57 protein-coding genes and 4 tRNA genes (1 of these 61 running past the window's edge) are annotated in these 57083 nt (G+C 65.5%); 21 read left to right on the top strand and 40 right to left on the bottom strand.

All coding sequences use genetic code 11. The features are described from left to right. Window positions 1-48: 48 nt before the first annotated feature. The 5 genes from OIE68_RS20140 to OIE68_RS20160 all read right to left on the bottom strand — a co-directional run bounded on the left by OIE68_RS20140 (window position 49) and on the right by OIE68_RS20160 (window position 6077). Entirely contained in the window at window positions 49-1323 is a 1275-nt protein-coding gene (locus OIE68_RS20140; RefSeq protein ID WP_419150719.1) for a cytochrome P450, read from the bottom strand. Window positions 1324-1666: 343 nt separating this feature from the next. Next, window positions 1667-2536: a hypothetical protein gene (locus OIE68_RS20145; RefSeq protein WP_327100913.1), complete on the bottom strand. Its 870-nt coding sequence runs from the start codon at window positions 2534-2536 to the stop codon at window positions 1667-1669. Between the two features lie 93 nt (window positions 2537-2629). Further along, on the bottom strand, window positions 2630-3391 hold the full coding sequence (locus tag OIE68_RS20150) for a DUF4239 domain-containing protein (RefSeq protein WP_327100914.1): 762 nt from the start codon (window positions 3389-3391) through the stop codon (window positions 2630-2632). Window positions 3392-3564: 173 nt separating this feature from the next. After that, window positions 3565-4671 carry a lactonase family protein gene (locus OIE68_RS20155; protein WP_327100915.1) on the bottom strand — a complete coding sequence of 369 codons (1107 nt, stop codon included), beginning with the start codon at window positions 4669-4671 and terminating at the stop codon, window positions 3565-3567. A 20-nt stretch (window positions 4672-4691) separates the two neighbouring features. Further along, a complete protein-coding gene (locus OIE68_RS20160) occupies window positions 4692-6077 on the bottom strand; it encodes an MFS transporter (protein ID WP_327100916.1) in 1386 nt (461 codons plus the stop codon). Between the two features lie 262 nt (window positions 6078-6339). Between OIE68_RS20160 and kdgD the strand changes: the two genes are divergently transcribed. Together kdgD and OIE68_RS20170 are read left to right on the top strand one after the other, a co-directional pair. Further along, entirely contained in the window at window positions 6340-7254 is a 915-nt protein-coding gene (kdgD, locus tag OIE68_RS20165) for a 5-dehydro-4-deoxyglucarate dehydratase (RefSeq protein ID WP_327100917.1), read from the top strand. An 18-nt stretch (window positions 7255-7272) separates the two neighbouring features. Next, complete coding sequence (locus tag OIE68_RS20170) at window positions 7273-8406, top strand: L-talarate/galactarate dehydratase (RefSeq protein WP_327100918.1); 1134 nt, start codon at window positions 7273-7275, stop codon at window positions 8404-8406. A 110-nt stretch (window positions 8407-8516) separates the two neighbouring features. Here the strand turns inward: OIE68_RS20170 and OIE68_RS20175 are convergent, their stop codons facing one another. The 4 genes from OIE68_RS20175 to OIE68_RS20190 all read right to left on the bottom strand — a co-directional run bounded on the left by OIE68_RS20175 (window position 8517) and on the right by OIE68_RS20190 (window position 10617). Beyond that, entirely contained in the window at window positions 8517-8960 is a 444-nt protein-coding gene (locus tag OIE68_RS20175) for an SRPBCC domain-containing protein (protein WP_327100919.1), read from the bottom strand. Window positions 8961-8989: 29 nt separating this feature from the next. Next, window positions 8990-9334 carry a metalloregulator ArsR/SmtB family transcription factor gene (locus OIE68_RS20180; RefSeq protein ID WP_327100920.1) on the bottom strand — a complete coding sequence of 115 codons (345 nt, stop codon included), beginning with the start codon at window positions 9332-9334 and terminating at the stop codon, window positions 8990-8992. Next, a complete protein-coding gene (locus OIE68_RS20185; RefSeq protein WP_327100921.1) occupies window positions 9331-9780 on the bottom strand; it encodes an SRPBCC family protein in 450 nt (149 codons plus the stop codon). Before OIE68_RS20185 ends, OIE68_RS20180 begins: the two co-directional genes overlap by 4 nt. Window positions 9781-10209: 429 nt before the next feature. Next, window positions 10210-10617 carry a DUF6928 family protein gene (locus tag OIE68_RS20190; RefSeq protein ID WP_419150778.1) on the bottom strand — a complete coding sequence of 136 codons (408 nt, stop codon included), beginning with the start codon at window positions 10615-10617 and terminating at the stop codon, window positions 10210-10212. A gap of 1112 nt (window positions 10618-11729) precedes the next feature. Here OIE68_RS20190 and OIE68_RS20195 point away from each other — a divergent pair. Together OIE68_RS20195 and OIE68_RS20200 are read left to right on the top strand one after the other, a co-directional pair. Next, window positions 11730-14219: an AAA family ATPase gene (locus OIE68_RS20195; RefSeq protein ID WP_327100923.1), complete on the top strand. Its 2490-nt coding sequence runs from the start codon at window positions 11730-11732 to the stop codon at window positions 14217-14219. 160 nt (window positions 14220-14379) lie between these two features. Continuing rightward, a complete protein-coding gene (locus OIE68_RS20200) occupies window positions 14380-15165 on the top strand; it encodes a DUF1963 domain-containing protein (protein ID WP_327100924.1) in 786 nt (261 codons plus the stop codon). Between the two features lie 199 nt (window positions 15166-15364). Here the strand turns inward: OIE68_RS20200 and pspM are convergent, their stop codons facing one another. The 5 genes from pspM to pgsA form a co-directional block, all read right to left on the bottom strand. Beyond that, window positions 15365-16255, bottom strand: a complete 891-nt coding sequence (gene pspM, locus OIE68_RS20205; protein WP_327100925.1) for a phage shock envelope stress response protein PspM — start codon at window positions 16253-16255, stop codon at window positions 15365-15367. Between the two features lie 170 nt (window positions 16256-16425). Beyond that, window positions 16426-17259 carry a phage shock protein PspA gene (gene pspA, locus OIE68_RS20210; RefSeq protein ID WP_327100926.1) on the bottom strand — a complete coding sequence of 278 codons (834 nt, stop codon included), beginning with the start codon at window positions 17257-17259 and terminating at the stop codon, window positions 16426-16428. Between the two features lie 205 nt (window positions 17260-17464). Then, window positions 17465-17902: a helix-turn-helix transcriptional regulator gene (locus tag OIE68_RS20215; RefSeq protein ID WP_327100927.1), complete on the bottom strand. Its 438-nt coding sequence runs from the start codon at window positions 17900-17902 to the stop codon at window positions 17465-17467. A gap of 129 nt (window positions 17903-18031) precedes the next feature. After that, window positions 18032-18526 (bottom strand): CinA family protein, encoded by a 495-nt coding sequence (locus tag OIE68_RS20220; protein ID WP_040692922.1) that lies wholly within the window; start codon window positions 18524-18526, stop codon window positions 18032-18034. Beyond that, window positions 18523-19179: a CDP-diacylglycerol--glycerol-3-phosphate 3-phosphatidyltransferase gene (gene pgsA, locus OIE68_RS20225; RefSeq protein WP_327100928.1), complete on the bottom strand. Its 657-nt coding sequence runs from the start codon at window positions 19177-19179 to the stop codon at window positions 18523-18525. The genes OIE68_RS20220 and pgsA overlap by 4 nt, the downstream gene beginning before the upstream one ends. Window positions 19180-19412: 233 nt before the next feature. On the opposite strand from pgsA, the gene OIE68_RS20230 reads away from it, so the two are divergent. The 3 genes from OIE68_RS20230 (at window position 19413) to OIE68_RS20240 (ending at window position 20934) form a co-directional block, all read left to right on the top strand. Beyond that, window positions 19413-19979, top strand: a complete 567-nt coding sequence (locus OIE68_RS20230; protein WP_327100929.1) for an amino-acid N-acetyltransferase — start codon at window positions 19413-19415, stop codon at window positions 19977-19979. 16 nt (window positions 19980-19995) lie between these two features. Beyond that, window positions 19996-20280, top strand: a complete 285-nt coding sequence (locus tag OIE68_RS20235; protein ID WP_327100930.1) for a YciI family protein — start codon at window positions 19996-19998, stop codon at window positions 20278-20280. Between the two features lie 114 nt (window positions 20281-20394). Beyond that, window positions 20395-20934, top strand: coding sequence for a hypothetical protein (locus OIE68_RS20240; protein ID WP_327100931.1), 540 nt, complete (start codon window positions 20395-20397; stop codon window positions 20932-20934). Here OIE68_RS20240 and OIE68_RS20245 read toward each other — a convergent pair. Further along, window positions 20931-21932: a TerC family protein gene (locus OIE68_RS20245; RefSeq protein ID WP_327100932.1), complete on the bottom strand. Its 1002-nt coding sequence runs from the start codon at window positions 21930-21932 to the stop codon at window positions 20931-20933. The genes OIE68_RS20240 and OIE68_RS20245 overlap by 4 nt on opposite strands. 273 nt (window positions 21933-22205) lie before the next feature. On the opposite strand from OIE68_RS20245, the gene OIE68_RS20250 reads away from it, so the two are divergent. From OIE68_RS20250 to OIE68_RS20275, 6 genes are all read left to right on the top strand, one after another. Continuing rightward, window positions 22206-22409, top strand: a complete 204-nt coding sequence (locus tag OIE68_RS20250) for a hypothetical protein (protein ID WP_327100933.1) — start codon at window positions 22206-22208, stop codon at window positions 22407-22409. A gap of 216 nt (window positions 22410-22625) precedes the next feature. Continuing rightward, window positions 22626-22772, top strand: a complete 147-nt coding sequence (locus OIE68_RS20255) for a hypothetical protein (RefSeq protein ID WP_157187247.1) — start codon at window positions 22626-22628, stop codon at window positions 22770-22772. Window positions 22773-22850: 78 nt separating this feature from the next. Next, window positions 22851-22923: transfer RNA gene (locus OIE68_RS20260), tRNA-Trp, on the top strand. A gap of 199 nt (window positions 22924-23122) precedes the next feature. Next, a tRNA-Leu gene (locus OIE68_RS20265) sits at window positions 23123-23199 on the top strand. A 23-nt stretch (window positions 23200-23222) separates the two neighbouring features. Beyond that, window positions 23223-23295, top strand: a tRNA-Arg gene (locus OIE68_RS20270). A gap of 4 nt (window positions 23296-23299) precedes the next feature. Continuing rightward, a tRNA-Gln gene (locus tag OIE68_RS20275) sits at window positions 23300-23372 on the top strand. A 79-nt stretch (window positions 23373-23451) separates the two neighbouring features. Here OIE68_RS20275 and OIE68_RS20280 read toward each other — a convergent pair. The 5 genes from OIE68_RS20280 to dapA form a co-directional block, all read right to left on the bottom strand. Further along, window positions 23452-24876: a carbamoyltransferase N-terminal domain-containing protein gene (locus OIE68_RS20280; protein ID WP_327100934.1), complete on the bottom strand. Its 1425-nt coding sequence runs from the start codon at window positions 24874-24876 to the stop codon at window positions 23452-23454. 66 nt (window positions 24877-24942) lie between these two features. Then, window positions 24943-27531, bottom strand: a complete 2589-nt coding sequence (locus tag OIE68_RS20285) for a DNA translocase FtsK (protein ID WP_327100935.1) — start codon at window positions 27529-27531, stop codon at window positions 24943-24945. A 239-nt stretch (window positions 27532-27770) separates the two neighbouring features. Then, window positions 27771-28397 (bottom strand): TIGR03085 family metal-binding protein, encoded by a 627-nt coding sequence (locus OIE68_RS20290; protein WP_327100936.1) that lies wholly within the window; start codon window positions 28395-28397, stop codon window positions 27771-27773. A gap of 60 nt (window positions 28398-28457) precedes the next feature. Beyond that, window positions 28458-30437 carry a ribonuclease J gene (locus tag OIE68_RS20295; RefSeq protein ID WP_327100937.1) on the bottom strand — a complete coding sequence of 660 codons (1980 nt, stop codon included), beginning with the start codon at window positions 30435-30437 and terminating at the stop codon, window positions 28458-28460. A gap of 67 nt (window positions 30438-30504) precedes the next feature. Then, window positions 30505-31413 carry a 4-hydroxy-tetrahydrodipicolinate synthase gene (gene dapA / locus OIE68_RS20300; RefSeq protein ID WP_327100938.1) on the bottom strand — a complete coding sequence of 303 codons (909 nt, stop codon included), beginning with the start codon at window positions 31411-31413 and terminating at the stop codon, window positions 30505-30507. Between the two features lie 147 nt (window positions 31414-31560). Here dapA and OIE68_RS20305 point away from each other — a divergent pair, with 147 nt between their 5' ends. After that, window positions 31561-32007 carry a toxin-antitoxin system HicB family antitoxin gene (locus tag OIE68_RS20305; protein ID WP_327100939.1) on the top strand — a complete coding sequence of 149 codons (447 nt, stop codon included), beginning with the start codon at window positions 31561-31563 and terminating at the stop codon, window positions 32005-32007. Window positions 32008-32419: 412 nt separating this feature from the next. Then, window positions 32420-32512 (top strand): alpha/beta hydrolase fold domain-containing protein, encoded by a 93-nt coding sequence (locus OIE68_RS47115; RefSeq protein WP_419150720.1) that lies wholly within the window; start codon window positions 32420-32422, stop codon window positions 32510-32512. A gap of 38 nt (window positions 32513-32550) precedes the next feature. Here OIE68_RS47115 and OIE68_RS20315 read toward each other — a convergent pair whose 3' ends face one another. From OIE68_RS20315 to OIE68_RS20340, 6 genes are all read right to left on the bottom strand, one after another. Continuing rightward, window positions 32551-33750, bottom strand: coding sequence for a winged helix-turn-helix domain-containing protein (locus tag OIE68_RS20315; protein ID WP_327100940.1), 1200 nt, complete (start codon window positions 33748-33750; stop codon window positions 32551-32553). 113 nt (window positions 33751-33863) lie between these two features. Beyond that, window positions 33864-34877 carry a hypothetical protein gene (locus tag OIE68_RS20320; RefSeq protein ID WP_327100941.1) on the bottom strand — a complete coding sequence of 338 codons (1014 nt, stop codon included), beginning with the start codon at window positions 34875-34877 and terminating at the stop codon, window positions 33864-33866. After that, window positions 34870-36063, bottom strand: a complete 1194-nt coding sequence (locus OIE68_RS20325; protein WP_327100942.1) for an ATP-binding protein — start codon at window positions 36061-36063, stop codon at window positions 34870-34872. The genes OIE68_RS20320 and OIE68_RS20325 overlap by 8 nt, the downstream gene beginning before the upstream one ends. Before the next feature lie 89 nt (window positions 36064-36152). Beyond that, complete coding sequence (locus OIE68_RS20330; protein WP_327101729.1) at window positions 36153-36836, bottom strand: response regulator transcription factor; 684 nt, start codon at window positions 36834-36836, stop codon at window positions 36153-36155. Window positions 36837-36953: 117 nt separating this feature from the next. Beyond that, window positions 36954-37406: a flavodoxin family protein gene (locus OIE68_RS20335; protein WP_157124579.1), complete on the bottom strand. Its 453-nt coding sequence runs from the start codon at window positions 37404-37406 to the stop codon at window positions 36954-36956. A gap of 219 nt (window positions 37407-37625) precedes the next feature. Beyond that, a complete protein-coding gene (locus OIE68_RS20340; RefSeq protein WP_327100943.1) occupies window positions 37626-38426 on the bottom strand; it encodes a hypothetical protein in 801 nt (266 codons plus the stop codon). 324 nt (window positions 38427-38750) lie between these two features. On the opposite strand from OIE68_RS20340, the gene OIE68_RS20345 reads away from it, so the two are divergent. Beyond that, window positions 38751-39434: a hypothetical protein gene (locus OIE68_RS20345; protein WP_327100944.1), complete on the top strand. Its 684-nt coding sequence runs from the start codon at window positions 38751-38753 to the stop codon at window positions 39432-39434. Between the two features lie 276 nt (window positions 39435-39710). Here the strand turns inward: OIE68_RS20345 and OIE68_RS20350 are convergent, their stop codons facing one another. The 3 genes from OIE68_RS20350 to OIE68_RS20360 form a co-directional block, all read right to left on the bottom strand. Further along, window positions 39711-40238, bottom strand: a complete 528-nt coding sequence (locus tag OIE68_RS20350) for a hypothetical protein (protein ID WP_419150721.1) — start codon at window positions 40236-40238, stop codon at window positions 39711-39713. Continuing rightward, complete coding sequence (dapB, locus tag OIE68_RS20355) at window positions 40235-40981, bottom strand: 4-hydroxy-tetrahydrodipicolinate reductase (protein WP_327100945.1); 747 nt, start codon at window positions 40979-40981, stop codon at window positions 40235-40237. Before dapB ends, OIE68_RS20350 begins: the two co-directional genes overlap by 4 nt. 91 nt (window positions 40982-41072) lie before the next feature. Continuing rightward, the gene (locus OIE68_RS20360) at window positions 41073-41483 is read right to left on the bottom strand and encodes a MarR family transcriptional regulator (protein ID WP_327100946.1); all 411 of its coding nucleotides are present in this window, start codon (window positions 41481-41483) and stop codon (window positions 41073-41075) included. Window positions 41484-41542: 59 nt separating this feature from the next. Between OIE68_RS20360 and OIE68_RS20365 the strand changes: the two genes are divergently transcribed. Next, complete coding sequence (locus OIE68_RS20365) at window positions 41543-41980, top strand: MarR family winged helix-turn-helix transcriptional regulator (protein ID WP_327100947.1); 438 nt, start codon at window positions 41543-41545, stop codon at window positions 41978-41980. A 59-nt stretch (window positions 41981-42039) separates the two neighbouring features. Here the strand turns inward: OIE68_RS20365 and OIE68_RS20370 are convergent, their stop codons facing one another. Beyond that, entirely contained in the window at window positions 42040-43146 is a 1107-nt protein-coding gene (locus OIE68_RS20370; protein ID WP_327100948.1) for an alcohol dehydrogenase catalytic domain-containing protein, read from the bottom strand. A 198-nt stretch (window positions 43147-43344) separates the two neighbouring features. On the opposite strand from OIE68_RS20370, the gene OIE68_RS20375 reads away from it, so the two are divergent. After that, window positions 43345-43740: a VOC family protein gene (locus OIE68_RS20375; protein WP_327101731.1), complete on the top strand. Its 396-nt coding sequence runs from the start codon at window positions 43345-43347 to the stop codon at window positions 43738-43740. Window positions 43741-43830: 90 nt separating this feature from the next. Here OIE68_RS20375 and OIE68_RS20380 read toward each other — a convergent pair whose 3' ends face one another. Then, on the bottom strand, window positions 43831-45231 hold the full coding sequence (locus OIE68_RS20380; protein WP_327100949.1) for a pentapeptide repeat-containing protein: 1401 nt from the start codon (window positions 45229-45231) through the stop codon (window positions 43831-43833). 49 nt (window positions 45232-45280) lie between these two features. Further along, entirely contained in the window at window positions 45281-46516 is a 1236-nt protein-coding gene (locus OIE68_RS20385) for an MFS transporter (protein ID WP_327101732.1), read from the bottom strand. A gap of 79 nt (window positions 46517-46595) precedes the next feature. On the opposite strand from OIE68_RS20385, the gene OIE68_RS20390 reads away from it, so the two are divergent. Beyond that, complete coding sequence (locus OIE68_RS20390) at window positions 46596-46925, top strand: ArsR/SmtB family transcription factor (protein WP_327100950.1); 330 nt, start codon at window positions 46596-46598, stop codon at window positions 46923-46925. A gap of 1 nt (window position 46926) precedes the next feature. Here the strand turns inward: OIE68_RS20390 and OIE68_RS20395 are convergent, their stop codons facing one another. From OIE68_RS20395 to OIE68_RS20415, 5 genes are all read right to left on the bottom strand, one after another. After that, on the bottom strand, window positions 46927-48426 hold the full coding sequence (locus OIE68_RS20395; protein WP_327100951.1) for a hypothetical protein: 1500 nt from the start codon (window positions 48424-48426) through the stop codon (window positions 46927-46929). Window positions 48427-48487: 61 nt separating this feature from the next. After that, a complete protein-coding gene (locus OIE68_RS20400; RefSeq protein ID WP_327100952.1) occupies window positions 48488-49798 on the bottom strand; it encodes a pitrilysin family protein in 1311 nt (436 codons plus the stop codon). 80 nt (window positions 49799-49878) lie between these two features. Next, complete coding sequence (locus OIE68_RS20405; RefSeq protein WP_327100953.1) at window positions 49879-52152, bottom strand: polyribonucleotide nucleotidyltransferase; 2274 nt, start codon at window positions 52150-52152, stop codon at window positions 49879-49881. 434 nt (window positions 52153-52586) lie between these two features. Further along, window positions 52587-52856 carry a 30S ribosomal protein S15 gene (gene rpsO, locus OIE68_RS20410; RefSeq protein WP_327100954.1) on the bottom strand — a complete coding sequence of 90 codons (270 nt, stop codon included), beginning with the start codon at window positions 52854-52856 and terminating at the stop codon, window positions 52587-52589. 127 nt (window positions 52857-52983) lie between these two features. Next, window positions 52984-53952 (bottom strand): bifunctional riboflavin kinase/FAD synthetase, encoded by a 969-nt coding sequence (locus OIE68_RS20415; protein ID WP_327100955.1) that lies wholly within the window; start codon window positions 53950-53952, stop codon window positions 52984-52986. 319 nt (window positions 53953-54271) lie between these two features. On the opposite strand from OIE68_RS20415, the gene OIE68_RS20420 reads away from it, so the two are divergent. Then, complete coding sequence (locus OIE68_RS20420; RefSeq protein WP_327100956.1) at window positions 54272-55048, top strand: metal-dependent transcriptional regulator; 777 nt, start codon at window positions 54272-54274, stop codon at window positions 55046-55048. 158 nt (window positions 55049-55206) lie between these two features. On the opposite strand, the gene OIE68_RS20425 is transcribed toward OIE68_RS20420, so the two are convergent. Then, window positions 55207-55629 carry an EF-hand domain-containing protein gene (locus tag OIE68_RS20425; protein ID WP_327100957.1) on the bottom strand — a complete coding sequence of 141 codons (423 nt, stop codon included), beginning with the start codon at window positions 55627-55629 and terminating at the stop codon, window positions 55207-55209. Window positions 55630-55758: 129 nt separating this feature from the next. Beyond that, window positions 55759-56172, bottom strand: coding sequence for a DUF4345 domain-containing protein (locus OIE68_RS20430; RefSeq protein WP_327100958.1), 414 nt, complete (start codon window positions 56170-56172; stop codon window positions 55759-55761). An 86-nt stretch (window positions 56173-56258) separates the two neighbouring features. Here OIE68_RS20430 and OIE68_RS20435 point away from each other — a divergent pair, with 86 nt between their 5' ends. Beyond that, on the top strand, window positions 56259-56861 hold the full coding sequence (locus OIE68_RS20435) for a helix-turn-helix domain-containing protein (RefSeq protein WP_327100959.1): 603 nt from the start codon (window positions 56259-56261) through the stop codon (window positions 56859-56861). On the opposite strand, the gene truB is transcribed toward OIE68_RS20435, so the two are convergent. Then, a protein-coding gene (gene truB, locus OIE68_RS20440; RefSeq protein WP_327100960.1) for a tRNA pseudouridine(55) synthase TruB crosses the window boundary here: on the bottom strand, window positions 56833-57083 show its 3' portion. Its footprint extends 655 nt past the window's final position; 251 of the gene's 906 nt are visible here — the last part of the coding sequence; the start codon falls outside the window, past its right edge; the stop codon is at window positions 56833-56835. The genes OIE68_RS20435 and truB overlap by 29 nt on opposite strands.

A 57083-nucleotide genomic window follows, 5' to 3' on the forward strand; every position in this document is an offset into this window, starting at 1 on the left:
GAGATCGTCGATGGTGCGGCGATCTCGGCCCTCGGCTCGGCAGGGTTCTCAGGGAGGCGGGAACTCCGGGAACGGAGCGGACTTCGGGAAGACGACCGGCAGCGCGGTCAACGCGCGGTGGAACGGCCCGGTACGCCAACCGAGTTCGGCGGCCGGACCGGCCAACTCGATCTCGGGCAGGGCATCGAGCAGTTGGTCGATCGCGTCCTGAGCGATCAGGTAGGCGGCGTCCTGTGCCGGGCACATGTGTGGTCCGGCGCTGAAGGCCAGGTGTGAACGATTGCCATCGCGCTCGACGCCGTCGACGGCATTGACGGTGGGATCGCTGTTGCACGCGGCCATGCTGACGACGACCGGCTGGTGCGCGGGCAGCCACACACCATTGAGCAGGATCGGTTGCCGGGGATAGGAAATGCAGTAGTTCGCCAACGGCGGGTCGGTGAACAGCACTTCGTCCAATGCATCCCGGGTCGACAGGCTACCGCTGTGCATGCCCGCGGCGAATCGATCGTCGGTCAACATCAGCCGCAACGCGTTGCCGATGAGGTGGACCAGCGGCTCGACCCCGATCGCGTAGTGCGTCACCAACTGCTGGATCACCTCCTCATCGGTCAGACCGCTCGGGTGACGCATCAATCGAGTCGTGATGTCGTCACCGGGCTCCTCCCGCTTGCGTTCGGTGTGCAGCCGCAGCGCCTCGTGCAGCATGCGGTCGCCCGCACCGACCTCGGCCCCGGCATCGAACATGGCGTCCAACGCCGCCGCGACCCGCGCGCCGATATCGGCGTCGACTCCCAGCATGGCGTTCACCGCGGTGAATACCAGCGGAAAAACGTAGCGTTGCAACACATCAGCGTGTCCTTCGGCACAAAACGTATTGATCAGCGGGATCGCGATCTGCTCGATTACCGCGTGCATGCCGAGCAGATCGACGTCATTGATCGCCGCGCTGGTGGACTCGCGATAGCGTTTGTGTTCCTGCCCATCGGTGCGCAGGGCATTCTCCCGCCGCTTCATCATGCCGAGTACCGGGCACTCGGCCGGAATGTTTCGCTCCCACGTCCGGGGATCTGCCGGGAAGTGGTCCGGATCGGTCAGGATGCGGACCGCGGTGTAGTAGCCGATCACCAAAGTGGCCGGTACGCCCGGGGCGAGATCCACCGGCACCAGTGAACCGAACTTCTTGCGCATCTGCCCGTAGGCCCGGTGTGGATCGGCGGCGAATTCCGGGGTGTACATCACGATGCGCGGCCCGGCCCCGAAGCCCGGTGAGCCGCCGACCGACGACCGTGATTCCGGTGGGTGATGCGTATGCGTTGTCACAGATGAACTCCGAACTTTTGAAAACTAAAGAACCTTGACAATCGAGCGGACCCAGCACTGACCTCAGTTACGTCACAGCGGCGAGCTTCGGCAGGTTGATGACAACGAACTGCAAACAAACTGCTCACACGACTTCAGTCGCGCCGATCTGCCCCACGTAGGCAGCACGTGTGGTGCGGGTCACGAGCTTCCTGCCGGTGCTCATGATCCAAATCCGTTGCCCCAGACCAGTTCTTGAGTGTCCGCCGCTATGATAGCCACCGCCCATGAGACGCGCAGCCCCAACTCCCGTTCGAGCAAGCATTCGCCCGGGTTCAGCAGATCAGGGATGCCCCTGCGGGCGTCATTCGGCTCGTCTGTTGCGACCTACAGCAATCTTGCGGACCACCGTCAGGACGGTGATCACCATGACCGTCACCAGCTCCAGCAGGTTCCAGGCGATCGGATCCTCCGGGGTAGATTCGGCCGCCACGGCTGGTGGTCGGTGCGGGGTGGTGCGGATCGGTGTTTCCGGGGCGATCGCGAGTGCCGGTGCGGCTGGGGGGAATTCCGGTGGGGCGATCAGCGCTGCCGGTGCGGGTATCGCCGGCACGGGAGGCGGGCCGAGTTGGAGGGGGATGCCGGGCGCGGCCGGTTCGGGGACCGGGAGTAGGAGCAGACAGGTCAGCAGTGCGCTGCCGGTCATCGCGCTGCCGACGACGACGCTGCCGAGGCCGGATCCGCTCGATCCGACCGAACCGGTGCCGATCAAACCGGAGCCGGTTATGCCGCTGCCGGTTATGCCGCTGCCGCTCGCAAGTCCGAGCAGTATTGTCGCGCTGCCGATTACGGCGCTGCCGGTGCAGGCGGTTTGGACGCTGCCCGGGTCGAGGCCAAGGGATTCGCCCGCTCCGGCCGTCGCATCCGCGTGCCCGCCGACGGCTGGGTCATCGGCGCCGTTGTCGATGCCGCCTGTGCCGGTCGCCGCGCCGTCCCGGTTCGCATTGCCCGACATCGCCGTCCCCAGGGACGCACTTCCGGTCGTGACACCCCTGGGTTCGAGATCCAAGACGCCGCCGTAGGAGCTGCTCCCGGAATTCGCAGCCGCACTTCCGGTCCCAGTTGCGTCGACAGCAGCACTCCCGGTGGCGATATCACCGATGACCGGCCACTCGGGGCCCGTCGAATCCGCGGCCGCAGGCCCACCCGCGAACAACGGCACCACCGTCGCCACCGCCAATCCAAGTGCGGCCCTTCGTCTTTGTACAACAAACGCCATGTTGCCGATATCCCATCCGTCGCAGCTCCGCAGGTCTCGGGCAGCCCGTCAGGTGATGTGCGCGTAGCGGGACATCGCGTATTCGAAGGCATCCTTCGGGACACTGTTTCCGCCGGAGAACGGCCGGTCGAGGTTGTAGATCGCCAGCACCGTCGAGCCGACGACGATACCGAGCAGCGCGGTCATCATCACACTGCGTTTGGTGACCTCCACACCCGAGAGCACCGCGGTGCACAGCAGCAGGATGGTGCCGAACCACAGCGCCGCATAAAGGAATACGGGCATCTGGTAACTCGCGTCCATGGCCCGGTCCTGGCGCGCCTCGGCGGCCGTGTCAAGGCTGGCCATGGCACTGGTGCGCAGGTCCGCGACGTCCGGATCCGTCGTGTTCACCGACGCGACGGCATCGCGCAAGCTGTCGAACGTGTCCTGGGTGGGCTGACTCAACCGCCGGTCCGCCTGCATGACCGGCCACTCTCGCGTGAGCACCTGATCGGTGTAATCCCGCACCAAATCCTGGATCTGGCGATGCTCGGGATCCGGCATGGAATGCGCGGTCGAATAGGTCTCCACCAGCGCCTTCGCCTCGGCAATGGTGTGATTGTGCGCGTTGTCGTACTCCTGCCAGCAGATCACCACCACGAAGGCGACCACCGCCAGGAAGAGCGTGTTGATCAGTTCGAGTACGAGGGAACCGGCCGCTTCCTCGTCGGTCGACACCCAAGACTCGGGTCGCAGCCGATCTCCGATCACGAAGATGGCCACAGCGATAATCGCCGCTAGGACGGGCACGATGAATATCAACAGCATGTAGCGACGCACCTCCTGGAACCCACCAACCAGATCGCCACCGCATGACGCGGCTCGCCGAGGTCGAACTCAGCAGCGTCGATCAACTGTTATTCGGAGCCGAGGCCCGGATGGATGGCGTCCCAACACATTCCGCGTGTCGCAGCCGGAATATCCGTGGAAAGTGGTGCCACTCAGGGCATATCTATGATCTCGACCCAGTTGGGATCACGACCGAGATCGAGATGCTCGCCCGGGGTCAGCGCGCCGGTGTCTGGATTGATCGTGTAGCGGGTGATCGCATTGGACTTCTCGCCAGCGGCGATCAAGTAACGTCCGCGCGGATCGATGCCGAACCCGCGCGGTTGTGCCTCGGTCGGCGTGGATCCGATCGGCGTCAATGCACCGGTGGCATCGGCCACCCGGAAGCCCGCGATCGTGCTCGACGTTCGCTCGGCGACATAGAGATAGCGTCCGTCCGGCGTGATGTGCAGATCCGAAGTGGCCGGTGCGCCGCCCGCGAAATCGGGTGGCAGCACCGAGTCGGAGTGCTGCAGGGTGAGTGTGCCGCGGTCGGGATCGAAGCGGTAGGTGGTGACCGTTCCGTCCAGTTCGTTGCTGGCGTAGACGTAGCGCCCGTTCCGATGGAAGAGCAGGTGCCGTGGGCCCGCGCCCGATTCGGTTGCGACGGATGCCGGTTCGTTCGGCGTCAGTCGTCCGGTGGCCTCGTCGAAGCGGAACTGCAGGACGACATCACCACCGAGGACGGCCGCGAACACGTACCGATTGGACGGATCGGTGACGATCGAATGGGCGTGCGGCGGTGTCGCGATCACCTGGACCGGCTCCGGCGAAACCCGACCCGATGGATCTATCGCATTGACGGAGATCTTGTCCCCGGTATAGGAGGCGCCGAACAGGTAGCGCCCGGTGCGGTCCGTCGACAGGTAGGCCATATTGTCCGGGAGTGCGACGGCGGGGTTCGGCTGCAATTTTCCTGTCGCCGAGTCGATTCCGAACGCAGCCACCGAATACGGCGCCGATCGCAGTGCGGCGTACAGAATGCGGTGGTCGCGGCTGGTCGTCAGCGGCATTACCTTGCCCGATACGGCAACCGTGTCCACCGGGGTAATCGCCCCGGTGGCATTGTCGAGCCGGAGCACCGAAATCTCGGCGCTGTCGGCATTCGATACATAGACGATCGTCGTGGGCGCGGCCGGATGGTCCGGGGTGCAACCCGCGAGGGCTGCCGCCAACAGGATTCCGGTACTGCAGAATGCTCGGCGATATCTGATGGTCATGGGGCACTTTCGATTTCGGATCAGGCGTCGAATTCGATACGTCGGATGGTGCCCATACCGATTAGGGCGACCACGGCGAGCAGCCCGTGTGCAGATACGAACCACAGCGCGGTATCGAACGAGCCGGTCGAGGAAACCAGATAGCCGATGACGATCGGGGTGACAATGCCCGCGATATTGCCGAAAGCATTCATGGTGGAGCTCACGAAGCTGACGGCTTGCGTCGGTGCGATATCCGTGGTGATCGCCCAGCCGAGGGAACCGACGCCCTTGCCGAAGAAGGCCACGATCAAGATCGCCACGATCACGGTGGTGCTATCGCTGAAGTTGGACAGTGCGATGAGGGTGGCAAGCAACATGCCCACGGCCGCCGGGATTTTGCGCGCCGCCGTCAGTGACCGCCCGCGACGTAACAGGGCATCGGACAGGATGCCGCCCACCAGGCCACCGATGAAGGCCGCCAGCGCGGGCAGTGCGGCGACGAATCCCACATGCACCAGTGACAGGCCGCGGCCCTTGTTCAGATAGATCGGGAACCAGGTGATGAAGAAGTAGGTCAGTGCGTTGACCGCGTACTGGAAGACATAGACGCCCCACAGCGGCCGGGTGGAGAAGACGCGCACGAGCATGCGCCGATCGAGTCGCGTGCGTCGAGTTGCGTTCTCGCCCTTGGTCGTATCGAGATCGACCAGCGCACCACCGGAAACGATCGTATCGAGTTCGGCTGGGGTGACGCGGCGGTGTGCACGCGGCGGATACAGCCAGCGCCACCAGAACACGGCCAAGCCGAAGCCGAGCACACCGAGCAGCACGAATACCCAGCGCCAGCCGAATTGATCCGTGATCCAGGCCATTACCGGGGCGAACATTACGGTCGCGAAATACTGTGCCGAATTGAAAACCGCTGTCGCCCGGCCACGTTCGGCGGTCGGGAACCACATGGTCGACACCCGCGCATTACCGGGGAAGGCCGGTGATTCGAATACGCCGAGCAACAATCGCAGCCCGAATACGATCGACAAGGCGACCAGCACCGGCGTGGTGATCAGGCCGACCAGGCTGGTCGCCGCGGTGACCAGCGTCCACAATGCCAGGCTCGCCGCATAGACCCGCCGTGCGCCGAATCTGTCGAGCAGCATCCCGCCGGGCAATTGCGCGACGACATAGGCCCAGCTGAATGCCGAGAAGATGTAGCCGAGTTGGACGGTGGAAAACCCGAGATCTGCCCGGACCGCACTGCCCGTGATAGACAGGCTGCTGCGGTCGGCGTAATTCACGGCGGTGATGATGAACAAGAGCCCGAGCACCAGATAGCGCGTGGGAATGCGACGACCGCGCCGCTGTTCGGTGGGTGCCACCACGGCGCGGGCGCCGACGGCGGCGGGCATAGTCTCACGTTTCAACATCACTGTCCTCCTGTGACCGGCCGGTGTGCGCCGGATCACCCTGCAATGGGTGTGAAAGGAGGCTAAAGGTCGAAAGCGATACCCGTCGAACACCAATTCGGTATTGAGCGATACCCAAACGAGCGGGTGCCGGTTGGAGAGAGCATAGTCGGGTCCGATGCCATTCGAGTATCAGTTGATTTCAAAACAGTGTTGGACCGGCATCAGGTGCCGGACCTAATCTCCAGAGAAATCAGCAATTTCCGTCGCCAGGAGGATATTCGTGTCGCAGCTATCCGCCGAGGAATTGGGACCCGCGCTAGGGCGCGGATTGCTCTCGTTCCCGGTCACCCATTTCGACGCCGAACTGAACTTCGACGAGCGGGCCTATCGGGATCACATCGGTTGGCTGTCCCGATACGAGGTCGCGGGCCTGTTCGCGGCCGGTGGCACGGGCGAAGGCTTCGCCCTGACCAGCGCGGAGATCGATCGCGTGGTGCGCGCCGCGGTGGCCGAAACCGCCGGACGGGTCCCGGTGATCGCTCCCGCGACCGCGAGCACCAGGGTGGCGGTGGAGCAGGCGCGCGCGGCCGAGGCGGCGGGTGCGGACGGAATCCTGCTGCTGCCGCCGTATCTCGTGGAGGCGTCGCCGGACGGGCTGGTCGAACATGTGGCCCAGGTGTGTGCGGCGACCTCGCTCGGGGTGATCTTCTACAGCCGAGCCAATGCCGCCTGCGATGACGTGACGGTGGCCGAGATGGCCGAGCGCAGCCCGAACCTCATCGGGTTCAAGGACGGCGTCGGCAATATCGAGTCGATGACGCGGATCTACGCCCGGATGGGCGACCGACTGACCTACATCGGCGGCCTGCCCACCGCGGAAACATTCGCACTCCCCTACACCGAAATGGGTGTGACCACCTACTCCTCGGCGATCTTCAATTTCGCACCCGAATTCGCGCTCGATTTCTATCGTGCGGTCCGCGCCCGCGATCGCGCGACCGTCTACACGCACCTGCGCGATTTCGTCATCCCCTACCTCGACATCCGCGACCGCCGCCCCGGCTACGCGGTATCGATCATCAAGGCCGGGCTCACCGCGGTCGGCAGACCATCCAGCCGGGTGCGCCCGCCGCTCACCGACCTCACCGAGGCCGAACTCGCCGAGCTGACGACCCTTGTGAAGACGATCGCCTGACCCCGAAGGACCCCAGCCATGGATTCACCCATCCTCGACCGGATCACCAACGTCAAGATCTCCTCGGTCACCGTGCCCCTGCCCACCGGAATCAGCGACGCCAAGGTGCTGACCGGTCGACAGAAACCCATGACCGAAGTCGCGGTGCTCTTCGCCGAGATCACCACCGACGCCGGGCTCGAAGGCATCGGCATCAGCTACTCGAAGCGCGCGGGCGGGCCGGGCCAGTTCGCACATGCCCGCGAGATAGCGCCCGTGCTGCTCGGTGAGGATCCCAGCGATATCGCCAAGATCTGGGACAAGCTCATGTGGGCGGGCGCCTCGGTCGGTCGCAGCGGGCTGTCGGTGCAGGCGATCGCCGCTTTCGATGTCGCTCTGTGGGATCTCAAGGCCAAACGTGCCGGGTTGCCGCTGGCGAAACTGCTGGGTGCACACCGTGATTCGGTGCGCTGCTACAACACCTCCGGTGGATTCCTGCACGCACCCATCGAAGAAGTCCTCGACCGCGCCACGGCGTCGTTGGAACACGGCATCGGCGGCATCAAAATCAAGGTCGGACACCCCGACCACACGGTAGATCTCGCGAGGCTCACCGCAGTGCGCGAGAAGCTCGGGGACCGAGTGCCGTTGATGGTCGATGCCAACCAGCAGTGGGACCGTCCCACCGCTCGCCGCATGTGCCGGGCTTTCGAGCCGTTCGGGTTGGTGTGGATCGAAGAACCCCTCGACGCCTACGACTTCGACGGCCATGCCCAACTCAGTGCCACCTTCGACACCGCCATCGCCACCGGCGAAATGCTCACCAGCGTCGCCGAACACACCCAACTCATCGCTGCCCACGGTGCGGACATCGTGCAGCCCGACGCACCACGTGTCGGCGGCATCACCCAATTCCTGAAGGTGATGGCCCTCGCCGACAGCCAAAACCTACAACTGGCACCGCATTTCGCGATGGAAATCCACATCCACCTCGCCGCCGCCTACCCCCGGGAGCCCTGGGTCGAACACTTCGAATGGTTCGACCCCCTCTTCAACGAACGCCTCGACATCGCCGACGGCCGCATGCACCTGTCATCCCGCCCCGGCCTCGGCGTAACCATCAGCGACCAAGCCCGCGCCTGGACCACCGCCGAACACACCATCCAATCCTGACCCCACTGGGCTGGTCAGATGATCACCATGCGTTGTGGGTGGCAGCGGTCGAGACCTGACCCGTCAGCGCATGGTGATCGCCTGTCCGATTCGCAGGAAGGCCTACTGCGTCAGTTCCAGTTGTCGATCTTGACGTCGTGCGGATCCGGCGCGCCTTTTCCGGTCTCCACCAACGACTTCAGGCTCAGCAGGAATACCGCCCACTTGGTGCTGCAGTGGTGCATGAATTCCACCGGCTCCTTCCAGCCTTCATGCTTGAAGAGCACGACGGTGTATTCGTCGGCCCGGTCGAGGTTCCAGTCCACGTGAGTGCCGACCCATTCTTCGGGTCCTTCGACGACCTCCCAGCGCACGCGCTTGCCCGGGTCGAGCTCGAGGACCTTCATATCGAATCCACCGGCAACAAAACGGAATTGGAGCACGCCGCCGACGTCATTGCCTTTGCCCTGGGTGTCGGTCGCCCACCAGCCGGCCAGCCCCTCGGTGGTGGTCAAGGCGGTGTAGACCTCGGCCGCCGACGACTTGATTGCGACTCGGTGCAGGATATCTACCATTTTCGAATCCTCTTTCCAGTGTTGGTTTTTCACTGCTGCTGATCTTTCGTACGCTGAATCGCCTCGGCGATCCGCTTGATGCGCCGGAGTCTGGCGTCCCACGCCGCCCCGACCGAAGACAACTGCGCGACCGCCCGGGCAAGTTGTGCCTCGTCCACCCGATACCTCCGCTCCCGCCCCGCGGGCGTGGCGTGCACCAGGCCGACGCGGTCGAGCACGCCCAGATGTTTCGCGATGGCCTGCCGTGTCACTGGCAACTGCTCACTGAGACTGGTGGCCGTGCCATCGCCGGTCGCCAGGAGCAGGTCGAGCATCCGCCGACGGGTCGGATCCCCGACCGCGGACCACAGGTCATCGTCGACGGCGGTGGTCACGGAGTCGACACCAGCCGCGCGATGTACTCGCCGAGTTGCGGAACGAACCTGTCCCAACCGGCGACGTGGTCTTGGTATGTCTCCTCCAACTTCGCAGCTTCCCAACCCATCTCGCGAAACCCGGTCTCGGTGAGGCGAATCCTGGTGCCAGCGCCTGCCGGGGTGAGCTCGAAGGTGACCAGCAGCGAATCGGCGAGGTCGGCCGAGCCCTCCGGATAGCACCAGCGGAACGAGAACAGCCGTGGCCGCTCGACGGTCACCACGGTGATCGGGGCGACATGTTCCCGGTCGCCGAAGACCAGTTCGCCGACCGCGCCGGGAGTCGTCTCGAAATCAGCCGCGTCGGACCACCATTCCGAGATGTGTTCCGGGCTGCTGACCACCTCGAAGACAACTTCGGGTGCGGCGTCGACGTGGATCTCGCGTTCGATGCTGCCGTACTCCATACTCTTCCTCCATCTGCAACGTTTGGTTGCATGTCACGCTAGCCGACCATCCATAATCACGCAACCATTGGTTGCATTATGGGAGTTGTCGAGCACCACAACTCACGATTCGACCGCCGAGCTTCCCCCTCGACACCGGCGTGCGGCGAACTGCCAAGGCAGCCGGAGCAGCGACTATGGGCATCCTCGTCGCGATCGCGGCTTCCCTCATCGTCATCGACGCGACCTGAGACCGGGTGGATGCAGTGCGCGGCTTCAGGCGCGAATATCGCTGCCGCCCACGGTGATCCCGATTGCATCGGAGGTCGTCATCGGTGCGGACCGCCGATCGGGCCGACCAGGGCCTGCGCCTGGGTCGAGCGGGGGCCGAACACATCGGCTCCGCAGCGGCCAGTTGCTCGTAGAGCGAGACCGGAACGCGCGGCAAACTTATGCGCTTCGGTGTGTCCGCTGTGGCTTGCTGGCCCTGCCGCACAGCGGGATCTCCCACGCCTTCCTTTCGACAGGATCGACGGCGCCTTCCAGGGCGTATCCAAAGAACACCCGCAACGCCTCCTCCCCGAGCTCCAGCGGGTGGAATGGCAGACCGTAGTCATCCATGTCGACTGGACAATTGCCGTCCCAGTACGGCTGTTCGAACGGCAACGGCGCACCGATGTCCTCGCGCACGCCGGTGTCGGGGGACAAACTCAGCGATCGGATCAGAGCGTCGTTCTCCCACACCGCGAACGCGAGGGAATCCGTGACGCTGTGCATCGAGTGGGCATAGATTCGCCGTCCGGCTTTCGCATCGACCCGATGAGGCGGCAGCGTCGACTGCAGACGTGCGACCCCCATCTTCACCAGATGGACGCTAGTTGGCGCGCGTACTCCGTCGCACATCCGATTGCCAGGATTTACAACGCGTTTAGCCTTCCTTTAGCCTTGCCTTCCCTGGGTCTTCGGCCGGCATGATCGCGCTTGGCGGGCTTCGCACCGGACACCACCACTGTCAGCACTGTGCCGCAACACCTCTCGCGTTCAGGTGCCTCCGCAGTCCTGGGCCGTGGCAAGCATGGCGCGAGTCGACCGAGGGCGGCCAATTCTTTCCCGAGGAGTTCTTGGTTCGATGGTCGAGCAATTGCCGAGGTGGTGGGTATTCGCGTCGTCGCGATGACGACATTCCGGCGCTCGACCAACGCACGACGACGTTTGCCGTGGCGAACAACCAGATGCCAATAGTGGCGGGCCGGCCGTTGGCGGGGCGGCCAACACAGGGCCGCAACGATGAACAGCGCCTCTATGCCGACGACCGCGATGCTCACCCTCTGCAAGTCGGTCAATCCGGGCCACTACCTCTCCATTGCCCCAAGGTCGCAGCCCCGTCGTGCAGCTACATCGCGGGCCCCACCAGCCCCGGCCCGCAACACGTTGCGGATCCTCGCATTCCTGCTTCACCGGTGTTGGCCGCTGCTCAGTCGCTGTGGCCGGTCCGACCAGGTGGACGGCGCATGCGGTCACGATCAGTCTGGTCGAGTACGTAGATGGCCCGCATCGGTAGCCGTCGGTGCCGACGTCCCGGGCTACGTACGTACCCGGCGATCACCGGAACCGCTCCCGGCCGACGATCTGCGGCGCACCTCGGTGCGGTTCCGCGCGAGTTGTGAATGCCGTTGCGGCACAGGACCACCCGCACGCGGTCGATCGGCATGCAAAGCCATGGCGACGACGCGGTATGAACCAACGGCCGAAGCGCCTACGTACGGGTTGGGAATAGATCCGTACGGGGCATGGGCACTTAGCGGGTATGGTCGGGAAACGCGACAGCCGGAACACCGTTCTCGAGTTCACTCCGGAGAATGGAACGCCTTGTCAACGCGGTTCTTTGACGACGACATCCGGTGCGAAGAAGGAGCTTGACCGCTATGTCGACCAGGGACCGACGGATTGCCGCTGAGTATCCAGCGACCGTGAACGCTTTTGTCGGCCGGGGTCCAGAGCTGCAGCGGATCAGAACCCTGCTCATGGGTTCGGCGCGGTTGATCACCCTGACCGGAATGGGCGGTATCGGGAAGACTCGGCTGGCGGCCGAAGCGGTCGGCCAGTTTCGCAAGGCCACTAGTACGCCGGTGTACTGGGTCCGGTTGGCGAGGCTGGCCAAAGGATCCGACTTCACCGCGGTGGAAGAAGAAGTCGCGCACGCGGTGCTCGACGCCGACTTCTCGGGGCGATCGGCGTGGAACGCACTGGTCGACAAGCTCACCGTCAAGAGCGGGGCCGGGCGGACACCGCGGACTCTGGTGGTCCTGGACAACTGTGAACATGTACTCGCCGAGACCGGTGCGCTCATCGCGGCGCTGCTGGAGGCGGCACCGGGTCTGGTCATCCTCGCCACCAGCCGCGGGCCGGTGGGCTGGGTCGACGAGCACCTGGTGGAGGTTCCACCACTGTCGCAGCGGCAGGCACTGACATTGTTCCAGCGGCGCGCGGAGCTCACCGGTCACGCTGTCACCGATACCGAGCAGGTCGAGACAGCGCGGCTGATCTGCCACCACATGCACAACAACCCGCTATACCTCCGGCTCGCCGCCGCCCGGCTGCGCCGCCAGCCCCTCGCGACCATCCTCCAGGAGTTGAGCGGCGGCGCGAACGACCGGCGAATGCGGTGGTCGCCAGCGTGGCAGGCGGGGGTGGACGCGCGCCATCAACGGGTTCCCGACGTGATCGCGTGGTCGTACGACCTGTGCACTGACCAGGAACGCCTGCTCCTGGCGCGAATGTCGGTATTCGCCGCAGGGCACGACACGAACCCGGAAGAGGACGACCACCCCTTCAGGCTCGATGTGGGTGCCGACCTGGAAGCCATCGAGGCTGTGTGCGCCGACGACGGAGAGCTCGCCCCGGCTGGCACGGTGCGGGTAGCGAGGGAGGTTGTCGAGGGATTGCTCGAGCGCCTGGTCGACCAGGCGCTCGCAGTACTGCACCGCACCGGGACCACCGTTCGGTACTCGTTGCTGGAGACGATTCGGGTGTTCGCTCATCAGCGATTACAGGAGTATTCGACCGGCGACACAGACGACTCCGCACAGATTGCCGCGAAACATCGGCAGTACTACCGCAACAAGGTCCTGCGGGCGTATGCCGATTGGTTCGGCCCGGCGGAGTTGGACTATCTGAACTGGGCGCGCGCCTCATGGGACAACATTCTGGTCGCCATCGAGGGAAGCCTCACCGCACCGGGCGAAGCGGCGCCCGGTTTGGAGATCTCTGTGGGACTGATCGCCTTGCGCGCGCCGTTCTTCAACGGCTCGTTGCGGGAAACCCGTCGATGGACCGAACGTACGTTGCAGGCAAGCCGCACGCTCACGCCGCAGCCAACCGATCTCCAAGTAGTAGCGATGGCCTTGATCGGATGGGTGGCCATGTGGCAGGGGCAACATGAGGAAACCGAACGGATGCTGGAAGAGTGCGTTGCCGCCTGCACAACCGATCCGGCAGTCCGCCAGAACTGGCGACAGGCTCCCGAAGTCGACCTCGGGCTGCCCGCCGTGGTCGAATTCGTGTGGGGCCAAGAACTTATGCTGGTGCACGGTGCCCGGGCATCCATCACCGTGCTGTCGCGCGCCCGCGAGAAGTCCCGCAACGCCGGCGATCGAGGCGGAGAGGCCATGGCCGGACTCATCGAAGCCATGGCGGCAAGCTTCTTCGGGACGGCAGAACAAGCGGCGGAGATCGCACAACGCAACGTCACCAATTCCACTGCGGCCGAGGCGCACTGGCTGAAATCCTGGACTGAGCTGATGTGGGCGCTCGCACTGACCAAACACGGTGATCCGGCCGCGGCATTGTCGGTGGGACGTCGATCGCTGGCACACCTGGTATCCATTCGCGACCCGTGGGGCGCGGCCTGGGCAGTGCACGTTCGGTACTGGGCGCTGGCGCGGATCATCACCGACTCGATCGCCGCGGGGGACACCGATACCGACGAGCTCGTCACACTGGCGACCGAAATCGCGCGGCTCGCCGGAGGTGCCAGAACATTGCGCACGGAGCTGGGAACCGATATCGAAGCACTGCGCCCCTTTGCCGACGAAGCCACCCGAGCCATCGACGTTGCCCGCAGCGTGCTGGGACCCGACGTCTTCGCCACCGCTGAGCGGGAGGGCTCACTCTTGCGTTCCGAACTGAACGAGGTCCAGCGACTAGCGTTGGGGCAACTCCCCATGGATCAGGTGCCCCCGGTCGATACCGACCACACGGCGACCTCGTCGCGCTGGGACGAGCTGACTCAGGCAGAGCAGGAGGTTGCGACGTTCGCCGCGGCAGGCTGGACGAACAGCGCCATAGCCACACATCGGGGAAGTTCGTTCCGTACTGTCGACACGCAAATGACCGCGATCTTCCAGAAACTGATGATCACCTCGCGCAAGGACATCATCCGGTTCGTTTCCAAGACCTGATCGACCACGGTTGGGCCATAGTCGATCCTCGAGTTCGTTCAGCCGGTCACCTTGGACAGGGCCATGCTCCTCGTCTTCTGGTTCGAATAGGCACACTGCGGGACTTCTGCACCGGACAGCGGGCACCGAAACGACTCGCACGTACTGTAAGGAAGTATGCATGACCGAACCTGATCTCTACGCCCTGATGCGCGAGTACATCCCCGAAGAGCTGCATGCCGACTTCGAGCGCATGATCCGGAAAGGTCTGCGGTTGCGGCACGCCCAAGATGGTGACGAGATCATCGGCTACTTCGGCGGATTACCAGAGCTCCCAGCGGGATTCACCTGGCCGGAAAGCGATCGGTACCCCTGCGAACATGTCGCCACCATCGACTTGGCCACGCTGCCGACCACCGATCTGAACCTGCCGACCAGCGGCCGGATTTCGATCTTCGGAGACACCCGAGGCCAAGGGGGCGCATTCCATTATTTCCCCACCGAAATGCCCACCCGCGAGGCAACACCGCCGCCTGCCCTGGTGGCGGAAGACCGTATCTTCAAGCGGGTACCGATGGCTTACGCGGTAGTTCCAACCATCCCCTCGATCACCTGGATGCACGAACACCTCCTCGAGCAGGGCGACTACGAAGACCAGGTGCACAAGCAATTCGATGCCTTGGGCAGCGTCCATTTCCGACACTCCTGGTCCTGGCACCAACTCGGCGGCTGCGCCAATGAGATCCAGGGCGCCAACGACCGGGTCGTCCTCCCCGGTAGCCCCGCCGAACAACACTTCTGCCCGGACGGCTCGCCATCCGGGCAGATCCTGATCGCGCAGTTCGACACCGACAATGAAATCGGCATGGGCTGGGGCGATTTCGGAACCCTCTACTGCTTCATCGATCCAAAGGACTTGGCCACAAACAACTTCGCCGACGTCAACGTCTACTGGGACTGTTACTGACCCTGGATCCACCGGGTGAAAGGCTTGGGCGTCGCGGGCAGGGCTGTTATCGGGCGGAGGTTCCGAAACCCGCGGCGGACTCTGAGCACAGTGCCGTTTCGGCAGCTACTGGGCACATTCGAAGAAGACGCGCTCGACCTCGACCAGCTGCGCTGCGGCCGAGGGACTACAGCCTGCTATCCACCACGCGCGACGCGAGTTAAATCCCCTGTGGTGGAAGCGAAGTGGGTGCGTGCTGGTCGGCCACCTCCGTGAGTGCCTGCGCCCACCCGTCGAGCCGATCGGCCGCGTCACGCAGATCGGCGACGATGGTGTCGAAGTTGTGGCGCAGCAGCGCGCTTTCGGGGACCGCGAGAATCCGCCCCGCCGCGGCGACCACCTGTTCGTACTCGGCGACCCCGCTATCCAGGCGGCCGAGTGCGAATTGCATATTCTCGGTGAGACCAACCGCGGCAACGGATTTCGAACGTCCCATGGCGCCGAGTGCCTGTTCCATCGCGGTGATATCGGCGGCCAGTGCGTGCAGCGCGGCCGCGCCCGAACCCGCAGTTTCGATCATGTCGGCAAGCTCGTCCTCGGGTAGCCGGTTCGAGCGGGCGATCTGCGTACCGAGACCGTGTAGCGCCTTTTCCGCCCGAACCAGGCGAGAAATCAGCCCGCGTGCGGAAGACCATGGCGGTGGCTGTTTGCGCGGTACGAAGGCGGCCTGCGGCAGCGGCGCGCTGCGCAATTGGAGGTAGCGACGGGCGCTCAGCGCGGTACCGGTGACCAGCGCCACCGCTCCCCCGCCGACCACGACCACCGCCCATACCGGTGCCGAAAGCACCATCAGCCCAACGGTTCCCGCGGTGGTGAGACCGCCGACCGTGCCCAGTTGGAAGCTGCGGCGGCGGGCCCGGCGGCGCTTGCGCAACTCCCGCTCGCGCGGATCCGCCCAGCGCCGCACCGCGACCAGCGCATGTTCGCCCACCTCGCGCAGACTGTCGGGCAGGCTCCCCGGCTGCGGTGCGAGTGCCGCCTGTGCGCGCACGAGCGCAGCACCGCGACGACGACCACCCTTAACTTGTTCGCGAGGTCCCTGCGGGCTCATCGGTCTCCTCCAGGGCACGCGTTCGGCGCGACCCGCGGTGGCCGGACAGGCAGGGCCCGAGCATGACCGACGGCCGATCCGCCAGGTACCCGTGCCTTGTCTTCCACCGAACCAGTCCTCGCCGAACTGTATTTATTTCGAACGCTGTTTCTACTTCGAACGACGGGCTATTACTGCGCGGTCTGGCCCTTGTTCATCTGCGGCTGTGGCTGTGCCGGATTCGCCTGCGCGGCACCCGGATTGATCGCCGGAGCGGTCGCACCGCCGGCGGGCAGCGCATCGCCACGCATCGAGGCGCGAATCTGCTCCAGCTTGCTGTGTCCGGCCATCTGAATGCTGGCCTGCTGCACCTCGAGCATCCGGCCCTGCACCGAATTGCCCGCGAGTTCGGCGGCACCCAGCGCATTCGCGTAGCGGCGCTCGATCTTCTCGCGCACGGCATCCAGGCTCGGCGTGGTACCGGGCGCGGACAGCGTCGAATCCATCCGCTGCAGTGATGCCGAGACCTGCTCCTGCATCTTGGCCTGCTCCAGCTGGCTGAGCAGCTTGGTGCGCTCGGCGACCTTCTGCTGCAACAGCATCGCGTTCTGCTCGACCGCCTTCTTGGCCTGCGCGGCCGCCTGCAGCGACTGGTCGTGCAGCACCTTGAGGTCCTCGACGGCCTGCTCGGCGGTGACCAACTGCGCGGCGAATGCCTCGGCGGCGTTGGTGTACTGGATCGCCTTCTCGGTATCGCCGGCCGCGGCGGCCTGATCGGCCAGCATGACGGCCTGGCGCGTATTGGCATTGAGCTTCTCGACATCGTCGAGCTGACGGTTCAGCTTCATCTCCAGCTGACGCTGGTTGCCGATGACCGATGCGGCCTGCTGCGAAAGGGCCTGATGCTGGCGCTGAGCTTCCTCGATAGCCTGCTGAATCTGGACCTTCGGATCCGCATGCTCCTCGATCTTCGAATCGAAGAGGGCCATCATGTACTTCCAGGCCTTGACGAACGGATTAGCCATCGATTGATCCCGCCTCCATAAGATGCGCCGCGCTTTTTTACCGCGACTCTAGTGCGCGACCGTCACGCACCCGATATGTGCCTATCCTCCACCATGTGGCACCCGGGCCGCGCGAACCCGGCCCAACTGACACCTAGTACAGAATCTATCCGCTTTCGGCACCGGTTCGCAGCGTCGGCCGCGGACGCCACCTCTCGTCTAATGATCAGTTGCTTTTCACCAGGACCAGCATGTCGGCCCTCGGGGCCGGAATGACGATCCGGGTGTCCTCGGCGATCTGTGGCCGGGCACCCGCCACCGACATTGTGGCGGTCGCGGGCTCCGCCTCGGCCTCGGCGGGTTCGGCCGCAGCGGTCCGCTCCGCCTCGGGTGCATCGGCGGTCTGAGCGGGCGCGTCGGCAGGCAGGCCGTCAACGCCGGCCATGATCGTGCTCACATCCCAGAGCACCCGCGACAGCGGCACATCCAGGGCCGCGCAGATGGCGGCGAGCAGTTCGCTGGAGGCCTCTTTTCGGCCCCGCTCGACCTCCGACAGATATCCCAGGCTCACGCGCGCCGAGGTGGAGACCTCACGCAGGGTCCGGCTCTGGGCGAGACGAGCACGCCGCAGACTGTCCCCGATCGCCTCTCGCAGCAGCGTCATGTCGTTCTCCTTAGCTCCCAGTAACCGGGTCCGCAGGCGCCTACCAGCGCTGCGCACGCCGTCCTTTCTGGCACAACGTCGAACAGGGCCCGGTTGGTTCCCACGATGGCAAACCAGGCGCGGCAGCGCCTAGTGGCCGCCTCCCACGATACGACGCAACTCCCGTACCGCGCTGTGCGTAGCGCCGATTCGGATCGCCCACCGGTCGCCGTCCAGTTTCAGCCGCATGACCTCGGTATGCCCGGGCCCGGCCAGTCCGAGGAAGACAGTGCCGACGGCATGCCCGCCCTGAGACTCGGGTCCGGCTACCCCGGTCAATCCGATACCCCAGTCCGCACCGCAGCGCAGCCGCGCACCGACGGCCAACTCTTCGGCGGTGCTCGCGGCGACCGGCCCCTCGGTCGCGAGCACTTCGTCACTGACGCCGGCGAGGCTGTGCTTGAGTTCCGTCGCGTAGACGACCAGCCCGCCGCGCAGCACCGCGCTGGCACCAGGCACCCCGGCGATGGTCGCCGCGAGCAGACCCGCGGTCAGCGATTCGGCGGTCGCCACGGTCTGCCGGGCGGCACCCAGCTCGCGCACCAATTCGACGACGGGCGCTCCGGTTGTCAGCGGATCGGTCATGCGCCGCGTGTCCGGCCCGGACCTCCCGCGAGCCACAACCGCGCCGCCTGCCCCATGTAGTCGAGGCCGGTGATGACCGTCAGCGCGACGGCCACATACATCAATGTCATGCCGGCGGTGGCGAATCCGCCGTGCAGCGGCAACAGCAGTACCGCGATCGCGACGGACTGCACCAGCGTCTTCAACTTGCCGCCGCGTCCGGCCGGAATCACCCCGCGCCGCACCACCACCAGCCGCAGCAGCGTGATCCCGATCTCACGACCGCAGATGACCAGGGTGATCCACCACGCCAGATCGCCGAGCATCGACAGTCCGATCACCGCCGAACCGATCAGCGCCTTATCCGCGATCGGATCGGCGAGTTTGCCGAAATCGGTGACCAAGCCGTATTTGCGCGCCAATTGCCCGTCGAAGCGATCGGTGATCGCGGCGATGCCGAACAGTGCGGCGGCCGCGATCCGCCAGCCGGTCTGGTGGCCGCCCCCCACGAACAGCGCGAGCACGAACAGCGGCACCAGCGCGATGCGCAGCATGGTGAGCACATTCGCGATATTCATCAGCGGGACGACGGGATCGGCCTGGGCGGGCGCGAACCCGGCGCGAACCGGGGGTTCGACCCAGCGTCGATCGATCTCTTCGGGCTGCACGCTCACGCCTCCGCCTCGCTGGCGCTCAGCTCCGGCGCGTGCGTGCACGGCTGTGACACGGTTCGCTCGCTACGCTCCCTCACAGCCTCCGCCTCGCTGGCGCTAAGCTCCCGCGCACAGGCCACAACGCCCACCGCCACGAGGCTCGGACGCATGCCGACGCGATGCGGTGAGCGGAGCGGGTGGATGTGCGGCACACGTTCAGAGTATCGGTAACCGGGCCGACTACTGTGCACCCCATGACCTCTCGGGGACCACTAGGTGGTTCGACCAGCGACGCGTATCCGGGCGCGGCACCTGCCGCGAACAAGTCTGTCCCTGCCGTGCGACGCGCCCGAACCTCCGATGTGCCCCAGATCAAGAGCCTCGTCGATGAATACGCCGGTCGGATCCTGCTGGAAAAGAACCTGGTCACGCTGTACGAGGCGGTACAGGAATTCTGGGTGGCCGAACTCGACGGCCGGGTGGTCGGCTGCGGTGCGCTGCATGTGCTGTGGGCCGACCTCGGCGAGGTGCGCACGGTGGCGGTGCATCCCGATGTCAAGGGGCATGGTGTCGGTCGGCTCATCGTGGAGCGGCTGGTCACGGTGGCCAGGGAACTCGAGCTCGGACGGCTGTTCGTACTCACCTTCGAGGTGGACTTCTTCGGCAGGCACGGATTCGTGGAAATCGACGGCACACCGGTGACCGCCGAGGTGTACGCGGAGATGTGCCGGACCTTCGATCCCGGTGTCGCCGAATTCCTCGACCTCAGCTATGTGAAACCGAACACCCTCGGCAATACTCGAATGCTGCTGAACCTCTGACCAGAACGGATCGATTGTGCCCATATTCGCCGTGCACTACACCTATTCCGATGCCACCGTCGGGGCGCGCGACACCTTCCGCCCGGAACATCGGGCCTGGCTCAACGGCCTGATCGATGCGGGCTCGCTGCTGACCAGCGGTCCCTACCCGGACGGTTCCGGCGCACTACTGCTGTTCCAGGTAGCGGACGAGGCAGCCATCAAGGAACTGCTGCCGCAGGATCCGTTCGCCCGCGAGAACCTCATCGACGATGTACGGGCGGTCGAGTGGCTGCCGGTGATGGGCACATTCGCTTCCTGACCGTCCGGCTGACCGCCGCGTGTCGCCGCTCGACACTCGGCGGTCAGCAAACTTACGGCGACACGCCGCGCCAGGTGCGGAAGAAATCGCGCCTGCCGACGCAGACTCCCCCGTATGCGCATATCCGTCGCGATTTTCGCGTCGATGTCGGTCGCAGGCCTCGCACTCACCATCTGCTCGACGGCTGCCGATTTCGACACCACGGCAAACTTGACGGTCGGGGATCGTCCGTTGCTACGACCGGGTTCGGTCGACGAGTCGGTATACCGCGCCGCCGACGGCTACTACTTCCGTACAGCGGACGGCGGCCTCGCGTGCGGCTTCCTCGATGAGCCGTTCGGACAGCCGAAACGACCAGTCGGCTGCCAGGGCACGACTCAGCCCGCGCCGCCGGCGATGCAGGCCTGCTGGGGCATCGACCCGAGTGCGGCCGCACTAGCCGTTGGCGAGAGCGCCGGATATCTCTGTGTGAACCGGGGCTACTTCGTCGGGACCACATCCGGAGCGGATGCCGACGCGCCGGTGCTGCCGGTCGGGTCGAGCCTGAGCGTGTCCGGCTTCACCTGCCTGGCCCAGCCCGTCGGGGTGACCTGCCGCAATGACGCGACCGGGCGCGGCTTCGAGATCGCGCCCGAATACAACCGGGTCTTCTAATCGACGACCCGGCTCTCGGCGGACCGGGTCGCGCCGCGGGTTTTGATCAGGCTCGCGACGGTCGCGATGAGCAGAATCCCGATGATCACGCTCAGCGAGACCGGCGTGGAAATCTCCGGTACCTTGACGTGCTGACCACCGTTGACGAAAGGCAGGGTGTTCTCGTGCAATGCGTGCAGCACCAGTTTGACGCCGATGAACGCGAGAATCGCCGAAAGGCCGTAGGACAGGTAGACCAGGCGATCCAGCAGGCCGCCGATGAGGAAATACAGCTGCCGTAAACCCATGAGCGCGAAGGCATTCGCGGTGAACACGATGTAGGGCTGCTCGGTCAGACCGTAGATGGCGGGGATGGAGTCCAGCGCGAACAGCAGATCCGCGAAGCCGATTGCCAACAGTGCCAACAACAATGGGGTGACCACGCGCCGGCCATCGATCCGGGTGAGCAGTTTGTCGCCGTCGTATTCGTCGGTGGTCGGGAGCACCCGTTTGGTCAGCGCCACGATCCGGCTGTCGCGCTTCTCCTCCTGCTCGACCTCGTGTCCGCTCTCGCGCAACAGTTTCACGGCCGTATAGACCAGGAACAGGCCGAACAGATAGAACACCCAACTGAACGCGCTGATCGCCGCCGCACCGACGGCGATGAACACACCCCGCATGACCAGCGCCAGCACAATGCCGATCAGCAGCACCTTCTGCTGATAGATCCGCGGCACCGCGAAGCTCGACATGATGATGACGAAGATGAACAGGTTGTCCACCGAGAGGGCCTTCTCGGTGACGAAGCCCGCGTAGTACTCGCCCGCGAAGGTCGAGCCCCATTTCCAGGCAACGAATCCACCGAAAACCAGGGCGAGGCCGATGTAGATCGCCGACCAGCTGCCGGATTCCTTGAAGGTCGGATCGTGTGGTGTGCGGACATGGGCGAAGAAGTCGAAGACGAACAGACCCAGGATCACCGCGATCGTCAGGGTCCATTCGAGTGCGGTTACGTGCATGCGGGCTCCGGGGCGGAAACGCGTTTCATGACAGCAATCATGCCCGATTTGTCCATTCTGTCGAGCTAGCGGAATAGTTGCTGACTATAGTTTCACATGCGGGTCCTGCGGCCGACGTGTCACCCTCGCGAGCACGACCGGCGACTATCGCATCCTGAACAGGGCGAACTGGGACGAGCGCGCCCGCACATGCCGCATCGCGCGACTACGCCGTGTCCCGGTTCGTCGCCGATCCGGAATTCCTCAGCGACGTGGTTCGGTTCGACCTGGGCCATGGACGAAACCCACACCGACCGACCGACTGTCGGCTATCCCTACTTCGAAATGACTGAGCCCACGGCGTTTTCGTCTGAAAACACTTATGTCGAGACCGAGACGAAATTCACACAGACCATGACGCACGAGTGGAATCACGGACTCGGCGATGTGGTGACCGCACTCGGCATGACGATCACCGGACTGGTGGAGCACCCGTAGTGTTCCCTGGGAGGCATTGCCAAGACAGATGACTCGTGAGGCGAATGGTGAGTGGCGACTCGACGAGCACCCGGAACGCCTTCCACTGACTTACACACTGCAGGCACGCCGACAACTCGCCGGTAGGGAATAAATGGGTTCCTCATCGCGCCTTTCGGTGTTAGCGTTATCCAGAACGTAATCGATCGGTAATCGGAACCACGAAAGGCAAAGGCAATGACCAGCACCCAGGACCAGGGACTACGCTCCCTCGCCGGTGCCTGGCAATTGCGTTCCGGCACCCGGCGGCCGATGTCGCAGCTGCGCCTGACCTGGCTGTTGATGTCGCAGCTGCGACAGGCGAGTATCCGGAGCCGCCCCTGAGGTCTCGATTCGAGAAGGCCTGAACAGGGGCCGCTCCAGGCGAAATACTCGCCACGGAGCGGCCCTTTTTCTTGTCCAGCGGATGTAGCTCAACCGGAAGAGCAACGATCTCCAAAGTCGTGAGCTGGGGGTTCGAGTCCCTCCATCCGTGCTCATAACTTCACAGTGAATATATGGCGGTAGGCATTTCGTATTGCGGGATATGAATAACCCTGCCGCATACCGGTTTTGAACACGTGCAGCTCAGTGGACAGAGCTGACCCTTTCGAGCGACCTGCAAGCAGTCGCTAGCGGTGTCCTCCGACGGCGCAGGTCGGAGATTCGATGCCACCCACGGGTACCAAAACCATTCCCTCGTAGCCCAATTGGCAGAGGCACCGGACTTAGAATTCGGTTGATGCGAGTTCGAATCTCGCCGAGGGAACCAGTCCGCGCGGTTTGCGTGGATCAGCGCTCGTAGCTCAACGGACGGAGCACCTGTTTACGAAGCAGGCGGATGAAGGTTCGAATCCTTCCGAGCGCACCGATGGAGTGTGGTGTAAACGGCAACATGATGGGCTCTGACCCCGTCGATTTCAGGTTCGAATCCTGGCACTCCAGCGCACACCGACCCAGGCTCATGCAGGTTCGCCCCGGGGCTCTCATAAGGCCCTGCCGCGTGGTTCGACTCCACGATGAGCTACCACATCACACTCGTGTGGCCCCAGTCTCGCGGAGCCGACCCGCGTTCGCGGTTAGTTTGCCGTGCCCGTGCCTGATCCGTATACAGATACCCGTCGGACCAGATGTAGCGCGCGCCACCCCAGCGGGCCGCGGCGGCCACATCCGGAAAGAACCCGCACCCTTCGGAATTCGCACTCGTGTTGCACAACACCGGTATGCCGCTGATGGCCTCGTATGCCGCCAGAATCCGCGCCGTCGGGCTCTTTGCCGCGGCATCGATGGTCTGCACCCGCGCGGTACCGTCCACCTGCACGGCTGGAATACGGTTGGTCCACTCCGTGCTGATGCGGTGCTCGAAGGTCAGGTACGGATCGCTGCCACCGGGCCCGAGCACCTCCGTCGCTCGTTCCGCCAGGCACACTGCCGCCACCGACCGGCGGGCGGCCCGGTGCTTGATGCCGTTGAGCCGGCCCCGCATAGCCGAATCCGTCGCGGGAGCGAGGATGCTGCGGTTGCCGAGGGCACGCGGCCCGATCTCCGCGCGACCCGAAAGCACCACTACCGGCTCGCCTTTCCGGTGCAGCAACTCCGCCACCCCCCGCTCGTCGCAGAGCTGTCTGCGCCAGTTGTCCGGCACCCCACATACCCTGACTCGTGGACCGGAGTACACACCCCATCGCAGCGCCGGACTGCGCCCCTTCCGGAACATCTCGCAGCACGCTGCACCGATGGCGGCGCCGGAGTCGTCGGGAAAGGGCGGAATCCAGATCTCCTCGACAATCCCCTGCAGCTGCGAGTTCCACTTGATATCAAGGGCGCTTTCCCCGGTTACCACGAGTTTCGATGGCAACGAAGCATTCTGGCGTACAAGCGAACTCAGCGCCAACCGCTCGTTCGAATCGGCCCGGAACGTGGCGACCGAACGGATCTTTCGTGCCACCGCCACGACATGGTAGAGCCGTCTGGCATCGCCACCGTCCCCCACCAGGACGAGCGCATCCTCCCCACGCGCCGCGAACGGACTCGCGCAGTACCCGCCCATGATGTGCTGGTCCACATGGTGATAGCTGACGTATTCATCGGCGGCGGAACCGAATCCGTGACCACGAAAACGGTGCCGTGCCAGCGGTATGGTGCGTCCGGGCCGATCCTGATACGGCGCGATCGTGAGTTCGACCGGACGGCCGCCGGCCAGCGTCGCAATGCGCGCGGGCTCGGTCGAATCCGTCTCCTGCACAGAACCATCCACCACGAACCGGTCGATATCAGCGGGCGTCAATCCCTCCGACCGCAATATCGCGGCGACCTGCTCGAGATCGCCCAGCGGGTGGTGGCGCCTGCCGTTGTCCAGCTTCTCCAGCTCGATGCCGAATACCAGCCGGTCGTCCTCGACAACCGCGACCCCACCATCATGCGACACTCTGATTCCGCAGATCACCACGCCGAACCACTCTACCGACGCCGCGACCGCCCACCGACGGTGAGAATATTTGCCGCCGAAGCGTTTTCACTCCTCCGGGCTGTCGGGCTCCGCGTCCCCGCCGCCGCGGATCGTCCACAGCAGCCCCTCGAGCTCATCGGGCTTGATGAGCACATCGCGTGCCTTCGACCCCTCGCTGGGGCCGACGACACCGCGGGTTTCCATCAGATCCATCAGGCGACCGGCCTTGGCGAAGCCGACGCGCAGCTTGCGCTGCAGCATGGAGGTCGAGCCGAATTGTGAAGTGACGACCAGTTCCACAGCCTGGATGAAGACGTCCAGATCGTCGCCGATGTCAGGATCGACGTCCTTCTTCTCACCGGCCTTGGCGGCGGTGACGCCCTCCTGGTACTCCGGTTCGGCCTGGTTCTTGCTGAAGTCGACGACCCCGTGGATCTCCTCATCGGAGATGAACGCGCCCTGCAGCCGGGTCGGCTTGTTCGCGCCCATCGGCAGGAACAGTCCGTCACCCATGCCGATCAGCTTCTCCGCGCCGGGCTGATCCAGGATGACTCGCGAATCCGTCAGTGACGAAGTGGCGAAGGCCAGTCGGGACGGCACATTGGTCTTGATCAGACCGGTGACCACGTCCACCGAAGGACGCTGCGTCGCGAGCACCAAGTGAATGCCTGCGGCGCGAGCCTTTTGGGTGATGCGCACGATCGCGTCCTCGACATCGCGCGGCGCGGTCATCATGAGATCGGCGAGCTCGTCGACGATGGCGAGAATGTAGGGATAGGGCCGATAGACCCGCTCACTCCCCAGCGGTGCGGTAATGGCACCCGACTTGACCTTCTTGTTGAAGTCGTCGATGTGGCGCACCTTATTGGCCTGCATGTCCTGGTAGCGCTGTTCCATCTCCTCCACCAGCCAGGCCAGCGCGGCGGCGGCCTTCTTCGGCTGGGTGATGATGGGGGTGATGAGGTGCGGAATGCCCTCGTATGGTGTGAGTTCCACCATCTTGGGGTCGATGAGGATCATCCGGACCTCGTCCGGAGTCGAGCGCGACAGCAGCGATACCAGCATCGAGTTCACGAAGCTCGACTTACCTGAACCGGTCGAACCGGCGACCAGCAGATGCGGCATTTTCGCGAGATTCGCCGAGACGAAATCGCCCTCGATATTCTTGCCGAGCCCGATCACCAATGGGTGGTGGTCATTTCGGGTCGAGGGTGCCTTGAGCACATCGGCCAGGCGCACCAGTTCACGATCGGCGTTGGGGACCTCGATACCAACGGCGGACTTACCCGGAATCGGGGCCAGCAGCCGAACATTCTCGGTGGCAACGGCATAGGCGATATTGCGGGCCAGCGCGGTGATCTTCTCGACCTTCACACCCGGACCGAGTTCCACCTCGTAGCGGGTGACCGTCGGACCGCGCACGAAACCGGTGACCGCCGCGTCGATCTTGAACTGCACCAGCACCTCGGTGATCGCCTCGATCATCGATTCATTGGCGGCACTACGCTTCTTGGGCGGATCGCCGTCGGTGAGCAGTGTCAGTGGTGGGAGGGTGTAGTCACCCTCGACCTCGCGGTCGGGGATGAATTCCAGCTGCTTCGGCGGCGGCGGGGTCTGGTCCTCGGCCTTGATCGGGGCGCGCTTCTTCGGCTTGGGCTTTTCTTCGGGCGCCGCCTCTGCCGCAATCGGTTTCGCATCGCGCAGTGGCGGTTCGCCGATGATCTCGGTGACCGCATCGGAGCCTCCGAATTCATCGGGCGGGTAGTTCTCCTCCGGGGTGCGACCGCGCCGCTTCGACTTGGTATTGCGATGCAGCGGAAACCCGTCGGCATCGTAGTTGGCCGGATCGAAATCGGATTCGCCATCGTAGTCACCGTATTCGTCACCGCCGCTGCCGGTGCCGAAGTACTCGCGCAACCGCTGTGGTACCTCACGCACAGTGGTTCCGGTTACCAGCAGCACCCCGAAAACGATGGCCAGCAACAGAATCGGCACCGAAAGCCAGGCGGTGAGACCGTTGGTGAGCGGTCCGCCGACCACGAATCCGACGAAACCTGCTGCGCGCGAACGCCCATGCGCATCGGTCGGCGATCCGGCCGCGATATGCCACAGGCCCAGGGCCGGCAATCCGATCAGCAATCCGCCGAGTACCAGCCGCGGCCGGATCTCCGGACGTGCCTCGGTCCGCATCAGGACAACGGCGATTCCGGTAGCCACGAACGGCAATCCGGCCGATGCCGATCCGGAGACCGCGCGAATCGCCTCCTCGACCCAGTGCCCGATCGGCCCGCCCGCCGAGAGCCATACCGCCGCCGCGATCACCGCGCTGAGGGCGATGAGGGCCAGCGCGATGCCGTCGCGACGATGCCCGTGTTCGATTTCGCCCGCCCGACTCACGGCCCTGGTGGTGGCGCCGAGTCCGCGCGCGAGCATATTCCAGCCGCTGCTTATACCGCGGCTGATGACCGCGAGCGGTGCGGTATCGGACTTGCGGCGGACCGGGCGGCGCGCCCGTGTAGTGCGGGTGCGCGGTGTGGACGAGCGGCGTTGAGCGGTGGCGCGAGCCTGGCCCGAACGAGATGCCGCCGTGGTCCTCCCCCGGGCCGATCCCGCCCGCGCACGAGTGGTCGTGGAGCTGCGGGACTTACCTGCCATGGCATCAGGCTAGCCGCAAACGCCCCATCCAGACCATCAACCACACACGTAACTGTCCCGCCTCCCCGGACCTTCTGCCGGTCGTAAGTGCCTCGGCGATCTTGTACCGGGCCGCATGTGAAGTGCTAGGCGGCTTTTGGGCGTACCCGACGAGTTACCCATGGGCGCACCAAACCAGTCGTCGCGAATCAGCCATCGCGTTTGGCGTGTCGACTGAGCGAGCACAGCCACGGACCGGATTACACTGACCGGTCCACCTCGAGAACGGACCGCACATCGGCCGGATCACCTGCGGTTTCGATCCGGACCTCATCGCGGCCGAAGGCATGCAGCAGCAGTTCCGAGGGCTTGCCGGTCAGCGTCACCTGCGCCGTTCCGGACTTCGTATGCACCACGGCGCGCCTGCCGTCGGGGGTGGCCAGTTCGACGGTGACCGGCGCTTTGCGGTAGGCCATGCGGCCCATGCGACGCAGCGTCGACCACAGCTTGTCCTCATCGGCAGCGGGCAGGTCACGCGGCTCCCAGCCGGGTTCGCCGCGACGCACATCCTCGTGATGGACAAACATTTCGGTCAGATTGACGACGGCATCCAACGGTTTGAGCGGCGACCACCACGGCGGGCCGGAGCGCACATCCGCCAGCAGTTCCGGGAAGGGCCGCCGCGCCGCCTCGGCCTGTACCGACTCCAGATATCCGGCGAGCGGCTTCAGCATGATGCCGGGGGACGCATCCGGGCGGCGTTCCCGAACTACCAAGTGCGCGGCCAGATCTCGCACCGTCCAGCTGCCGCACAGCGTGGGCGCGTCCGGCCCCGCCGCGGACATGATGTCCGCCAGTGCCCGACGTTCCCGTTGCGCCATGGTCATCTGCCGAACATATCGGATGCGGAGTCGGCGCGGCAGTCCGACTCCGAACGGACGTAGGTATCAGACGCCGATGACCGTCGGCACGATCATCGGGCGGCGGCGGTAGGTTTCGGCCACCCAGCGGCCGACCACCCGCCGCACACTTTGTGCGATGCGGTGGGTCTCAGTGACGCCCTCACCGGCCAGTCGCAGCAGTTCGGCCTCGACGAGCTCCGCGGCATCGATGAGTGCGGTCGGATCATCGGAGAACCCGCGTCCGCTGACCTCGGGCGTGCTGACCGCCTTACCGGTGGTCGAGTCGACCGCGAGGGTGATCGAGATGAACCCGCCCTCACCGAGGACCAGCCGATCCGAGAGCGTCGATTCACCGACATCACCGACCGAGAGTCCGTCGACATACACATGTCCGACCGGCACGCGTCCCACGATCGAGGCGATCCCGTCGACCAGGTCCACCACCACGCCGTCCTCGGCGAGCACCACCCGATCCTCCGCCACACCGGTCGCCACGGCCAGCGCGGCATTGGCGCGCAGATGCCGCCATTCGCCGTGCACGGGCATGGCATTGGTGGGCCGCACCGCGTTGTACAGGTACAGCAATTCGCCCGCGGACGCGTGTCCGGAGACGTGCACCTTCGCATTCTGCTGAGTGATGACTGTGGCGCCGAGCCGCGACAGACCGTTCACCACCGCGAATACCGAATTCTCATTGCCCGGAATCAGCGAGGAGGCCAGCACCACGAGATCGTCGGCGCGAATATTGATCTGGCGGTGTTCACCGCGCGCCATCCGCGACAGCGCCGACAGCGGTTCGCCCTGCGAGCCGGTCGAGATGAGCACCAGCCGATCGCCCGGCAGGGTCGCGGCGACATCGAGATCGACCACTACCCCATCGGGTACCGTCAGGTAGCCCAATTCCTGCGCGATCTCCATATTGCGCACCATCGAGCGACCGACGAAACACACTCGCCGCCCGTACTTCTGGGCGACATCGACCACCTGCTGGATGCGATGCACATGGCTGGCGAACGAGGCGACGATCACCCGATGCCTGGCCTTGCCGATCACCGTATCCAGAACGCCGCCGATTTCACGTTCCGGCGTGACGAAGCCCGGCACCTCGGCATTGGTGGAGTCCACCAGGAACAGATCGACCCCCTCGTCACCGAGGCGGGAGAAACCGGCCAGATCGGTGAGGCGACCGTCCAGGGGCAGCTGATCGAGTTTGATATCGCCGGTGTGCAGCACGACACCGGCGGGCGTGCGGATGGCGACGGCAATGGCATCGGGAATCGAGTGGTTGACCGCGAAGTACTCGCACCCGAACGGGCCGTGCGTGGTGTGCTGGCCCTCGATCACCTCGACGAGCTTGGGACGCTGCCGGTGCTCGCGGCATTTCGCGGCCACCAGCGCGAGGGTGAATTTCGAACCGACGACCGGGATATCGGCCCGCAGGCGCAGCAGGAACGGCACCGCGCCGATGTGGTCCTCGTGGCCGTGGGTGAGCACGATGGCTTCGACATCGTCCATCCGGTCCTCGATGGGCCGGAAGTCGGGCAGGATCAGGTCGACGCCGGGCTGCTGATCCTCCGGGAACAGCACGCCGCAGTCGACGATGAGCAGTTTGCCGCCGTATTCGAAAACGGTCATATTGCGGCCGATTTCGCCGATGCCGCCGAGAGCGAAGACGCGCAGACCGTTCTTGGGCAGCTTCGGCGGGGTACCGAGTCGGTCGGCTGTTGCCCGCTCGACGGGAGCCGCCACGGGTTGCTCACCGCGTCCGCGTCCGCGCTGCTGACGGCCGCGCGCCGGTTTGCGGGGCTGCTCGGCTGGGGTCTTCACCGCGGCCTTCTTCGCTGGGGCCTGCTCCGGCGCGGTCTGTCTGGACGCGGTATCGGACTGTGCTAGCTCACCGACGTCGGATTGCGCTGTCCGATCGGACTTTTCGGTGCCGGCCGGTGGACGCTGCGCGGCGGGTTCCGGTGCGCCCGCGGGCCGGGCCGCGGTCCGGCGGGGGCGACGGCCTGCTGCTTCAGTCATGACTGCACCTCACTACTGGTCGGTTCGATCATGTCTGACAATGTGATGATTCTGATTCGCTCACTCCTCATGACAGCACCCCTGCCAGCCGGAGGTCGGCGGCGAGGGCATCGAGTTGTTCGGTGGTCGGCATCAATTGCGGCAGGCGCGGCTCACCGGCATCCACACCGAGCAGTCGCAGCCCGCCCTTGCACATCGCGACGCCACCAAGTCGCGACATCGCCGCGTTCAACGGCAGCATGCCCGCATTGATCTCGCGGGCGCGCACCACCTCACCCGCGGTGTAGGCCTCGAGCAGGGCGCGCAGCCGCTCGGGCACGAGATGTCCGATGACACTGATGAATCCGGTCGCGCCGACTGACAGCCACGGCAGGTTCAGCGCGTCATCACCGGAGTAGAAGGCCAGATCGGTATTCGCGATGAGATCCGCGCCCGCGTTCAGATCCCCCTTGGCATCCTTGACCGCGACGATACGCGGATGTTCGGCGAGTTTGCGAATGGTGTCGCTGGCAATGGGAACCACCGAGCGCGGCGGAATGTCGTACAGGGTGACCGGCAGGTCGGTGGCATCTGCGACGGCGGTGAAATGCGCGATCAGGCCGTCCTGGCTGGGCCGGGAGTAGTACGGGGTCACCACGAGCAGGCCGTGCGCGCCCGCACGCTGGGCATTGCGGGCCAGTTCGATCGAATGCGCGGTGTCATAGGTGCCCGCGCCCGCGATCACGGTGGCGCGAGCGCCGACGGCATCGACGACGGCGCGCAGTAGATCCGCCTTCTCCGATTCGGTGGTGGTCGGCGATTCCCCGGTGGTACCGGAAATCGCCAGCAAATCGACGCCGCGGTCGACCAGGCGGGCCGCGAGTGCGACCCCGGCATCGACGTTGAGCTTGCCGTCGGCACCGAAGGGAGTCACCATCGCGACACCTACTGTGCCGGACGCGCGCAGCTCCGTAGGCGTCGATTTACCGTTCGTCATGGTCAGAAAGGCTACCCGCTCCCGGGAACAGCCTCGACACCCTCATCGCCGAACGGCCTGCCACGGCGAGTGATTCACCTCCCAGTACCCGATCATGATGTCAAACCCATCCTTGAATGACGCCAAGAATGGCGTCACACTGATGTCATGGATTTGAACAAATACACCGCCCAGCTACGCGAGGACCTCATCGCGGCCGCCGCACTCGGTGACGAAAAGACCCAGGCCACCGCCGCCGCCCTGGCCGCCGCGACAGAGAGTTCGGCACGATTGGCGCTGCTCGCGGCGCTATCGGACCTCGCCGCAGAGGTCAGCGCAGAGCTCGGCGACCGCACAGTTCACGTCTCGGTGGATGGCACCGATGCGACCGTCGATGTCCGAAAGAATCCCGCGGCGGAAAACGAGCATCCGACGTTCGAGGAGATGACCGGCGATATCAGCCGAGTCACCCTGCGGATGGTGGAGCAATTGAAGGCCAAGGCCGAGGAAGCCGCCGCGGCCAGCGGGGTCTCGCTGAACTCGTGGCTGTCGAATGCCGTCAGCGGTGCGGTGCGCGACCAGATGCGCGGATACGGACCCAAGCGCGACATCTGACTTGGGGGTTACTTCGGGTACCGCTAACTATTGCAAGCATACCCGCTGACTGATTCAATCGGACCATGGTCAACGTCGATCACGCCCGCCGTCCGTCGCTCGCCGGGCGCGGGCTGAGCCAGGCAGCCAAGGTTGTCGTCCGCGGTCCGCAACTGCTTTCGCCGCTGCTACCGGTTCGAGCCGGTGCGCTGCTCGCTCGCGCCGTGCTGCTGTTGGCCTGCACCGCTGGATTTGTACGAACGTTGCCGCACATGGCGATCGATGTGACCGGACCCCGGGGCAGGTTGCGGGGCGAATGGGTTGGCGTGACGCCTGAACCGGGCCGTCCCGTGCTCTACTTCCTGCACGGCAGCGGCTATGTCGGCTGCCCCCGGGGACCCATCGCGGCCTGGTCAGCGAGCTGTCGCGGCGGTTGGACCGACCGGCCCTCAGCCTGGACTATCGCCGCGCGCCGGAGTACCGGTTTCCCGCAGCCCACGATGACACGCTCAACGGTTACCTGTGATCGCAGACCGCGCGGGAGCCGAAATCGGCCTGAGCAGTTCACAACAGCGATGCGAGATCGCCGCGATCGCCGATCACCACCTCGTCGAGTTCGAGCCAGTCGGCCATCTCACGCAGCGCGTCGGTGAGTGCCCGCGCCGTCTCGGGAGTGCTGTGGCCCGGCTCGGCGAATGCACCCGGCACCAGCAGCCTGCCTGACGCACGCTCGGCACGTAGGTCGACGCGGCCCACGAGTTGTCCGTTCAGGAGGAACGGAAATACGTAATACCCGTGCACCCGTTTGGGTTCCGGTGTGTAGATCTCGATCCGGTAGTGGAAGTCGAAGATCCGCTCGGTGCGGGTCCGGAAGAAGATGAGCGGATCGAAGGGGCACAGCAAGGCCGCGCCCTCGATCCGGCGCGGTGTCGAGGCACCGGCGCGCAGATAGGCGGGTTTACCCCAACCCGCCACCTCGACCGGTTCCAACTCCCCCGCATCGACCAACTCCGCGATGGCCGGTTCGGTTTGTGAGCGGTGCAGGCGGTAGTAGTCGCGCAGGTCGGTCTCGGTCGCGACGCCGAGGGCGGTGGCCGCGCGCAGCACCAATTCCCGTACCGCCTCGGCCTCGGATACGTTGCGCGCCAAGATCTCCGGCGGGATCACTCGTTCGGCCAGGTCGTAGTGGCGGGTGAACCCGACCCGCTTGTCGACCGAGAGTGCACCTGCCGCGAACAGCGCCTCGCAGATCATCTTGGTGTCGCTAAGATTCCACCACGAGCCCTTGGGACGCGGCTTGTCCAGCTCGAGGTGGCGCTCCACTTCACCGGCGGTGGCGGCACCGACCTCGGTGATGACGTCGAGGATGTCCTTGCCGAGGGTGGGATTGCGTTCGGTCGCCCGCTGCATGCCGCTCCAGCGCCCGTGTTCGTATTTCCGCATCCGCCAGCGCATGAGCGGCCAGTCCTCGACCGGGATCAGTGCGGCCTCGTGTGCCCAGTATTCGACCAGCCGCCGCGGGCGGCGCACACCATTGCTCCAGGCGGCATCGTCCAGCACCGTTCGGTCGTAACCGCCGATCCGGCTGAAGACCGGCGCGTAGTGCGCGCGCACCACCGCCGATACCGAATCCAGTTGCAGCAGTTGGGTTCTGCCGAGCACGTCAAGGATCGTCCGCCGGGTCGGCGCGGCCGGTTTGCGCCGCCCGAAACCCTGCGCGGCCAGCACCGTCCGACGCGCGGCCACCGCACTCATCTTCCGCATGGACCGAACAATGCCATGCCGCACCGACAGGTTGAGCCGTCCTACCGGCGAACACAGACATCAGGTGCCCGACCGGGCACGGTACCGATCAGCCCGGTGGCAACTCGTGACGGCTACGTCGAAACGCTGACCGCACCCGCGGTATCGATCTCGGTGCGCCGATCTCGATCCGGTGCGTTCGCGAGGACCGTGGCCAACACCCGTCGACCCATCGGCAATACCCGCACGGTCACCGAACCGGCATTGGCGGCATCCAATTCCCGGGTCGCCGATTCGATCACCTGCTGGCGCACCCATTTCGGCACCCCGGCGAATCCACCGTCGTCGAGCAACACCACCTCGACCCCGCGCGAACGCGCGCCGCGCGCGGCACTGCTCAGTTCGTCGGTCACCAATTGCGGTGCGCGCAGACCGTCCCGGAGTTCGGCCTCCAGCAGTCTGCACTCTTCGCGTTCGCCCGCGGTGAGTTCGGCGCCGTCGGCGATGCGTTCCAGGATCGGCCGGGCCACCTTGTCGAGCCGAGCCAGCTGCCGATCCCGTTCGCCGTTCTGCGCGGCCATGGTCGCCTCGGCGGCCGCGCGCATAGTCGCCTCCTCGCGCAGCAGCCGCAGCGAGCGCTGCATCGGCCGCATGACCGCCGCACCGATCGAGACCCCGGCCACCGTGGCGATCGGCACGATGGATCCGACCACCACCCGCAGGCCGTTCGTCGCACCGACCACCGCGATCACCGCCGCGATGCCCGCGACACCGCACCACGCCGCACCCAACCGGCCGCGGACCACCAGCACCGCGAGCACATAGGACGCAGCGAATGCCGTCCAGACCTGCGTGGACATGCCGTGGTCGATACCCACGGTGGTCAGCGCCGCCGCGATCGGGCCGGCCGCAGCCACCGCGATGGCGGCGGGCAGCGGCAACGGATCGACCGGGATCACCAGGACCAGCACTCCGGCACCGGCCACCAACACCAGCGCGGTCGCGGCCAGCAGCAGCGGCGATTCGGCGAAATTGCGCACCATATACAGCAGGATCGTGGCCTCGAAGATGACCAGGAAGAGCCAGGCCGAGCGGTCCCGCAGTCCGAGCAGATCGCGCAGGCCGAATTCGTTATCGGTATCAGCCATCGCCACCCCAGACCAAGGTCACCGTGGTCCCCTCCCCGGGTTGGGATTCCACGAATCCGGCGCCACCAGCCAGTTGACGCATCCGGCCGAGGATGCTGACCGAGACGCCGAGCCGATCGGCGGGCACTCGGTCCAGATCGAAACCCGCGCCGTCGTCACGGAATACGACACGGATACCGCCCGCACTGATCGTCACCGTGACGGTGCGCTGCACGGTGCGGCCCGCAACGGTGGCGTGGCGCAGACTATTCCGCGCCGCCTCGGCCAGGGCGGCGGCGATGGTGCCCGCCGCGTGCACCGGCAGGCGCAGGTCATCGAGTCCGGCCCAGCGGCGCGCGGTGAATCGGATACCCGGATTCACCTCGTAGATAGCCGAGCGCAGGAAGCCGATCGCCGATTGCGCGTCCAGTCGGTCGGGTTCGGTATTGGTGCCGCGACATTCGTCGAGTTGTTCGAGCGTGCGTTCGGCCTGACTACGCAGCACCGGCGATTCGGCGCCCGCCCGCGAGGCGTCGAGCAGGGTCGACAGCACCGCGTCGTGGATCAATGCGGCGAAGCGGGCGCGCTCGCGATCCCGTGCCGCAGCCCCGGCCACGGCGGCCGCGCGGCGGCTCGCGATCACCGATTCCCGGTCCACCCGCGCAGCCGCCGCGAGTGCGTAGACGCAGCACCACAGGAACAGCGCGCAGAGGCCGGCGGCCCTGGCGAAATCGCCGATCAGCGACCAGACCGTCGCATCGGGCAACACATACCGGTTCGCCAGTGCCGCGGTAGCCGCACCGACCAGGAGATAGCCGGTGGCCAGCGCCGGACGCCAGGCCAATACGGCCGCCAGCACGCCGAGCGCGAGCACCCGATACATCCACACCGACGTGGTGTCGTTCAACGGCACGGCATAGATGAACGGCATGGTCGTAAGTGCCGCAAGATAACTCACCGCGGCCGAACCGGCCACCACACGAATCGCCCTGCGGCCCATGGTGAACGAGACGACCGCGAGCACCGGGAACCAGCCCAGCGCCAACCCGACCACCAGACTCGCCCACGGGCCGGAGACGAATTTCGCCTGGTCGGCGATATCGGGTAATTCGACGATCGCGCCGATCACACCGGCGATTCCGACGGCCAGGCCCATCCGGCGCAGGATGCGATCCGAGGCCGCCTCGATAATCTTCTCCCTGGACACCGCGGTCCGCCCACGGCGCCACCGACTCGCCCGGAACGGGTCGGCGGAGCTCGCAGTGGTTATTGAGGTGTCCAGCGCGCTGGACGCGGTCATCCGCGGGGATGCCGCTCGGGAACCGGTAGCCATCCGTCCTCTACCGCCCGCTTGTAGAGGTCGGTCTTGGTGGGAGCCGGACGACCCGCATCGGCGTACTTCTGCCGGATGCGCCCCAGATAATCGTTGACGGTCTGTTCGGACAGACCCGTCAGCCGCGCGACGCGGGAGGCCTTCTCACCGGAGGCATAGAGGGTGAGTACCTCTTCCTGGCGCGGGCTCAGACCAACGTCGGACAGTTGCGGATCGCCGTCGATGGCGGCGGCCCAGTCGGTGGTCACCACCTGCTCACCCGAGGCGGCGCGGCGCACCGCCGCGACCACCGTCGGCACATCCTCGGATTTGCGCACCACGCCGAGCACACCGGCCTTCGCCGCGGCGCGCACCAGGAACGCGTTATCCGCGCCGGTGAATACGAGGACCTCGACGCCGCGGTTGCGCAGCGCGCGCACATTGTCTTCGGGCGAGGATCCGTCGGCCAGTCGCAGATCGAGAACGACCAGATCCAGCGGGGCGCTATGCGCCGCCGCCGCAAACAGTTCCGGCACGGTCCCTGCCGTCAGCACCAGATCGAGATCGGGTTCCGGCGCCAGCATCGCGGCAAGCCCGATCGCCACCGATTCGTGGTCTTCGACCAGCCCGATCCGGCGCGGTGCTGTTTCGCCCCCTTCGGCCCACATCACCTCGATACTCCGTTCCCGAGCAAACTCGTCACATCCCCGCCGCTACAACGTCGCCTCGTAGTATGCCCGGATCCGCCGGATACCGGTCAGACACCAAAATTCGGGGGACGCGCATTACCCCATGAGCTGCGCCGCAACGGTCGCGCCGAGTTCCCAGCACTGCTGGATCTCCTCCTTACCGGGCGCGCCCATCACGATGACCGGCGCGGCAACCTGCTCCCAGCCGAGTCCGGTGGTCACGCTGCGCACACCCCGTTCGGCCCCCTCGGTGCCTTCATTGCCGTGCAGATAGAAGCCGAACGGCCGACCGCGCGTCGAATCGAGGCACGGGTAGTAGAACGTGTCGAACGCATGCTTGAGCGCGCCGGACATATAGCCCAGATTCGCCGGGCTACCGAGCAGATAACCATCAGCGGCCAACACATCGCTCGCGGTGACCGCGAGAGCAGCCCTGCGCTCGACCTCCACCCCCTCGATCTCCGGATCCGTCGCTCCCGAGACAACCGCCTCGAACATCGCCTGCATATGCGGTGACGGAGTGTGATGAATGATCAGCAGCCGCGGCACATCCAGCAGCGTACTGCCGCCCTGAACTCGAGTCTGGTCTAAGGGTGCCCGGCTATTGACTGGCGACAAAAATAGGAGGAAAATAAAGGTTTACACCAGAAAATCGGAAGTGCCGAACTGTCGGCGGAGACGTCCAAAGGCATGGGAGACACTTTCGAGGATCTGGCCAGGCCCCCGGCAAGCCAGTCGAATACCGGAGCTGTCAGCGACGACTGAAACTCATGGAGTTCGATGGAGACTACCGGGGACTGCTCTGTGTGGGGGTCTTTGCTCGAGGGCCTGTTCCCCGAAGGGCTTAAATCCGAAGTGCCTTCGATTCCAGTTATTCGTGCGTATCCCGACGACGCACACATCGAGCCCACGAGAATGCACTGATGGCGCAGCCTTCTCTCGATGTTTGCCTCCACCACGGCCACGTCGTGCCCAGCCAGCTGAGATCGGTATTCGGGCATGGCGATCGCGGCCACCGGTCACGCGTCGGCGAGTATGAACATGTGCCTCGGCCAGCGATCGCAGATTCCGGATGGCGCGATCGGTATCGATCAGCGCACTGTGGACAGTGATCGAGCGCCGTGCCGCCTGGGCGCCTCGCGCCATCAGGACCTGCTCGGCAGGATCGTCCGCATCGATCTGATCGAGCATGCCCACCAGTTCCCAAAGCACTTCACTGACCCGTGGCAAGCCCTCATCCGATCCTGCACCGAGCAACAACTTGCCGACACTGCCGCGAAACAACATCGTGCCGATCACGTGATTGACGAACGACACCATCAGCGCGCACCCGAGGAACATCGGAAGAAACACCAAATCGCGCGGAGTGAACTGGAACAGCCCCCACACCAAGCCGAAAGCGGCGGCCGGCGCCAGCAGCACATCCGCGGTCGCGGGCAGCATCAACCGCCCCTCGCCAGCAGCCTCCGGCACCCGCACCGGCTCTGGTGCAGGTTGATATGAGGGCGGATTCGGCGGGTAGCCGTACGAATTCACGATATCCGATTCCGGCAGAGCAGCCAGTCGCAAACCACCTCCAGCCAGTCTTTTACATTCCTTCGACATCGCTGGAGAGCTGCCGACAGCCGCCGAGCGGGAGGTATGGTGGATGTCCGGCCTCGAAACTCTCTCTGCCGCAGCGGATTCAGCATCGAAACGTGCTGCGCCTCGTCGATTTCGCCCGAGCTATACCCGAGCCCTCGCCGAAAATCAATGAGCGGCCGCGCGCACAATCTCAATGGAATGTAAAAAAGTAGCCGCTGGGTAACTCTTCCTCCCTCGACGTGATTGAATCGCGATGGCGGACAACGCGATCTATCAACGGCGAAGATAAGGACTTGCAGGACTTCGGATATGACTGACCCACAAAATCCCACGCCCCAGCACCAGCCCGGCGGCTGGCCGCCGCAGCAGCCACCCGGCGCGCAGCCCGCACCGCCGCCATATGGTGCGCAGCAGGCACCGCAGCCTTACAGCGCGCAACCCGCACCGCCACCGTATGGAGCACAGCCATACGGTGCCCCGCAACAGCATCCGCCGCAGTACGGCGCACCGCAGGCCTATGGACAGCCCGCGTATCCGCCGGCTCCTGGTGGGCATTACCCGCAGCGGCCCCAGAAGAGTGGTGTCGCGCTACCACTGATCCTCGGCGGCGGTTTCGTGGTGCTGATCGTGATCGGCGTCGTCGCCTACTTCATGTTCTCCGGTAGCGGCGGCATCGGTAATTCCAGCGACCCGCGTGAAGTGGCCCAAGCGTTCGTCAACGGCACAGGCGACGAAGACATGATCTGCTCATCGGATCGCAACAAGTTCAAGAATACAAAGACCACAGTTACGGCGACCGCGGTGCCGAAGGTCGACGCGAAATCCACTCTGAAGAGCGTCGATGTGCCTTCGGGCAGCAACGAGGGCACCTTCACGGTGAGTGTGTCGGTGAATGTCAGCGGCCGCAACACTACCAAGAACATCACCTACGACCTGATCAAAGAAGACGGCGACTGGAAGGTCTGTGGCCTGACGAAAGCCCTGACCAAGTAGATCCGTGGCCGAGCATCCGTTCACCGTCATCCCCACTGTCGGTTACGAATTCGCGCGATTCGGCGAGCCGCGCGCTCATCATCGCCGAATACTCGGCGCTTTCGAATCATTCAAACGGAGGACTCCCCCGACCTGACCGACCTGTATGTCGATTCGATGTCGAGGGCATCCAGTTCGTCCGTCGTCCACTCGACGAGATCGTCGACCTCATGACCCAACGCGGTCACCAGGTCGTCGGTCCGTACGGAGGCCCCTATTGTTCGGCAGGGCGGGTGATCAATCCGCGCGGCGTTCGCCTTCGAATTTCTCCAGCGCGACTGCGCGGCGCATGGTTTCGCGGGCTCGGCTGCGGTCTCCGGCGTAGTCGTAGGCGCGGGCGAGGCGGTAGTTGACGCGCCAGTTGTCGGGGTCGGCCTCCCATTCCTGTTTGACCTTGTTGAAGACTTCGTCCGCGGCGGCGCGCTCGATGCGGCCGGAGGGGCGGCGCGGGAGGTTCGAGGTGTCGAGTTCGAGGCCCTCGTCGCGGATGCGGCGGGCCAGGTGTTGGTGCGCCAGGGCCGCACGGACGGTGGCGACGACGATCCAGACGCCGAGCAGCGGCAGGATCAGGACGCCGATACCGATCACGACGGCGGCGAGTTCACCGGAGCCGATGAGGCTGAGCGCGATACGGCCGAGCAACACGAAGTAGAAGCCGAGCACGACGACCAGGGCCGCGACGAATGCGACGACCTTGCGGACGTCGGTACCGCGCGCGTCGGTGTCCGAGCCCTGGTCTTCCGGCTGGACCGGTTCCTGTGTCACAGATCCAGGAACGGGTCGAGCCCGACGGTCAGGCCTGGGCGATTGGCGATCTCGCGGACGCCGAGCAATACGCCGGGGGCGAAGGAGGAGCGGTCGATGGAATCGTGGCGGATGGTGAGGGTTTCGCCCTGGGTGCCGAAGAGCACCTCCTGGTGTGCGACGAGTCCGGCCAGGCGCACCGAATGCACCCGCACGCCGTCGACATCGGCGCCGCGCGCGCCCTCGAGTTCCTGGGTGGTGGCGTCGGGGCTGCGGCCGACTCCGGCCTTGTCCCGCGCGGCGGCGATCAGGCCCGCGGTGCGATATGCGGTACCCGAGGGCGCGTCGACCTTGTTCGGGTGATGCAGTTCGATGACCTCGACCGAATCGAAGAACCGCGCCGCCTGCTCGGCGAACCGCATGGACAGCACGGCGCCGATGGCGAAGTTCGGGGCGATGAGCACACCGGTCTCCGGCCGCCCGGCCAACCAGCCGCGCACCTCGTCGAGGCGCCCCTCATCGAATCCGGTGGTCCCGACGACCGCGTGAATTCCGCGTTCCACCAGGAACTTCAGATTCCCCATCACCACATCGGGATTGGTGAAGTCGACGACCACCTGCGTATCCGACTCGGTGAACGACTCGAGTGAATCGTCCTTGTCGACGGTCGCGACCAACTCCAGATCGTCGGCCGCCTGCACCGCCGCACAGATCGCCTGACCGACTTTCCCCCGCGCACCGAGCACTCCGACCCGAATGGTCACCGCACCTCCTAATTCCACCAACGACCCCGCCAGCCTATCGACCCCTGTCCCCTCCCGGTCCGCTGACCTCCGGTGATCGGCAACACGCCGCTCAGGCGCCGGCCATATTCTCGGCCATCTGCTCCAGCAGGCGAACGGTCTCGACGTACTGGTCGTCGGTGATGCCGTCGAGCATGGCGCGGCGACGCTTGCCGATCAGGGTGAAGGCTTGGTGGTGGGTGGTGCGGCCGGTGTCGGTCAGGGCGAGGGTGCCCGAATCGTCGCTGATGTCCCCGCGATCCACCAGCTGCGCGAGTTGGACGCCCCACTCCGAAGGGTCGTTCCAGAAGGGGGCGAGGCCGTCGCGGACGTCGGCAGCGGGGCGGGGGCCTTCGGCGAGTGAGTTGAGGATCTGCCAGTGGCGGCGGGTCAGACCCGACGCGGCGAGATCGTCCTCGAAGCGGGCGTCGATCCGGCGGTCGAGTTCCTTGAGCCAGTAGCCGATCGGACGTAGTGCTGCCATCGTTCCTCCAAAGCATGTAGAATTACAACTACATGTAATATGACATGAAAGTAGACCGGATGGAAGAGCGCGAGGCGGTGACCGCGGCCGTCGAGGCGGCGATGGTGCGGATCCGACGGCGGCAGACCCGCGGGGCACTCGGCAAAGATTCGCCGGTACCGATCGCGGTGTTCCGGGTGCTGGACGCGGTAGCAGGCGCGAATGCGGACACCGTCGGAACCCTGGCCCCGGCATTGGGCGTCGATCAGCCACGCGCGAGTCGCCTTGTCGCCCAGGCAGTTTCATCCGGCCACCTCGAGCGGGTGGCGGATCAGCAGGACGGCAGGCGAGCCGTCCTACGACTGACCCCCGCCGGACGCGCCGTCGTCACCGCAGCGCGCGACGGCCGCCGCAGCGCGATGGCGGCCGCCATGGCGGACTGGACCGACCGTGAGCGCACCGAATTCGCCCGCCTGCTCGGACGATTCGTCGACGCCCTCGACACGAAGCAAACCTGAATACCGTCGTGGCACACCCGTTTTGGCAACTGCGCACCCCGGGTGGGCACACCGCCAGGCTAATCGAACACAATGACCTGCCGCAGCGCATGCCCGGCAGCGAGTTCGTCCATGGCGCGGTTGATTTCGTCCAATCCGACGTGCGAGGAAACCAGCTTCTCGACAGGCAACCGACCCTCGCGCCACATGCGAACGTACTCCGGGATATCGCGGGAGGGCACCGCCGAACCGAGGTAGCTGCCGATGATGGTGCGGCCTTGCGCGACCAACGCAAGGGGTGAAATGCTTGCACGGGCATCGGGAGCAGGTAGTCCGACGGTGACGGTCGCACCGCCGGGACCTGTTGCGGCAACAGCGGTTTCGAAGGCGCGGACATTACCCGCGGCCTCGACCACGACATCCGCCTGGATGCCCTGTTCCGCGAGTTCGGTCGGTGTATACGCGGCGCTCGCGCCGAGTTCCTTTGCGATAGCAAGCTTTTCCGGCACGGTATCGACGGCGATCACCTCATGCGCACCGAGCGACACCGCGACGAGCACCGCCGCCATGCCGACGCCGCCGAGCCCAACCACCATGATCCGATCTGCCACACCGGGTTTCGCGGAGTTGAGCAGCGCACCACCACCGGTGAGCACCGCGCAGCCCAGTACCGCGGCAACCTCCGGCGGCACATCGGCATCGACCGGAACCACCGATCGGCGATCGACGACGGCGTACGTCGCGAAGGCGGACACGCCGAGGTGATGGTGCACCTCCGCGCCCTCGCGGTGCAGCCGCCGCCCACCGTTCAATAGCTCACCTGCATTATTGGCAACACTGCCCGGCCCACACGGCGTGCGGCCGTCACTGGCACAGCCCGCACACTCCCCACACCGCGGCAGAAAGGTCATTACCACGCGCTGCCCCACCGCGAGATCACTGCCACCGGGACCGATCGCTTCGACGATGCCCGCGGCCTCGTGGCCGAGCAGCATCGGCACCGGTCGCACCCGGTTTCCGTCCACCACCGACAGGTCGGAATGACACAGGCCGGCGGCCTCGATCCGCACCAGCAGCTCACCCGGCCCCGGCTCCCCCAGATCCAGCTCACAGACGGTGATCGGCGCCGACTCGGCGAACGGCGTGGGCGCTGCGATCCGCTCCAGGACCGCCCCTCGAATCTTCATTCCACGACGCTACCGCGCAGCGTCACAGACAGAGAAGCGGGTCACAGCCGGACACGCGGTCGAGGAAACATGGTGCCGATCACTCAGGGTGGCACGGTGGGTAGTGATTCGCTAACCTCGACGCCCGTGACGGTGCTCCCGTAGGCCGCCTTGTACCGAGCCCGGGGTCGGGACCGTCACGACACAAGGAGAAATCCCCTGTCAGTACAGTTCAATCACACCATTGTCGGATGTCGCGACAATCGGGTGTCCGCCGAATTCTGGTCGGACATCCTGGGTTTGGAACTAGGAAAAGAGTGGGGCCCGTTCATCCCACTTCCCACGGGTAACGGAGTCACCTTCGACTTCGCGAACGTGCCGGAACACATCTCCGAAATCCAGCCCCAGCATTACGCATTCCTGATCTCCGAGGCCGAGTTCGATGCGGCCTACGCCAAGATCCAGCGCTACAAACTGGAGCACTGGGCCGACCCGCGCCAACAGGGCGTCAACGAGATCAACCACAATGATGGCGGTCGCGGCGTCTACTTCCTCGACCCCAACGGCCACTTCTTGGAGCTGATCACCGTCCCGTACGGCGGTTGGCCGACGTAGTGCACACCGTCGGGGCAGCCGCCAACCGCAGCTGCCCCGACGGTTGGTTCGTGAAGCCCCACTGGCCTGCTCGCGCGGGTCGGCTGAGCGTCACACCGCGGCGGTCGGCGGCCAGGGATTGGGTTTGACGCTGCTCGGTTTGCGGGTCGGCGCGTCATCCCAATCGAAGTGGTTGCCCACCCAGGCCTTCGGGCGATCGAAGTGGATTTCCTGGGCGGCGAAACGGGTGCCGATAAAGGAGATGTCGCCGAAGAAGTCGCCTTCGGTGAAATCGACTATGCGCCCGCCGAGCACTGTCCGCAGGAACCTGACGCCACCGTGGAACTCGGCCCGCGCGAAGTCCGTTTCGCGGGTGCCTCTGTTTCGTAGTCGATTCGACGCACCTACTCTGGCCTCGTCGAAGGCCGTGAGCGTGGCGTAGAACTGCGCGCCTCTGAATGTGACACGGGCACTCACGAATTCGGCGCGATCGAAGGCGATGTGGTCACCATCGAAGGCGGCACGCTCGAACGAGGTCAGCTCCGCCCGGAACTTCGCGTCCTGGAACGAGGTTCGCGTGCCGAGGAAGCGGGCGCCGCTGCAGTTGGTGCGCGGGCCTTGGAAGCAAGCGCTCTCGAACGACACCGAACCTTCGAATGTGACATCGGCGAAGGTGGTGCCGTTACCTGCCTGTTCGCGCTTTTCGATGCGGCTGGTATCGAACTTCGCGTGGTCGAACAGCGCAGGGCCGTCCCGGAACGTCGCACCGCGGAAGGTGACATGGTGGCCGTCGAAACGCACGCGCTCGAACGTCGTCGGCCCGATGAAGGTCGCCCCGGCGAACGACGTATGCCGCCCCGAGAACACCGCGTCCCGGAAATCGACCTGCTCCAGCACCGCGCCGTTGAAGGTCAGGTTGCACGCGGACCACAGGATGTCCGCAGATGGTCTCAGGTGTTGGGCGATCACGCGGACGATGGCGCGACGCACCTCCCGATCGTTCTGCCGGAACTGGTAGACCCGCTCGACTTTGATCCCGGCTTCGTCCGCCGATTCGGCCCGCGAGACAAGATGATTCGCGCCATCGGCCGGTTCGTACGGCAGCTGCAGATATCCGCACAGCACATCGATGCACTGCTGTCTTCGACTCGGTGCAGAGAACTCATCGGCCACCCCCGCCATCGCATAGACCCCGGCAATCCGCACGGCCACATCCGCATCCCCCAACTGCCGCGCCGCCGCCCCGAACAACTCCGCGAACCGCCCGCGCTCCAGATCCCGCTGGCGCCGATACGCCACCACCAGCGCGACCGCTCCGCCAACCCCGGCGGCCACCGACAGCGCGATCTTGGTGAGGTCCAACTGATTCGGCGTCTCGGCCTTCGCACCCAGCAACCACCACAACAACCACCAGGTCAGCCCGGCAATCACCAATCCACCGACAACCGCACCCAACACCGCGAGCAACAGTGCCGCGCGGTGTAGTCGGTCGCCCAACCGCCCCCATCGCATCACCGCATGGTAGCCGGATCGTCGCTCACCGACTACCCGGCCAGATCAGCTACCCCTGCGCCCCTTGCGTTTTCGCTTCCTGATTCCGACGCAACCCCAACCCCGCCGCCACCAGACAGGCGAGTGCGACCGCACCGACGAACCATGGGAACACTTCGCTCAGCCCCCATTCGGTGGCCGCCCAGCCGGCGAGGATGGTCGGCAGCGCCATGGCGGTGTAGGCGAGCAGGTAGTACGCCGACATGGTCTCGCCGCGCTTGTGTTGCGGCACAACCTCGGACAGATGCCGCAGCGAACCACCGAAGCCGAGTCCGAAGGTCGCGCCGAGCAATACTCCGGCCAGCAGCACCACTACCCAGTTGCCGGTGTGCAATGCGGGCACGGTGAGCACCAACGCCACCGCCATGCCGGTATCGCCGCCGATTGCCGCGCGCCGCGCCGGAATTCCGGTCGCGAACAGCTGAGCCGTGGCGCCGGCCACCGCGGTCGACGCGACGACCGCGCCACCGAAGACCAGATTGTGGATGCCGGTCTCCGCCGAAGCGAGCGACGGATACAGCGACAGCAGCACGCCCAGCACCGACCAGGCCGCCATCACACCCAGCGCGGAGAACCAGAAGTCACCGCGAATCTCCTGCGGCACCGCTGGTTTCGCGATCGTGATGCGTCCGGCGATCCGAGCGGTATGCGGTTCCCGCAATGCGATGACACCGACGCCGATGAGCAGGCACACCACCGTGATGACGACATACGGCATGCGCAGCGGATGCGGCGCGTACTGCGCCAGCAATGCCGAACCCAGAATCGCCACGGCCATACCCACATTGAAGGCAACGCCACTGAGCTGACCGGACCGCGCACCATGTTTCGGCCGCAGATCCAGCAGTGCCGCGGCACCGGCGACCACCGTCGAGCCGACCGCCAGCCCGTGCAGCGCCCGCGCAACCAACAGCATCGCGACATTGTCGGCCAACAGGAACACCACCAGCCCGATGATCATGGTGGCAAATGCGCCGAGCAGCACCGGCTTGCGACCGACCACGTCAGAGATGCGACCGGAGACCAGCACCGCGGCCAGCGCCGCGAATGCGTATACCGCGAAGACGAAGGTCGTCGTGAGCGGCGTGAAATGCCATTCCTTCTGATACATGCCGTACAGCGGCGCGGGCACCCCGGACACGCCGAGCGCCACCCCACTCGCCGCCAGAATCAGCGCGTAGGCCCAGCGCTGAGAGGTCTGCTGGTCGGCCGCCACCGTCATTGTCGCTGCCATCGGAACCCCGATCAGGTAAGTTTGATGATGATCGAACTTCAATAGACGATACAGCCGGTACGATGACCATCAAACCACTGTGAGGTAGATCATGACCGAAACTAAGGAATCGGCCACCGAGGCGCCGCCGGTCGCCTCGTTACCCGCCGTGCTCGGCGCCCTGCAGGATCCGGTGCGGCTGGAGATGGTGCGTCGGCTCAGCAATGCGGGCACCGCGGTGCGTTGCGGTGCGCTCTATGAGGTGATCAACAAGTCGACCGCCACCCATCACTTCAAGATTCTGCGCGAAGCCGGTGTCATCGAGCGACTGATTATCGACGGGCAGACCTGCCAGCGCCTGCGCTCCGAGGACCTCGATAATGCCCTGCCCGGCCTGCTGCCCTCGATCATCGAGGCGGCGAACCGCGCCCAGAGCGCCTGAGTCAACCCGCGGGTGTCGGCAGCACCGACGGCGTGAAATGGAACGTCGGAATTGGCGGCGGCGTGAAGTGGAAGGTCGGAACGGTCGGCGGTGATTTCGGGGCCGTCGGCACCGGAGTTCGCTCATCGCTGTGGAAGGTCTGCGTCTCGGTCTGCTGCAAACCCCACCAGATCGCGAGCGCCGTCAACGCCGCGACCAACAGCACGCCCCCGACATACGCGTCGAACATCCGCCACCGGTACTCCAGCGCCTGCACCAGCAGAATCTCGAGTAGCAATGTCACAACCACAATGCCGACGATCGTGACGAACACCCCGAACGCCGCGGGCTGACGAGCCCAATGCCGTAGCGCGGCAAGCATTCCGACGAGCAGCAGCCCGCCACCGATCACGATGATCACGCTCAGCAGCGCGAACTCCTCCCCCGCACTGCGATCCGACTCGCCGTCGCGCCGCACGACCCACGCACCGAACAGCAGCAGATGCGCCAGCGCGGCACCCACCACCCCGACCAGCACCACGACGTACCCGCCGCGCACATCCTCGGCCGACCAATCCGATCGGAATACCAGCGCACCGATATCGACGACGAAACTCGAGAGCAGCCCGATCGCCAACGCCGACAACGCTTCCGGCCGCCGCAGCAGCCGCTTGCGCATATATCCCTGCGGCAGCTGACTACTCAGCTTCCGGAACACGCCGAACCATGCACCGAGGACACCCACGAACAGCGCCGGTGTCAGCACCCGCATGCCACCCGTGGGAATCCACATCGACAGGGAGACCACGGCGGCCGCGAAGAACCACACCCAAGCGGCCAGCCTGATCAGCGCCCGCCACATGATTTCGGCGAGCAGCCGACGTGCACCCGCATTGCCCGGATTCGAGCCGAGCAGTCCACGCAGCGTCGCGACCGCCTTATCCCTGGTCGCGATGTTCTCGAAGTCCAGCCGCGCGCGGGTCTGCAGCAGTTCGGCATGCGCCGGGTCCTCGGCGAGACCGGCCTCGACGTGGCGTCGGGCCGCATCCGAATCATGTAGTCGCCGATAGGTTTCCGCCGCGTGGGCGTGTGTACCCGCATGTGCGGGGGCGAGTTGCGTCGCCCGTTCGAGAGCATCGCGGGCTTCGGCTCGCGGTTTATCGGAGGTCGCCGCATCGGCGATGACCCGAGCCAGCACCAGCAGGGCGGCGACATTGTCGGGCGCCAACCGGGTCGCCATGCGGGCGTGCCGTTGCGCGTCATCGCGCATGCTGTAGGCGTCGTAGGCCAGGGCCGCGGTCAGATACGCGTCGATGCGCGCCGGATCGGCGGCGATCGCCGCGGTCGCATAGCGCAGCGCCTCGTCCGTCTGATCGAGTCGATAAGCGATGTCGGCCATGCGTTCCAGCAACACCGGATCGTCCGGTTGCTCGACCAGGGCCTCGCCGATGATCCGGCGCGCCTCGTCGAGCCGTCCGAGTTCGACCGCCACCTCGGCACGCCCCAGCGCCGATCCCGTCATATCCACCCCCGATCGGATCGGTGGCCGGCGCGAATCGCACCGGCCACCATGTTGCTCTACCTCAGGCCTCGACCAATCGCCGCACCGCGGCGGGCAAGTCCCGGGTGCGCCGGTACGGTCCGGCCACCGAGGCCGCGAACGGTCGCGCCAGCAGGGTGCGGGCGATCGCGGACACCTCATCGGTGGTCACCGCATCGATGCGCGCCAACGTCTCCGAGACGCTGCGGTGGTTGCCGTAACTCAGTTCGCTGCGACCGATCCGGTTCATCCGCGAGGCCGAATCCTCCAGGCCGAGCACCAGTCCGCCACGCAACGAACCCTTGGCGCGCGCGCATTCCGCATCGGTAATGCCATTGGCGGCAATCTCTTCCAGCACTCCGCTCGCCAGTGTCGAGACCTTGCCGAGGTTTTCCGGCTGGCAGCCGATGTACACCGAGAACGCGCCGGTATCGGCGAAGGTGTCGACACTGGAATACACCGAATACGCCAGCCCGCGTTCCTCCCGAATGCGTTGGAACAGCCGCGAACTCAGGCCACCGCCGACCACGGTATTGAGCACCGACAGCGGCCAGCGCCGCTCCCCCTCGTGCCGCCCGAAGGCGCGCACGCCGAAGACCAGATGTGCCTGTTCGCTGTCGCGATGGCACCAGTTCAGCTCCGGTGCGCTGTGCGGCCGGAAGCGGCCCTCGCGACGGCGGGCCGGCTCGGCGGTCGGGTCGAGCCGGGGCCCGAATGCGCGATGCACCAATTCCACGGTGTGGTCGTGCTCCACATTGCCCGCGACCGCGACGACCATCCGGTCCGGCCGGTAGCGCCGCAGATGGAAGCCGCGCAACTGCGCGGCATTCATCGCCTCGATGGTTTCGATGGAGCCGATCACCGGCCGCCCGATCGGATGATCACCGAAGAGCGCGGACAGGAATGCGTCGCCGACCAGATCCTCCGGATCGTCGTCGCGCATGGCGATCTCCTCGAGCACCACCTGCCGCTCGACATCCACATCCTCGGCCCGGCACAGGCCGTTGAGTACGACATCGGAGACCATATCGACGGCCAGCGGTAGATCCTCGTCGAGGACGTGGGCGTAGTAGCAGGTCTGCTCTTTCGCGGTGAACGCGTTGAGCTCGCCGCCGACCGCGTCCATCGCCTGCGCGATGTCCAGCGCCGAACGCGTCGGAGTCGCCTTGAACAGCAGGTGTTCCAGGAAATGCGCGGCACCCGCGACGGTCGGTCCCTCGTCGCGCGAGCCGACCCCCACCCAGACCCCGATCGATGCCGAACGCACGCCTGGCACATGTTCGGTGACCACGCGCAGCCCGCCGGGTAGTACGGTGCGCCGTACCCCCGCGTCGGTGCCCCGCATCTGGTCCATCCGCAGCTCCAGAGACGAACCCCCCTGCTCGTCGCGGAGCAGAGGGGTTGTCGTCTTCTTCTTCGTCACAGAGACAAGTACTACTCGGTCTCCGCCTGGCCCGCATCAACGGATTCGGCGGCCTCGGGCTCGTCGGCGCTCTCGTCTACCGGCACCAGCGAAATCTTGCCGCGGTTGTCGATATCGGCGATTTCCACGCGCAGCTTGTCGCCGACGTTCACCACGTCCTCGACCTTGGCGACGCGCTTGCCGTTGCCCAGCTTGGAGATGTGCACCAAGCCGTCGCGACCGGGCAGCAGTGAGACGAACGCGCCGAAGGCGGTGGTCTTGACGACCGTGCCGAGGAAGCGCTCGCCGACCTTCGGCAGCTGCGGGTTGGCGATGGCGTTGATCTGGTCGATCGCCGCCTGCGCCGCCGGGCCGTTGGTCGCACCGACGTAGACCGTGCCGTCGTCCTCGATGGAGATATTGGCGCCGGTCTCCTCGGTGATCTGGTTGATCACCTTGCCCTTCGGGCCGATGACCTCACCGATCTTGTCGACCGGGATCTTGATCGCGGTGACGCGCGGTGCGTACGGGCTCATCTCGTCCGGGGTGGCGATGGCCTCGGCCATGACCTCCAGGATGGTGGTGCGGGCATCGTGCGCCTGGCTCAGCGCACCGGCCAGCACCTGCGAGGGGATGCCGTCCAGCTTGGTGTCCAGCTGCAGCGCGGTGACGAAGTCCGGGGTGCCCGCGACCTTGAAGTCCATGTCACCGAAGGCATCCTCGGCGCCGAGGATGTCGGTGAGGGCCACGTAGCGGACCTCGTCCTCGCCCTTGTCGTTCTTGATGGTGTCCGACACCAGGCCCATGGCGATACCGGCGACCGGCGCCTTCAGCGGCACACCGGCGTTCAGCAGCGACAGGGTCGAGGCGCAGACCGAACCCATCGAGGTGGAACCGTTGGAGCTCAACGCTTCCGAGACCTGACGGATGGCGTAGGGGAACTCCTCCTGGCTCGGGAGAACCGGGATGAGCGCCCGCTCGGCCAGCGCGCCGTGGCCGATCTCGCGACGCTTCGGCGAACCGACGCGACCGGTCTCACCGGTGGAGAACGGCGGGAAGTTGTAGTGGTGCATGTAGCGCTTGGAGGTCTCCGGGCCGAGCGAGTCGACCTGCTGGGCCATCTTCACCATGTCGAGGGTGGTGACGCCCATGATCTGGGTCTCGCCACGCTCGAACAGCGCCGAGCCGTGGGCGCGCGGGATCACGGCGACCTCGGCGGACAGGGCACGGATATCGGCCAGCCCGCGACCATCGATGCGGAAGCCGTCGGACAGGATGCGCTGGCGCACCAGCTTTTTGGTGACCGAGCGGAACGCCGCGCCCAGTTCCTTCTCGCGACCGGTGAAGTCGTCGGCCAGCCGGTCCAACACGGCGAGCTTGATCTCGTCGATCTTCGCCTCGCGCTCCTGCTTGTCGGCGATGCTCAGCGCCTCGCCCAGCTCACGCTTGGCGGTGCCCTCGACGGCCTCGTAGACATCGGCCTCGTACGGCGGGAAGAGCGGGAACTCCTCGGTCGGTTTGGCCGCCAGCGCGGCCAGATCCTGCTGTGCCTTGCACAGGCGGGCGATGAACGGCTTGGCCGCCTCGAGGCCCTGCGCCACCACGGCCTCGGTCGGCGCCTGCGCGCCACCCTCGACCAGTGCGACGACCTTATCGGTGGCCTCGGCCTCGACCATCATGATGGCCACGTCACCGGATTCGACAACCCGGCCGGCGACGACCATGTCGAAGACCGCGCCCTCGAGCTGCTCGACGGTCGGGAAGGCGACCCACTGGCCGTCGATCAGCGCGACGCGCACGCCGCCGACCGGACCGGAGAACGGCAGGCCCGAGATCTGGGTGGACGCGGATGCGGCGTTGATGGCCACGACGTCGTAGAGATCGTTCGGGTCCAGGCTCAGCACGGTGACCACGACCTGGATCTCATTGCGCAGGCCGTCGACGAAGGACGGCCGCAGTGGACGGTCGATCAGGCGACAGGTCAGGATCGCGTCGGTGGAGGGGCGGCCCTCGCGACGGAAGAACGAACCCGGGATGCGACCCGCGGCGTACATGCGCTCTTCGACGTCGACCGTCAGCGGGAAGAAGTCGAACTGATCCTTGGGGTGCTTGCCCGCGGTGGTCGCGGACAGCAGCATGGTCTCGTCGTCCAGGTAGGCGACGACCGAACCGGCGGCCTGGCGGGCCAGACGGCCGGTCTCGAAGCGGACGGTGCGGGTTCCGTAGGTGCCGTTATCGATCAGCGCGACGGATTCGAACACACCGGGTTCGACCTCGATGGCCGAAGATGTAGTTGTTTCAGACATTTTTCTGCTCTCAACCTCTCGTCTTCGCTGGATCGAGCGCCGGGTGGGCGCGATCCAGCTCTCGTCAGCCGTACCGGATACGGACGCGCGGCAACCCTCCTGGCTGCGACGCGCACACCCGGCCGAATCCCCTTGGAAACGGCGACGCGGAGGCGGTCATCGATCGAAGCCCGCCGGCGACTGCTCGCCTGCCGGGAGGCCACTACCGAAGACCGACGCCACGCGGGCGGGTGCATACGGCTGTGCAATGTTGTCGTGCAAACGGGGTATGTGCACCCCTCATACACAAATAGCCAACGGGGAGATTGTACGTCTCCCCGTCGGCTACCTGATCGACCGCCTCTGGTATGCAGCCTGTTGGGAGGATTCCCGCCCGACCCTGCCACCACGGAGCGAGTCTTACGAACACGCAGCGCCGCAGGCGCTGCAAGAAATTACCTCCGCAGACCCAGGCGCTCGATCAGCGAACGGTAGCGGTGGATGTCCTTGTCGGCGAGGTACTTCGACAGGCGCTTGCGACGACCGATCAGCGCCATCAGGCCGTGGCGGGTGTGGTGGTCGTGCTTGTGCTTCTTCAGGTGCTCGGTGATGTCGGCGATCCGCTTGGACAGCAGCGCGATCTGCGCCTCCGGGGAACCGGTGTCCTTCTCGTGCACGCCGTACTCGGCGAGAATGGCCGACTTCTGCTCGGTGGTCAGCGCCATGGGGCATCCACTCCTATTTCTCAGTTCCGCGCTCGAGGATTCCGGTTACCCGGCCGGGCGCCACCGCGGACCGCAGCAAACCCGAGGAGCCACCTTACCCGACACCCCCGCGCCGAACCGAATCCGGTCAGGAGTCGGCGGCGGTGAGGACCTTGCGGGAGTTCTCGACGTCGCGGGCCATGGCCTCGAGGAGTTCGTCGATGGAATCGAATTTGCGCATGCCGCGCAGATGCTCGACGAAATCCACTGCGACGTGCTGGCCGTACAGGTCGGCCTCACTGTCGAGCACATAGGCCTCGACGGTGCGGGCGCGCCCGGAGAAGGTGGGGTTGGTGCCGATCGAGATCGCGGCCATCGCGCGCTGCCCCGGCGTCACGGTGCCGATAGTGTGGCCCGGCCCCAGCACTGTGAACCAGCCCGCGTAGACGCCGTCGGCCGGAATCGCGGCGTACATGGGCGGTGCGATATTCGCGGTCGGGAAGCCGAGCTCACGGCCGCGGCCGTCGCCGTGCACGACCACGCCCTCGACCCGATGCGGACGGCCCAGCGCCTCGGCGGCCGCAGCCATATCGCCGGCGTCGACACAGGCGCGGATGTAGGTGGAGGAGAAGGTGACCGCGTGCTCGCCGAGCAGTTTCACGCCGTCGACCTCGAAGCCGAATCGCTCACCCAGCTCACGCATGGTCTCGATGGTGCCCGCAGCCTTCTTGCCGAAGGTGAAGTTGTCACCGACCACGACCTCGGTCACATGTAGCCGCTCGACCAGCAGGTCGTGTACGTAGCGCCCCGGCGGCAGCTTCATGAATTCTTGGGTGAAGGGCATGACGCAGAACACGTCGACGCCGAGTTCCTCGGCCAATTCCGCGCGCCGGGTCAGCGTGGTCAACTGCGCCGGATGCGAGCCGGGGCGCACCACTTCCATCGGGTGCGGGTCGAAGGTCATCAACACCGCCGGAACACCCCGCGCGGCAGCGGACTTCACGGCCCTGCTGATCAGCTGCGCGTGGCCGCGATGCACACCGTCGAATACGCCGATCGTGAGCACGCACCGCCCCCAGTCCGCGGGTACGTCATCGAGGCTCCGCCATCTCTGCACAGTCCGCAGCCTACGCAAAACGAGGGGCGAACAGTATTCGGAGGTGTCAATCCGCACTCCGGCCCGAGCCCCGTGTGTACATGGGGTGAATTGCGGGTTCAGCTGGATGACGACAGTTGCGAGGCAGCGGCGGCCCTGATTGTTCGCACTGCAAGATCCACAGCCGCCCGCATCGGCTCCGGGCGGCGGGGCCGACCGAGCACCGGCGGACCCGCGCTCGGTCCGACCAGGCGAAACCGATGGCTCGACGAGCGGTCCCGACGCTGTCGGACGACGGCACCGAGTGTTCAAGTGTCTGAATGTGTGAATCGGGAGTCCAATGCATAAGCTCGAAGATGTGCCCGGTAAACGAGACATCGCAACCCGACGCGAGCTGGCCGACACCGCAGCGCAGCCGACCGAGACCCCAGGCCCCCACGGCAGCACCGCGACGATTGCGCCGGAGCTCACCTCGGTCGCCCAGGACTATTTGAAGGTGATCTGGACCGCTCAGGAGTGGTCGCAGGAAAAGGTATCGACGAAACTGCTCGCCGAACGGATCGGCGTCTCGGCCTCCACCGTCTCCGAGGCGGTACGCAAGCTCGCCGATCAAGGCCTGGTCGAACACGCCCGGTACGGATCCATCACCCTCACCGAACACGGGCGGCGCGCGGCGGTCGCCATGGTGCGCCGGCATCGGCTGATCGAGACATTCCTTGTCAACGAACTCGGCTACGGCTGGGATGAGGTGCACGATGAGGCCGAGGTGCTCGAGCACGCGGTCTCGGAGTTGCTGATGGCCCGTATCGACGCGAAACTCGGCTATCCGGACCGGGATCCGCACGGCGATCCCATTCCCTCGGTCGACGGTGCGGTGCCGACGCCGCCCGCTCGCCAGCTCAGCGATTTCCGCGCGGACGAATCCGGCCATGTCGCACGGATTTCCGATGCCGATCCGGATATGCTGCGCTACTTCGATTCGGTCGGTATCGCGCTCGATACGCCGATCGTCGTGGTGGAACGCCGAGACTTCGCGGGCACCATCGCGATTCGCATCGGGGACCGCACCATCGATCTCGGGCGCCCTGCGGCCGAAGCCATCTGGCTCAGCGACTGACGATCGCGTGCCAGTGGTGACGATTCATTGTCACCACCGCACGCCGCCGCGGCCACCGCGTCCGCGGCAAGAACAAACTCCGATACCCACCTATCGCATCGTCGGGTGTCGGAGTTAGCACAGGTCAAGCCCCATAGAAATTTCGTGCGCCGAATCGGTCAGCGCGACAGGAAATTCAGCAGCGCACGGAATTCGGATGGCGACAGGTAGCCGTCCCCGTCGGTATCCGCCGCCGCCAGCAGCGATTCGGCGGGCTCCTCGATCAGCCCGGCGCCGACATGACGGATCAGGGATTCGAGTTCTTCGACCGAGATCTTGCCGTCGCCATTGATATCGAAGACCGTGAAGGCCGCATCGGCATCGGTGACCTCGATACGGCCGCCGACCAGCGCGGCATCGAATTCGGCTCGGGAGACCAGGAAGTCGCCATTGGTATCGGCGGCAGCGACCATCCGTTCGACCGCCTCATCATCGACTTCCAGTCCGAGCGAACGGATTCCGGTGACTATGTCCTCGACCGACACCAGACCGTCGCCGTCCCGGTCCCAGAGCTCGAACGTATCGACCGGTTGTCCACTCATTGCCCCACTGCCTTCGTCGCACTGTCTACCGCGCCCACTGTACGGATCGCCGTGCCAATTGACGCATGGCTACTGACTACTTCGCATTAGGCACAATGTGTGAGGTAGTCATCCGATTTGCGACACCGGTCAGCCAGCGGCGGGCACGCGGTCGGTGGTGAAGGCGGTGCGCTTTTCGTGGGCGGCGGCTAGCCAGAAGAAGATCGGAGGGAGGGCGAATTCTATTGCGGTGAGGACGATTTGGAACCAGTGCGGCCAGCCGTAGACGGCGACCGAGATCAAGCGGGCCACGCCGCTCAGTAGGAAGATTCCGGCGAGCCAGCGCACCGCGGGTGCGGAGATCGGCGTTCGGCGGGCTGCCCAGATCCAGGCGAGGCCATAGCCGACGAAGATGCCGCCGAAGAAGCGAGTCTGACTGTCGGCGGTGACGCCGGAGGAGCCCATATCGGGGATGCCGTCGATTCCGGCAGCCATGTGGAATATGCCGATACCAACGATGACAACGCCCATCGCCATGGACAGCCATTTGAGTGCCGAGGTCATGAATTCCTCACTTCACTAGTTGACGTTTGTCTACTAAGCCCGACCCTAGGACGCTTGGTAGACATACGTCAACTAAGCTTGCTGGGGTGACCCGCCGCCGCCTCGCCCCGGACGAACGCCGCCGCCTGCTGCTGGACGCGGGCGCGAAACTGTTCGCCGAACGCGCCTACGATGCGGTGCTGATGGAGGACGTCGCGGCCGCGGCCGGTGTTTCGCGCGCCCTGCTCTACCGCCACTTCCCGACCAAACGCGACCTCTTCGCGGGCGTCTACCAACTGGCCGCCGACAGCCTGCTGGTCGCCACGAAACTCGATACCGAAACCCCGCTGCCCGAACAGCTCGCGGCCGGACTCGACGAGCACTTCGACTATTTCGAGGCCAATGCCAATACGGTCGTGGCCGCCAACCGCCTACTCGCGGGCGATCCGACCATCCAGGCGATCATCTCGGGCGAACTCGGCGAACTCCGGGTGCGTCTGCTCGACGTAATGGGCGTCGAAGGCCATATCCGCGAGCTCACCTCATCGGTGCTGATGGGCTGGCTGACCTTCGTCCGGGTGCTATCGGTCGACTGGCTGGAAAACCGCACCTGCACCCGCGCCGAACTCCGCGATATCTGCGTCGGCGCATTGCTCGGCGCACTGGAACCGCTTGGCGCGGTTAAAGATTCGACGGACGCACAACCATGACCGAGGCCGCGCGCTTACCGCTCTCCTGCAGTAGTGCGATCGCGCGTCCGGACGGGTCGATGGCGGCGTAGACACCGGATATGCCGACCGGCTCGAGCCAGCGTCCGTTGCGCAGATCGTCGGCCTGCTTGTCATCGATATCGCGGTGCGGGAATGCGGTTCGGATGGCGTCGTCGATATCCAGACTCAACAGCGCGTCCTCGGATTCGGCCAATTCGTCAA

Origin of the sequence: Nocardia vinacea (assembly GCF_035920345.1) — a bacterium.
GTDB classification, from domain to species: Bacteria; Actinomycetota; Actinomycetes; order Mycobacteriales; family Mycobacteriaceae; genus Nocardia; species Nocardia vinacea_A.

Bases quoted from the DNA above. Each gene is read 5' to 3' on its own strand.
- OIE68_RS20315 (WP_327100940.1), bottom strand. From the start codon at position 33,750: ATGCGGAAGATGAGTGCGGTGGCCGCGCGTCGGACGGTGCTGGCCGCG.
- OIE68_RS20400 (WP_327100952.1), bottom strand. From the start codon at position 49,798: ATGGACCAGATGCGGGGCACCGACGCGGGGGTACGGCGCACCGTACTA.
- OIE68_RS20295 (WP_327100937.1), bottom strand. From the start codon at position 30,437: ATGACTGAAGCAGCAGGCCGTCGCCCCCGCCGGACCGCGGCCCGGCCC.
- OIE68_RS20365 (WP_327100947.1), top strand. From the start codon at position 41,543: ATGGAAGAGCGCGAGGCGGTGACCGCGGCCGTCGAGGCGGCGATGGTG.
- OIE68_RS20330 (WP_327101729.1), bottom strand. From the start codon at position 36,836: ATGTGGGCCGAAGGGGGCGAAACAGCACCGCGCCGGATCGGGCTGGTC.
- OIE68_RS20155 (WP_327100915.1), bottom strand. From the start codon at position 4,671: ATGACCATCAGATATCGCCGAGCATTCTGCAGTACCGGAATCCTGTTG.
- OIE68_RS20170 (WP_327100918.1), top strand. From the start codon at position 7,273: ATGGATTCACCCATCCTCGACCGGATCACCAACGTCAAGATCTCCTCG.
- OIE68_RS20190 (WP_419150778.1), bottom strand. From the start codon at position 10,617: ATGGGGGTCGCACGTCTGCAGTCGACGCTGCCGCCTCATCGGGTCGAT.
- OIE68_RS20150 (WP_327100914.1), bottom strand. From the start codon at position 3,391: ATGCTGTTGATATTCATCGTGCCCGTCCTAGCGGCGATTATCGCTGTG.
- OIE68_RS20305 (WP_327100939.1), top strand. From the start codon at position 31,561: ATGGATTTGAACAAATACACCGCCCAGCTACGCGAGGACCTCATCGCG.
- OIE68_RS20200 (WP_327100924.1), top strand. From the start codon at position 14,380: ATGACCGAACCTGATCTCTACGCCCTGATGCGCGAGTACATCCCCGAA.
- OIE68_RS20160 (WP_327100916.1), bottom strand. From the start codon at position 6,077: ATGTTGAAACGTGAGACTATGCCCGCCGCCGTCGGCGCCCGCGCCGTG.
- OIE68_RS20230 (WP_327100929.1), top strand. From the start codon at position 19,413: ATGACCTCTCGGGGACCACTAGGTGGTTCGACCAGCGACGCGTATCCG.
- OIE68_RS20240 (WP_327100931.1), top strand. From the start codon at position 20,395: ATGCGCATATCCGTCGCGATTTTCGCGTCGATGTCGGTCGCAGGCCTC.
- OIE68_RS20425 (WP_327100957.1), bottom strand. From the start codon at position 55,629: ATGAGTGGACAACCGGTCGATACGTTCGAGCTCTGGGACCGGGACGGC.
- OIE68_RS20255 (WP_157187247.1), top strand. From the start codon at position 22,626: ATGACCAGCACCCAGGACCAGGGACTACGCTCCCTCGCCGGTGCCTGG.
- dapA (WP_327100938.1), bottom strand. From the start codon at position 31,413: ATGACGAACGGTAAATCGACGCCTACGGAGCTGCGCGCGTCCGGCACA.
- OIE68_RS20370 (WP_327100948.1), bottom strand. From the start codon at position 43,146: ATGAAGATTCGAGGGGCGGTCCTGGAGCGGATCGCAGCGCCCACGCCG.
- OIE68_RS20220 (WP_040692922.1), bottom strand. From the start codon at position 18,526: ATGACCGATCCGCTGACAACCGGAGCGCCCGTCGTCGAATTGGTGCGC.
- rpsO (WP_327100954.1), bottom strand. From the start codon at position 52,856: ATGGCGCTGACCACCGAGCAGAAGTCGGCCATTCTCGCCGAGTACGGC.
- OIE68_RS20290 (WP_327100936.1), bottom strand. From the start codon at position 28,397: ATGACCATGGCGCAACGGGAACGTCGGGCACTGGCGGACATCATGTCC.
- OIE68_RS20360 (WP_327100946.1), bottom strand. From the start codon at position 41,483: ATGGCAGCACTACGTCCGATCGGCTACTGGCTCAAGGAACTCGACCGC.
- OIE68_RS20430 (WP_327100958.1), bottom strand. From the start codon at position 56,172: ATGACCTCGGCACTCAAATGGCTGTCCATGGCGATGGGCGTTGTCATC.
- OIE68_RS20380 (WP_327100949.1), bottom strand. From the start codon at position 45,231: ATGCGATGGGGGCGGTTGGGCGACCGACTACACCGCGCGGCACTGTTG.
- OIE68_RS20420 (WP_327100956.1), top strand. From the start codon at position 54,272: ATGCATAAGCTCGAAGATGTGCCCGGTAAACGAGACATCGCAACCCGA.
- OIE68_RS20390 (WP_327100950.1), top strand. From the start codon at position 46,596: ATGACCGAAACTAAGGAATCGGCCACCGAGGCGCCGCCGGTCGCCTCG.
- OIE68_RS20250 (WP_327100933.1), top strand. From the start codon at position 22,206: ATGGACGAAACCCACACCGACCGACCGACTGTCGGCTATCCCTACTTC.
- pspA (WP_327100926.1), bottom strand. From the start codon at position 17,259: ATGGCTAATCCGTTCGTCAAGGCCTGGAAGTACATGATGGCCCTCTTC.
- OIE68_RS20175 (WP_327100919.1), bottom strand. From the start codon at position 8,960: ATGGTAGATATCCTGCACCGAGTCGCAATCAAGTCGTCGGCGGCCGAG.
- OIE68_RS20395 (WP_327100951.1), bottom strand. From the start codon at position 48,426: ATGACGGGATCGGCGCTGGGGCGTGCCGAGGTGGCGGTCGAACTCGGA.
- OIE68_RS20345 (WP_327100944.1), top strand. From the start codon at position 38,751: ATGACTGACCCACAAAATCCCACGCCCCAGCACCAGCCCGGCGGCTGG.
- OIE68_RS20320 (WP_327100941.1), bottom strand. From the start codon at position 34,877: ATGGCTGATACCGATAACGAATTCGGCCTGCGCGATCTGCTCGGACTG.
- OIE68_RS20185 (WP_327100921.1), bottom strand. From the start codon at position 9,780: ATGGAGTACGGCAGCATCGAACGCGAGATCCACGTCGACGCCGCACCC.
- OIE68_RS20245 (WP_327100932.1), bottom strand. From the start codon at position 21,932: ATGCACGTAACCGCACTCGAATGGACCCTGACGATCGCGGTGATCCTG.
- OIE68_RS20215 (WP_327100927.1), bottom strand. From the start codon at position 17,902: ATGACGCTGCTGCGAGAGGCGATCGGGGACAGTCTGCGGCGTGCTCGT.
- pspM (WP_327100925.1), bottom strand. From the start codon at position 16,255: ATGAGCCCGCAGGGACCTCGCGAACAAGTTAAGGGTGGTCGTCGTCGC.
- OIE68_RS20405 (WP_327100953.1), bottom strand. From the start codon at position 52,152: ATGTCTGAAACAACTACATCTTCGGCCATCGAGGTCGAACCCGGTGTG.
- OIE68_RS20285 (WP_327100935.1), bottom strand. From the start codon at position 27,531: ATGGCAGGTAAGTCCCGCAGCTCCACGACCACTCGTGCGCGGGCGGGA.